This window comes from Arenimonas sp., assembly GCF_036275555.1.
GTDB lineage: Bacteria > Pseudomonadota > Gammaproteobacteria > Xanthomonadales > Xanthomonadaceae > Arenimonas.
Genome location: NZ_DASUDO010000009.1, coordinates 55915 through 113033 on the forward strand (window position 1 = coordinate 55915; position 57119 = coordinate 113033).

44 protein-coding genes and 1 riboswitch (2 of these 45 only partly in view) are annotated in these 57119 nt (G+C 71.0%); of the genes, 22 read left to right on the forward strand and 22 right to left on the reverse strand.

Annotation, left to right across the window (positions count from 1 at the left end; genetic code table 11):
- A protein-coding gene (gene groL / locus VFV21_RS02895; RefSeq protein ID WP_329667985.1) for a chaperonin GroEL crosses the window boundary here: on the forward strand, positions 1-897 show its 3' portion. Its footprint begins 753 nt before the window's first position; the window shows 897 of its 1650 coding nt (coding positions 754-1650); its start codon lies beyond the left edge, outside the window; it ends in the stop codon at positions 895-897.
- A gap of 281 nt (positions 898-1178) precedes the next feature.
- Complete coding sequence (locus VFV21_RS02900) at positions 1179-4715, forward strand: S8 family serine peptidase (RefSeq protein WP_329667986.1); 3537 nt, start codon at positions 1179-1181, stop codon at positions 4713-4715.
- Positions 4716-5698: 983 nt separating this feature from the next.
- Here the strand turns inward: VFV21_RS02900 and VFV21_RS02905 are convergent.
- The 3 genes from VFV21_RS02905 to VFV21_RS02915 form a co-directional block, all read right to left on the reverse strand.
- On the reverse strand, positions 5699-6106 hold the full coding sequence (locus VFV21_RS02905; RefSeq protein ID WP_329667987.1) for a hypothetical protein: 408 nt from the start codon (positions 6104-6106) through the stop codon (positions 5699-5701).
- A 136-nt stretch (positions 6107-6242) separates the two neighbouring features.
- The gene (locus VFV21_RS02910; RefSeq protein ID WP_329667988.1) at positions 6243-7325 is read right to left on the reverse strand and encodes a hypothetical protein; all 1083 of its coding nucleotides are present in this window, start codon (positions 7323-7325) and stop codon (positions 6243-6245) included.
- Between the two features lie 213 nt (positions 7326-7538).
- The gene (locus VFV21_RS02915; protein ID WP_329667989.1) at positions 7539-8579 is read right to left on the reverse strand and encodes a hypothetical protein; all 1041 of its coding nucleotides are present in this window, start codon (positions 8577-8579) and stop codon (positions 7539-7541) included.
- A 207-nt stretch (positions 8580-8786) separates the two neighbouring features.
- Between VFV21_RS02915 and VFV21_RS02920 the strand changes: the two genes are divergently transcribed.
- Positions 8787-9311 (forward strand): hypothetical protein, encoded by a 525-nt coding sequence (locus VFV21_RS02920; RefSeq protein ID WP_329667990.1) that lies wholly within the window; start codon positions 8787-8789, stop codon positions 9309-9311.
- Between the two features lie 121 nt (positions 9312-9432).
- Entirely contained in the window at positions 9433-11490 is a 2058-nt protein-coding gene (locus tag VFV21_RS02925; protein ID WP_329667991.1) for a phospholipid carrier-dependent glycosyltransferase, read from the forward strand.
- A 25-nt stretch (positions 11491-11515) separates the two neighbouring features.
- Here the strand turns inward: VFV21_RS02925 and VFV21_RS02930 are convergent, their stop codons facing one another.
- Both VFV21_RS02930 and VFV21_RS02935 read right to left on the reverse strand, forming a co-directional pair.
- On the reverse strand, positions 11516-14569 hold the full coding sequence (locus VFV21_RS02930; RefSeq protein ID WP_329667992.1) for an efflux RND transporter permease subunit: 3054 nt from the start codon (positions 14567-14569) through the stop codon (positions 11516-11518).
- 5 nt (positions 14570-14574) lie between these two features.
- A complete protein-coding gene (locus VFV21_RS02935; protein ID WP_329667993.1) occupies positions 14575-15651 on the reverse strand; it encodes an efflux RND transporter periplasmic adaptor subunit in 1077 nt (358 codons plus the stop codon).
- 158 nt (positions 15652-15809) lie between these two features.
- Between VFV21_RS02935 and VFV21_RS02940 the strand changes: the two genes are divergently transcribed.
- Both VFV21_RS02940 and glnE read left to right on the forward strand, forming a co-directional pair.
- Positions 15810-17024, forward strand: coding sequence for a magnesium transporter (locus tag VFV21_RS02940; RefSeq protein WP_329667994.1), 1215 nt, complete (start codon positions 15810-15812; stop codon positions 17022-17024).
- Positions 17025-17255: 231 nt separating this feature from the next.
- On the forward strand, positions 17256-20048 hold the full coding sequence (glnE, locus tag VFV21_RS02945) for a bifunctional [glutamate--ammonia ligase]-adenylyl-L-tyrosine phosphorylase/[glutamate--ammonia-ligase] adenylyltransferase (protein ID WP_329667995.1): 2793 nt from the start codon (positions 17256-17258) through the stop codon (positions 20046-20048).
- Between the two features lie 192 nt (positions 20049-20240).
- Here the strand turns inward: glnE and VFV21_RS02950 are convergent, their stop codons facing one another.
- Both VFV21_RS02950 and VFV21_RS02955 read right to left on the reverse strand, forming a co-directional pair.
- Positions 20241-21188, reverse strand: coding sequence for a mitochondrial fission ELM1 family protein (locus tag VFV21_RS02950; protein WP_329667996.1), 948 nt, complete (start codon positions 21186-21188; stop codon positions 20241-20243).
- 62 nt (positions 21189-21250) lie between these two features.
- Positions 21251-22075, reverse strand: a complete 825-nt coding sequence (locus VFV21_RS02955; RefSeq protein ID WP_329667997.1) for a hypothetical protein — start codon at positions 22073-22075, stop codon at positions 21251-21253.
- Positions 22076-22311: 236 nt separating this feature from the next.
- Here VFV21_RS02955 and VFV21_RS02960 point away from each other — a divergent pair, with 236 nt between their 5' ends.
- The 5 genes from VFV21_RS02960 to VFV21_RS02980 all read left to right on the forward strand — a co-directional run bounded on the left by VFV21_RS02960 (position 22312) and on the right by VFV21_RS02980 (position 26459).
- Entirely contained in the window at positions 22312-22887 is a 576-nt protein-coding gene (locus VFV21_RS02960; RefSeq protein WP_329667998.1) for a YceI family protein, read from the forward strand.
- A gap of 107 nt (positions 22888-22994) precedes the next feature.
- Positions 22995-23198 (forward strand): zinc-finger domain-containing protein, encoded by a 204-nt coding sequence (locus VFV21_RS02965; protein ID WP_034213435.1) that lies wholly within the window; start codon positions 22995-22997, stop codon positions 23196-23198.
- Positions 23199-23211: 13 nt separating this feature from the next.
- Complete coding sequence (locus tag VFV21_RS02970; RefSeq protein WP_329667999.1) at positions 23212-24321, forward strand: glycosyltransferase; 1110 nt, start codon at positions 23212-23214, stop codon at positions 24319-24321.
- Positions 24299-25567 (forward strand): O-antigen ligase family protein, encoded by a 1269-nt coding sequence (locus tag VFV21_RS02975; RefSeq protein ID WP_329668000.1) that lies wholly within the window; start codon positions 24299-24301, stop codon positions 25565-25567. Before VFV21_RS02970 ends, VFV21_RS02975 begins: the two co-directional genes overlap by 23 nt.
- Before the next feature lie 13 nt (positions 25568-25580).
- Positions 25581-26459 (forward strand): lysophospholipid acyltransferase family protein, encoded by an 879-nt coding sequence (locus tag VFV21_RS02980; RefSeq protein WP_329668001.1) that lies wholly within the window; start codon positions 25581-25583, stop codon positions 26457-26459.
- Between the two features lie 55 nt (positions 26460-26514).
- On the opposite strand, the gene lpxL is transcribed toward VFV21_RS02980, so the two are convergent.
- Positions 26515-27417, reverse strand: coding sequence for an LpxL/LpxP family Kdo(2)-lipid IV(A) lauroyl/palmitoleoyl acyltransferase (gene lpxL, locus VFV21_RS02985; protein ID WP_329668002.1), 903 nt, complete (start codon positions 27415-27417; stop codon positions 26515-26517).
- 58 nt (positions 27418-27475) lie between these two features.
- On the opposite strand from lpxL, the gene waaA reads away from it, so the two are divergent.
- Positions 27476-28780, forward strand: a complete 1305-nt coding sequence (waaA, locus tag VFV21_RS02990; RefSeq protein WP_329668003.1) for a lipid IV(A) 3-deoxy-D-manno-octulosonic acid transferase — start codon at positions 27476-27478, stop codon at positions 28778-28780.
- A gap of 18 nt (positions 28781-28798) precedes the next feature.
- Here the strand turns inward: waaA and VFV21_RS02995 are convergent, their stop codons facing one another.
- From VFV21_RS02995 to VFV21_RS03005, 3 genes are all read right to left on the reverse strand, one after another.
- On the reverse strand, positions 28799-30211 hold the full coding sequence (locus VFV21_RS02995) for a TolC family outer membrane protein (RefSeq protein WP_329668004.1): 1413 nt from the start codon (positions 30209-30211) through the stop codon (positions 28799-28801).
- A gap of 19 nt (positions 30212-30230) precedes the next feature.
- Positions 30231-30884 (reverse strand): protein-L-isoaspartate O-methyltransferase family protein, encoded by a 654-nt coding sequence (locus VFV21_RS03000; protein ID WP_034213446.1) that lies wholly within the window; start codon positions 30882-30884, stop codon positions 30231-30233.
- A 206-nt stretch (positions 30885-31090) separates the two neighbouring features.
- Positions 31091-31738: a TetR/AcrR family transcriptional regulator gene (locus VFV21_RS03005; protein ID WP_329668005.1), complete on the reverse strand. Its 648-nt coding sequence runs from the start codon at positions 31736-31738 to the stop codon at positions 31091-31093.
- A gap of 89 nt (positions 31739-31827) precedes the next feature.
- Between VFV21_RS03005 and VFV21_RS03010 the strand changes: the two genes are divergently transcribed.
- The 4 genes from VFV21_RS03010 to VFV21_RS03025 all read left to right on the forward strand — a co-directional run bounded on the left by VFV21_RS03010 (position 31828) and on the right by VFV21_RS03025 (position 38909).
- A complete protein-coding gene (locus VFV21_RS03010; RefSeq protein ID WP_329668006.1) occupies positions 31828-32934 on the forward strand; it encodes an efflux RND transporter periplasmic adaptor subunit in 1107 nt (368 codons plus the stop codon).
- Between the two features lie 12 nt (positions 32935-32946).
- Complete coding sequence (locus VFV21_RS03015; RefSeq protein WP_329668007.1) at positions 32947-36009, forward strand: efflux RND transporter permease subunit; 3063 nt, start codon at positions 32947-32949, stop codon at positions 36007-36009.
- Between the two features lie 151 nt (positions 36010-36160).
- Positions 36161-36257, forward strand: a riboswitch (TPP riboswitch).
- Between the two features lie 65 nt (positions 36258-36322).
- Entirely contained in the window at positions 36323-38206 is a 1884-nt protein-coding gene (thiC, locus tag VFV21_RS03020; protein WP_329668008.1) for a phosphomethylpyrimidine synthase ThiC, read from the forward strand.
- Positions 38207-38333: 127 nt separating this feature from the next.
- Positions 38334-38909: a DUF4136 domain-containing protein gene (locus VFV21_RS03025; RefSeq protein ID WP_329668009.1), complete on the forward strand. Its 576-nt coding sequence runs from the start codon at positions 38334-38336 to the stop codon at positions 38907-38909.
- Between the two features lie 101 nt (positions 38910-39010).
- Here the strand turns inward: VFV21_RS03025 and VFV21_RS03030 are convergent, their stop codons facing one another.
- Together VFV21_RS03030 and ppa are read right to left on the reverse strand one after the other, a co-directional pair.
- Positions 39011-40114 (reverse strand): hypothetical protein, encoded by a 1104-nt coding sequence (locus tag VFV21_RS03030; protein WP_329668010.1) that lies wholly within the window; start codon positions 40112-40114, stop codon positions 39011-39013.
- Positions 40115-40224: 110 nt separating this feature from the next.
- Positions 40225-40773, reverse strand: a complete 549-nt coding sequence (ppa, locus tag VFV21_RS03035; RefSeq protein WP_329668011.1) for an inorganic diphosphatase — start codon at positions 40771-40773, stop codon at positions 40225-40227.
- Between the two features lie 245 nt (positions 40774-41018).
- On the opposite strand from ppa, the gene VFV21_RS03040 reads away from it, so the two are divergent.
- Positions 41019-41381, forward strand: coding sequence for an Hpt domain-containing protein (locus tag VFV21_RS03040; RefSeq protein WP_329668012.1), 363 nt, complete (start codon positions 41019-41021; stop codon positions 41379-41381).
- A 132-nt stretch (positions 41382-41513) separates the two neighbouring features.
- Here VFV21_RS03040 and VFV21_RS03045 read toward each other — a convergent pair whose 3' ends face one another.
- The 5 genes from VFV21_RS03045 to VFV21_RS03065 all read right to left on the reverse strand — a co-directional run bounded on the left by VFV21_RS03045 (position 41514) and on the right by VFV21_RS03065 (position 48333).
- Positions 41514-43556: a sodium-translocating pyrophosphatase gene (locus VFV21_RS03045; RefSeq protein ID WP_329668013.1), complete on the reverse strand. Its 2043-nt coding sequence runs from the start codon at positions 43554-43556 to the stop codon at positions 41514-41516.
- A 69-nt stretch (positions 43557-43625) separates the two neighbouring features.
- Positions 43626-45020, reverse strand: a complete 1395-nt coding sequence (locus VFV21_RS03050; protein ID WP_329668014.1) for a tetratricopeptide repeat protein — start codon at positions 45018-45020, stop codon at positions 43626-43628.
- Positions 45017-45877: a D-alanyl-D-alanine carboxypeptidase family protein gene (locus VFV21_RS03055; RefSeq protein WP_329668015.1), complete on the reverse strand. Its 861-nt coding sequence runs from the start codon at positions 45875-45877 to the stop codon at positions 45017-45019. The genes VFV21_RS03050 and VFV21_RS03055 overlap by 4 nt, the downstream gene beginning before the upstream one ends.
- Before the next feature lie 4 nt (positions 45878-45881).
- Complete coding sequence (locus VFV21_RS03060) at positions 45882-46946, reverse strand: DUF3617 domain-containing protein (protein WP_329668016.1); 1065 nt, start codon at positions 46944-46946, stop codon at positions 45882-45884.
- A 133-nt stretch (positions 46947-47079) separates the two neighbouring features.
- On the reverse strand, positions 47080-48333 hold the full coding sequence (locus VFV21_RS03065) for a 6-phosphofructokinase (protein ID WP_329668017.1): 1254 nt from the start codon (positions 48331-48333) through the stop codon (positions 47080-47082).
- A gap of 139 nt (positions 48334-48472) precedes the next feature.
- Between VFV21_RS03065 and VFV21_RS03070 the strand changes: the two genes are divergently transcribed.
- Genes VFV21_RS03070 through VFV21_RS03080 form a run of 3 tightly spaced genes read left to right on the forward strand, consistent with a single transcriptional unit; the run spans position 48473 to position 51041 of the window.
- Positions 48473-49051, forward strand: a complete 579-nt coding sequence (locus tag VFV21_RS03070) for an adenylate kinase (protein WP_290887428.1) — start codon at positions 48473-48475, stop codon at positions 49049-49051.
- A gap of 38 nt (positions 49052-49089) precedes the next feature.
- A complete protein-coding gene (gene mpl / locus VFV21_RS03075) occupies positions 49090-50448 on the forward strand; it encodes a UDP-N-acetylmuramate:L-alanyl-gamma-D-glutamyl-meso-diaminopimelate ligase (protein WP_329668018.1) in 1359 nt (452 codons plus the stop codon).
- Positions 50445-51041, forward strand: coding sequence for an LON peptidase substrate-binding domain-containing protein (locus tag VFV21_RS03080; protein WP_414638464.1), 597 nt, complete (start codon positions 50445-50447; stop codon positions 51039-51041). Before mpl ends, VFV21_RS03080 begins: the two co-directional genes overlap by 4 nt.
- Before the next feature lie 6 nt (positions 51042-51047).
- On the opposite strand, the gene VFV21_RS03085 is transcribed toward VFV21_RS03080, so the two are convergent.
- Entirely contained in the window at positions 51048-53051 is a 2004-nt protein-coding gene (locus tag VFV21_RS03085; RefSeq protein ID WP_329668020.1) for a bifunctional DedA family/phosphatase PAP2 family protein, read from the reverse strand.
- A gap of 67 nt (positions 53052-53118) precedes the next feature.
- Between VFV21_RS03085 and VFV21_RS03090 the strand changes: the two genes are divergently transcribed.
- Positions 53119-53967, forward strand: a complete 849-nt coding sequence (locus VFV21_RS03090; protein ID WP_329668021.1) for an NAD(P)-dependent oxidoreductase — start codon at positions 53119-53121, stop codon at positions 53965-53967.
- On the forward strand, positions 53964-54383 hold the full coding sequence (locus VFV21_RS03095; protein WP_329668022.1) for a VOC family protein: 420 nt from the start codon (positions 53964-53966) through the stop codon (positions 54381-54383). Before VFV21_RS03090 ends, VFV21_RS03095 begins: the two co-directional genes overlap by 4 nt.
- A gap of 13 nt (positions 54384-54396) precedes the next feature.
- On the opposite strand, the gene VFV21_RS03100 is transcribed toward VFV21_RS03095, so the two are convergent.
- The 3 genes in view from VFV21_RS03100 to hemL are tightly spaced (at most 28 nt apart) and all read right to left on the reverse strand, a layout consistent with a single transcriptional unit that may run on beyond the window.
- Positions 54397-55251 carry an ion transporter gene (locus VFV21_RS03100; RefSeq protein WP_329668023.1) on the reverse strand — a complete coding sequence of 285 codons (855 nt, stop codon included), beginning with the start codon at positions 55249-55251 and terminating at the stop codon, positions 54397-54399.
- A complete protein-coding gene (locus VFV21_RS03105) occupies positions 55248-56378 on the reverse strand; it encodes a trans-sulfuration enzyme family protein (protein ID WP_329668024.1) in 1131 nt (376 codons plus the stop codon). Before VFV21_RS03105 ends, VFV21_RS03100 begins: the two co-directional genes overlap by 4 nt.
- Positions 56379-56406: 28 nt before the next feature.
- Positions 56407-57119: the 3' portion of a glutamate-1-semialdehyde 2,1-aminomutase gene (gene hemL, locus VFV21_RS03110; protein WP_329668025.1), read on the reverse strand. Its footprint extends 577 nt past the window's final position; 713 of the gene's 1290 nt are visible here — the last part of the coding sequence; its start codon lies off the right edge, out of view — the gene reads right to left on this strand; its stop codon occupies positions 56407-56409.

The following is a 57119-nucleotide window of genomic DNA, read 5'->3' on the forward strand; positions in this document are numbered from 1 at the left end:
GAGGAAGTCGAGGGCGAGGCCCTGGCCACGCTGGTGGTCAACACCATCCGCGGCATCGTGAAGGTTTGCGCCGTGAAGGCCCCGGGCTTCGGTGACCGCCGCAAGGCGATGCTGGAAGACATGGCCATCCTGACCGGTGGCACCGTGATCTCCGAGGAAGTCGGCCTGCAGCTCGAGAAGGCGACCATCAAGGACCTCGGCCGCGCCAAGAAGGTGCAGGTCTCGAAGGAGAACACCACGATCATCGATGGCGCCGGCGCGGCCGACGGCATCCAGGCCCGCATCAAGCAGATCAAGGCCCAGATCGAAGAGACCTCGTCGGACTACGACCGCGAGAAGCTGCAGGAGCGCGTCGCCAAGCTCGCCGGCGGCGTGGCCGTGATCAAGGTCGGCGCCTCGACCGAGATCGAGATGAAGGAAAAGAAGGCCCGCGTCGAAGACGCCCTGCACGCCACCCGCGCTGCGGTGGAAGAGGGCATCGTCCCGGGCGGCGGCGTCGCGCTGATCCGCGCCAAGGCGGCCATTACCGGCCTCAAGGGCGCCAACGAAGACCAGAACCACGGCATCGTGATCGCCCTGCGCGCCATGGAGGCCCCGCTGCGCGAGATCGTGACCAATGCCGGTGAAGAGCCGTCGGTCATCCTCAACAAGGTCGTCGAGGGCAAGGCCGCCTACGGCTACAACGCCGCCAATGGCGAGTACGGCGACATGATCGAGTTCGGCATCCTGGACCCGACCAAGGTGACCCGCACCGCGCTGCAGAATGCCGCGTCCATCGCGGGCCTGATGATCACCACCGAAGCGATGGTGGCCGAGGCTCCGAAGAAGGACGAGGGTGGCGCTGCCGGTGGCATGGGCGGTGGCGGCATGGGCGGAATGGGCGGCATGGACTTCTAAGCCCGCAGCAAGCCCTTCTCCCGCCCGCGGGAGAAGGGTTGGGGAGAGGGATCTCCCACCCCAAAGGCCCGCTTCGGCGGGCCTTTGCTTTTTGGGTCCCCCTGCCAATGGCAAACCCACGCGAACTGGGCTTACACTCGGCCCCCGGGGGGTCCCGGGCGCACCGCGCCCGGCACCGCCCCGTATCGGCCCGGTACATCCTCCAGGGGTGGCTTGCAGGGGTGCATGCCCGGGCGCGTCCGCATCGTCGGCATCAATGAGTTTCCTCGGGGGAAGACATGTTGAGCATCAAGAAGTGGGGCGCGGGTCTCGCGTTCGTGGCCCTGGTCGCAGCGGCCAGTCCCGCGACCTACAGGTTCATTTCAGGCGGGCAGGCTGCCCAGGATCCTTCCGGCCGTTCGGCGGACGCGCGCACCGCGCGCGCGCCGGGCAGTGCCCGTGCCGACGCCGTCGCGGCGCGCGCTGGCGAGTCGGCCGCGGAGGGCAGCAGCTACCGCACCGCGCTGCGCGGCCAGTCCGCCAGCAGCGGCAAGGCCGTCCCGCGTTTCGCGGTGATGCCGCGCAACCGCCTGCCTGGCGGTGGATTCCACTACGACGAACTGCTCAACGCCGGCGACAACGTCGACCGCCCGGCGGGGCCGGTCACCAACAGCGACACCCTCGCCCCGGGCACGTACATCGTGCTGTTCGACGAGCCCTCGCTGGCGGCTTACCGCGGCGAGCTCGTTGAGCTGATGATGCCGTCCCGCCAGGTGGGCAAGGGCGGCAAGCGCCGCATCGACCTCCAGAGCCGCGAGGCCCAGGACTACCTGGGTTACCTGCAGGGCCGCCAGCTGGAAATGGAAGCGCGCATGGACGCCCTCGCCGGACGGGCCCTGGAAGTGCGCCACCGCATGCAGCACGCCGTCAACGGCATCGTGGTCGACATGACCGCCGCGGAATCGGCCCTCGTCGCCAAGCTCCCGGGCGTCCGCCTCGTCGAGGGCTACCGCGAGTACGAGCACAACACCGACGTCGGCCCGACCCTGATCGGTGCGCCCGCTGCCTGGGCCGGCACCATCAACCAGCCGGGCGGCGCCAGCGCCGTCCAGGGCGAAGGCATCGTCTTCGGCATCATCGACTCCGGCATCAACTTCGGCAGCCCCTCGTTCGCCGCCACCGACCCGGTGGACGGCTACGTGCACCAGAACCCGCTCGGCACCGGCGTTTACCTCGGCACCTGCGCGGCGGGTGGTGACGACGCGGGCCGCTGCAACGACAAGCTGATCGGCGGCTACGACTTCGTCTGCGCGGCCCCGGGCAACCAGTGCGGCGTGACCAACGTGCGCGAGGAGCCGGGCTTCGGCGACACCAACGGCCACGGCACCCACACGGCCTCCACCGCCGGCGGCAACCGCCGCGACGTCGAGTTCAGCGGCGCTTCGCTGCGGATCACCGGCGTGGCGCCGCGCGCCAACATCATTGCCTACGACGCCTGCTACACCAACACGTCCACCGGCCAGGGCCTGTGCCCGAACGTGGCCACCGTGGCCTCGATCAACCAGGCCGTGGCCGACGGCGTCGACGTCATCAACTACTCGATCGGCGGCGGTGCGCAGCCCTGGTCCGAGGCGACGTCGCTGGCCTTCCTCGACGCCACCGATGCCGGCATCTTCGTCGCCACGTCGGCCGGCAACAGCGGCCCGGGCCCGAACACCATGGGCCACCTCGAGCCCTGGACCTCGTCCACGGCGGCGGCGCAGCACGGCCGCGGCGGTTTCGGCTTCCTGCTGCAGGTCACGGGCCCGACCCCGGTGCCGTCCATCCTGCAGCCGGTCGTGCTCAACGCGGGTACCGGCGGCGTCTCGCTCACCGCGACCATCCCGGGCACCACCCCCCTCTACATCAGCGCGGGTTTCGCAAACGCCGACGACGGCTGCAGCGCGTACGCGCCCAACACGTTCGCCGGCGGCATCGCGGTCATTCGCCGCGGCACCTGCAATTTCGCGGTCAAGACGAACAACGCCTCCGCCGCCGGTGCGATCGCGGTGATCATCGCCAATAACCAGGCGGGCGTGATCCTGCCTTCGGTTCCCGGCACCACGATCCCGGTGTTCAGCGTGACCCAGGCCGAGGGCAATGCCCTGGGCACCTTCGGCAACGCCAACCCGACCACCGCGACGGGCCAGATCGGCTTCCCGGCCGTGGGCCTGCCGAACGTGGCCGATGCGCTGGCCGCGTTCAGCTCGCGCGGTCCGGCCGGCAGCTTCAACCTGATCAAGCCCGACATCACCGCCCCGGGCGCCAACGTCCTGGCCGCGTATGCCGGCACCGCCCTCACCGGCTCCGAGTCCCTGGTGAACTCCATCAGCGGCACCTCGATGGCGTCGCCGCACAACGCCGGCGCCGCCGCGCTCATCCGCCAGGCGCGTCCCACCTGGACGGTGGCCGAGATCAAGTCGGCGCTGCTGATGACGGCCACGACCCAGGTCTACCTCGAGGACCAGGTGACGCTGGCGAACCCGTTCGCGCGTGGCTCCGGCCGCATCCGCCTCGAGCGGGCCATCCGCGCCGGCCTGGTGATGGATGAGAACAAGGCCAACTACCTGGCCGCCAACCCGGGCACCGGTGGCTTCACCCACACGCTCAACCTGCCCAGCATGGCGCGGGCGAACTGCGCCCCGGTTTGCCAGTTCGTGCGTACCTTCCGCAATCCGGGCACCTCGGGCAGCCTGTGGTCCCTGAGCGTCACCGGCCTCTCCGGCACCGTCGACAGCCCGCTGCTGTGGGTGCCGGCCGGTGCGTCCCGCACCGTCACGGTGACCATCGACACCTCGGCCATCCCGGCTAACAACGCCTGGAACTTCGGTGCGCTGGTGATGACCCGTGTCTACAGCGGCGCTCCGTCGGCCAACGACGGCACGCTGTCGCTGCCGATCGGCGTCACGGTGGCGCCGCCGGTCCTGTCGGTGCCGAGCCTGGTGTCGGCCAGCGTCGCGGCCGGCAACAACACCACCGCCAACTTCGACATCGGCAACACCGGCGGCTCGTCGCTGGTGTACACGGCCACCACGTCGGGCAACGCGGCGACCACCGTCTATCGTGCCGACCGCGGCGCCGTGAACAGCGGCTTCCGGAACACGACCTACACCGACCCGGCCACGGCGGGCTCCAACGCGCAGTACAACGCCGATGACTTCCAGGTGGCCGCGAGCACGCAGATCACCAACCTCAGCGCCGAAGGCTTCGTGGTCAGCAACCTGGCCTTCCCGGGCGCGGCGGTTGACCTGACCTGGTCGATCTATCCGGATGCCGCGGGCGTGCCGGCCGGCAACCCCGCCACCAATCCGGGCGCGGCGGTGTGGACCTACACGGCGGCACCGAACGCCCCGGGCGTGAGCACGGCCGGCGGCTTCCTGTCGCTGAACCTGGCCGCGGCGGGCCAGAACCTGGTCCTTCCGCCGGGCACCTACTGGCTGGTGATCAACACGCGCGGCACCTTCGCCAACCGCTGGGCGCAGTTCGGTTCGGCCACCGGCAACGGCAGCTTCATGTCGATCACCATCGACCTGGCCAATGCCGGCGCCTGGGCCTCGAACGCATCGTTCGCTGGCCTGAACATGCGCGTGACTGGCCAGGTGCCCTGCGGTGCGCCCTGGATGGGCGCGATCACCCCCGCCGGCGGCACCGTCGCCGCGGGCGCCACCCAGCCGACCAGCGTCATCGTGAACTCGTCGGCCCTGGCGCCGGCCAGCTACGGTGGCTTCGTCTGCGTCAACAGCAACGACCCGGTGTCGCCGTCGGTGGCCGTGCCGGTGCAGCTGACCGTCACGCCCTGACCGGTCCGCGTCACGCATGAAAAGAAGGGCCCGGAGTGATCCGGGCCCTTTTTCGTTCCATCACCGTGGTTGGGGGTTGGCGCCGGGGCCACCGCGGAAGCGAAGGTCACTTCCTCCTCCGTGAAGCCTTTTATGTCGGAGGAAGTGACCTTCGCTTCCACGGCGTCCCCGGTGCGTGTCATCGGGTTGGGTGGACGGAAGGCCCGTGGCCGCGCGCTCCGATGCTTGCGCGTGCGGGATGTGGACCAAGGCGCGGCATCTTTCTCGCTGGCCTCGCTTGGCTAACCCGTTCGTGCCCTGGACTCCGCTGCGGCCCATCGCGCGCGTCCCTTCGGACGCGAGGTGTTGCGCCGGCGCGAGCCCGGAAGGTGGCCAGATTGGGAGACCTATCCGCCCGGCGGCGGGTGTGGGGCCTTGGCGATTGTTGTCGGCCGCCGCTTTTCCGATCGCTCCGTCGCAAGGTTATTGGCACCCGATGGATGTTGCGAAACGCCGCGGACAAAAGCGCAACGCACGCGATGGATCGCCGTGGCTCCATCGGAAAAGAACGGACCCAGGCGCTACGCGTTGCACCCACACCCGCCGCCGGGCGGATAGGTGCTTCGAACTGGCCACCTTCCCAGCTGGCCAGGATGTGACATTCCGCGTCCGGAGGGACGCGCGCGATAGGCCGTCAGCAGCCACTTGAGTCGCACTGGTTAGCCAAGCCAAGTCCGCGAGAAAGATGCCGCGCCTTGGTCGGGGATCTACACGCGCAAGCATCGAAGCGCGCGGCCACGGGCCTTCCGTCCACCAAACCATCTGGTCCGCACCGGCGGCGCCGGGAAAGCGAGGGTCGCTTTCTCCGACATAAAGGCTTCACGGAGGAGAAAGCGATCCTCGCTTTCCCGGTGACGACGGCGCCACACCGTCAGTCGTGCGAAGAACCACCAGTGGGTGCCGCCGAAACAAGAGGCAGTGGCCCGTGGGTGAGGGGAGCCGCCTTACCGGTCGACCGCGCCGTCCGTGAGGCTCTGGCACTGGTTGTCCACGCACTGGCAGGCGCTGATTTCCTGGAAACCGCAGATCGACGCCATGTCGTCCTTTTCGCACTGCGCACGCACCGCCGCCGGATCGGTCCGCGCGTCCTTGTTGACGCACATCGGGAAGTAGCCGCAGCAGTTGCCCACGTCTTTCACCGCGCAGTCGCTGTCGGTCTGGCAGCTGCGGTTCGGATTGGCGGCCTGTTTTGCGGTCAGCGGGACGCCTGCCGCTGGCACCGGCGCGATGGGGAGCGCGGCGGCCTGCTCGGTGGCCGGGTCGGACGCCGTGCTGGCGGGTGCAGTGCGCGCGGTGCAGCCGGCCAGCGACAGCGCGACGAGTGCGGCGAGGGCGAGATCACGCAACGACATGGCGGAACTCCTGCGAAGGGACCGGCAACCCGGCCCCGGAAACAAAAACCCCGCCAGCCATCCCCGGAACGGGGCGCCTGGCGGGGTCGAGGGACGGGCCGGCGCGTCGGCGCCGGCCCGCTTCAGCCCGGTCGGGTCAGCGACCCGGCACGCGGCAGCACTGCGCCGCGCCCTGGACCGTGATCACGCCCGCGGTGGTGTTCTGGCCCGCGCAGTAGGTGTCCACCGCGCCATTGTTCCAGTACAGGCCGTTGATGGCGAAGGTGGCCTCGTTGAAGCCCGGGGTACGGCAGCCGGCGCCGGTCACCGAGTAGCTGACCGGGCAGGCCGGGATGGGGAAGTTGAAGATGGCGTTGGCGGCGACGTTCTGGCTGGCCGTGGTTGCCGTGCACTCCATCGCGGTGGCCTGCGGGGCGATGAAGTAGCCCACGATGTCGCCGACCAGGTGGGTTTCGCCGAACGAGTAGACGCTGATGTCGTCGCCGGCGGAATCGTTATCCAGCGGCACGATGGCGAGGTTGCCGCGGATGTCGCCGGCGACGTAGTTCACCGTGGCGGCCAGCGGGCGCGTGCCACCAGCCTCGTAGGCCGTGACGAAGCCCGCGATGCTCGGATTGACCGCGGTGAAGTTGATCACCACCGAGCCAATGGCGCCGACGTTGCCGACGTTGCAGTTGGTGGCGGCGCCGCCCTGGGCGGTGTAGTCGGTGGCGGCCGCGATATCGAAGCCACGGGTGCCTTCGGCCGCGATGCGGCCGCCGGCAAGGCGCGTGTCGAGGACGCGGCAGGGCGTGACCGGCACGTACACCAGGTCCTGGTCGGCGTCGCCGAGGGCGTTGGTGGCGTCGTCGCGCTTCACCGCGCGCGTGTTGCCGCCGCCCGTGACCAGCGGGGTCGACAGGCCGGCGCGCGGCATCGTCGGCACCGGCGCGGCCTTGGCCAGCAGGGCCTCGTTCATGTCCTCGAAGGTGCGGGCATTGGCGGCGCGCTGCAGCGAGTCCAGCGGCGCCTTCATCAGCAGCGGCACCATGTCATCGCCCCAGGCCTCGGCCGGGCGGGAGTAAGCGCCTTCGACGTGCGCGCCCCACTTCTCGACGATCTGCAGGACGAGGTCCGAACGGCGCTGCTGCTCGGCATTGGCGAGGGAGGCAGCGCTGGCACCGCCCGAGAGAAGGGCACAGCCGAGGAAGACCCCGAGCGCGATGGAGGAACGATTCATGTGACGACCCCTGGATTTGATGTGTGGATGGAACGAACCAAGATGGCCGGTGGACGCGTGATCCCCCCGCGTCGGCCCGCTGTGTTTCGTACCCGGAGCATATACCCATGACGGCGCGTGAAAACAGTTCCGGCGGGGCCGGCGCGCGGGGGCCCCGCCCCCGCGGGGCGCCCCTTCCGTCAGTCCCGTGGGAGGGACTTTCGTCCCGACCCCTTACCGCCCGGGCACGCGACAGCAGACGTTGCCACCGAACACGGTCTGGCTTGCGCCCGTCGTGTTCTGCCAGGAGCAGAAGGTCGCGTTGCCGGCCGCGTTGGCATTGTAGCCGCTGCCCTGGGAATAGACGCCCGAGGCCGCGGTCCAGCAATACGGCGTGGTGGCGGTGTAGCCGGCCGGGCAGCTGGGGTTGTTGAAGAAGTTGACCGAGTTGGCGGGCAGGGAGAAGCTCGACACCGAGGTATTGGCGCAGTTGAGCGGGGTGGCCTGGGGGTTGATGTAGTAGCCCATGACGTCCGCGACCAGGTGCGTCTGCGCGAAGGAATACACCGAGAACTCCGCGCCCGCCGAGGCCTGGTTGAGCCGGACCACCGAGAGGTTGCCGCGGACGTCGCCACCGGCGTAGTTCAGGGTGGCGGCCAGCGGTCGCGCGGTGTCGAAGGGGTAGGCGGTCACGAAGCCGGCGCTGCTCGGGTTGACCACCGTGAAGTTGATCACCGCCGCCGCGAACGCCCCGGCGGCACCGACGCCGCAGTCGTTGGCCGCGCCGCCCTGGGCGACGTAGCTGCCGGTCGAGGTGAGGTCGAAGTTGCGGGCGCTGTCGGCCGGGATCGCCCCGCCCGCGAGGCGGGTATCGAGGATCCGGCAGGGCGTCACCGGCACAAACACCAGGTCGTTGGCCGCGTCGCCCAGCGCGTTCGTGCCGGGCGCCGAGGCGAGCGCCTCGTTCATCGCACGCATCGACGGCGCCGTCGCCAGCAGGCGCTGGCCCATTTCGTCGAAGGTGGTCGCCGAAGCGGCGGCCGACAGCGCGTCGTCGCTGGCGCGCGCGAAGGCCGGGGTCATCTCGCGGGCCCAGTCCTGCAGCGAGGTGCCGTAGCGCTCCTCGACGTGGTTGGCCCATTTCTCGAGGATGTGTTCCACCAGGTGGTCGCGCGCCGTCGATGCCGGGGCGCCCTGGCCGGGCGGCGTGGCGGCGTGCAGGGCGGGGGTCGCGAGCAGGATGGCGACGGTCAGCGCGGCGGTTCGGATTCCCATGGGGCAGGCTCCAGCGGTTGGAAGGTAGGGTGGGGAGCCGCGCGCGGTTGCGCCGGTTCCGCCACCCCATTCCTTACGTAATTCGGGACCGGGGACGGACTCCGGCGGCTCCCCGGCGGCACTTGCTTCACGAATCATCCACGGTATGCTCGAACGTCCAGGGGACAGGCATCGGCCGCGTCCCCCCCCGTTTCCAGGAGACACGCCATGAAGCTCCGCACCCTGTTCCTGTCCTGCCTGCTGGCCCTGCCCCTGGCCGCGCAGGCCCGCATCGCCGAGGAATCCGAGACCGCCACGCTGGCCCAGCGCGCCGATGCCGAGGCCGCCACGATCACCGACGCCCAGGCCTTCATCGACGAGATCGACGAGAGCCTCGCCATGGCGCGCGACGGCACCTACGGCGCGATCAAGAAGGGCTCGATGGTCCAGGCTGAAAGCGCCCGCAACAAGATCGCCCGCCTGCTCGAAGGCCACGAGAACGCGATGGAGCTGCCGCCCGAAGAGCGCATCGAGCTCTACAACGCCCAGGAGACCATCGTCGCCATGATCCGCAGCGACGACAAAGGCCGGATGGTCTGCAAGAAGGAAATCCGCCTCGGTTCGCGCATGCCCACCACCGAGTGCCTGACCGTTGCCCAGCGGGAAGAGAAGGCCCGCGGCGCCCGCGACGGCGCCAACGACACCATCCGCAACGTCTGCATCCCCGGCGAAGGCCAGCCCTGCGCCCGTTGAGCCACGCCGCCGCGTGACCGAAGGCCCCGCTCCGGCGGGGCCTTTTTTTGGGTCCGGCGAGGCCGATGGTCCCGCCGTGCGCCGTTCTACCTTTCGTTGCCTGGCCACCGGAGTCCGACGCATGTCCCCATCCCTTGATTCGCGCCGATGGCTGGGCGTGGCGGTACTGGCGTTCCTGGTGCTGCTGGCCGTGCTGCGTTCGCACTGGGGCACGCGCCTGGACGGCTTCACGGTGGACGAGCCCTGGCACGTCGTGGCCGGCGTGTCCTATGTCCGCACCGGTGACTACCGCCTCAATCCCGAGCATCCGCCGCTGGTGAAACTGGTGGCGGGAGCGGCGCAGCCGCGCGAATTCGTGCTGCCGCCGTTCGCGCCGCTGGTGGAGAAGTCCCAGGAGCGCGACTGGGTCGAGGACGTGATGTTCCTCAAGAATGATTCGGCCGCGGCGCAGCAGGCCACGCGCGCGTCGCTGTGGATTTTCCACGGCGCGCTGCTGCTGGCCCTCGGGTTGCTGCTCTGGCGCGCGCTGGGCCTGGCCTGGGCGGCGGGTGCGCTGGGTTTCCTCGCGATCGAACCCACGGTCGCGGCGCACCTGCCGGTGGCGATGACCGACCTACCGCTGGCGCTCACGCTGGCAGTGGCCGTGGCGGCGGCGGGCCTGCTGCTGGCCGACTGGCGCTGGCGCTGGGTCGTCGCCACCGGGCTGGCGATCGGGCTGGTGCTGGGCAGCAAGCATTCCGCCCTGGCCGGGTTGGCGGGCCTGGGGCTGGTGCTGGCGATCGGCGCCCTCGCGGGCTGGCGCCAGGGTGGCGCACGCGAAGTGCTGCGCCGCACGGGCCGCCTGATGGCGGCGGGCGTGCTCGGCTGGGCGGTGCTGTGGGCGATGTACGGCTTCCATTTCCACGCCGGGGCCGACGGCAGCGACGGCTTCAACCGCCCGATGGCGGACAAGATCACCGACCTCAACCTCCCGCACTGGCGGCTCGCCATCGGCGTCGCCGACGAGGCGAAGCTGCTGCCGCGGGCCTATCTTTGGGGCCTGTCCGATACCGTGCGCGCGGGCATCGAGGGCCGCGGCCAGTCCTCGCACTATCTCTGGGGCGTCACCTACAAGGGCCGGCCGCCGTGGTTCACCTGGCCGGGCGTGCTCGCCTCGAAGCTGCCGCTGGCGCTCGCGGCGATGGCGCTGCTGGGCCTGCTGGTGCTGCCGTGGCGGACGCTGCCCGCGACCGGCCGCTGGCTGCTGGCCGCGGCGGCCGGCGTCGGCGTCGTGCACCTTCTTGCGCTGGCATCGGGCCAGGGCACGTACGGCGGCATCCGCCACGCGCTGCCGGTCGTGGTGCTGATGGCGCTGCCGGCGGGCGCCCTGGTGGCCTGGGGCTGGCGTGAGCTGGGCACGGTGCGCCGGGTTGCGGCGCTGGCGCCGCTGGTCCTGGCGCTGGCGATGACCGTGTCCGAGCCGCGCGTGTGGGAATACCACAACGAACTCGCGGGCGGCAGCGAGGATGCGTTCCGCAAGTTCGGGAACGAAGGCCTGGACCTGGGCCAGCGCTGGCCCGAGATCAAGGCCTACCACGACGCGGTGATCGCACCCGAAGGCGCGGCGCTCTACTCGGACTACTGGTTCATGGAAGAGCAGGCGCTCGCCGTGCCGACGCAGTACCGCAGGAAGGTGCAGGGCATCGACGACACCAACGTCGCCGGCATCTACGAGGGCTATTTCCTTTACCGGGCCAGCATGACCCTGCCCTGGCCCGAGTGGGACTGGGACCCGGAGGTGGCGCTGCGCGGCCTCGAGCCGGTGGCCCGCTTCGGCTACGTGATCGTCTACAAGGGGCGGCGCGAGGATCCGATGGGTCGCGCCGCCGACGTGTACCAGGCCGTGGCCGAGCACCTTTACAAGCACGGCGGGGGCCGCGACGACGTGGTGGCGGCGCGGCTGCAGGAGGCGCTGGCACAGATGCCGTTCCACCTCGGTGCGGCGGTCGAGTTGGGCAACGCGCGGCTGCGGCTCGGCGACGTCGCCGGGGCGCGATCGGCTTACGCGACGCCGCTGCGGCAGGACAAGGCGCCGGTGGAGCCGCTGATGCGCGCGCAGCTCGAGGCGCAGCTGGCGCGCCTGGTCGATGGCGTCGATCCGGCGACGGTGCCGCCGCTGCGCAACCCTTGGATGGAGTGACCCCGGCACGGGGCCGGGGCAAGGCTCAGGCCGCGGCCTTCTTGCGGGTGAAGCGGCGCGTGAAGTCCTCCATCGCCGCGAACGCGGCCGGGATCACCACCAGGCTCAGCAGCGTCGAGGTGATCAGGCCACCGATCACCGCCACCGCCATCGGCTGGCGGAAGGAGGCATCGGCGCCCAGGCCCAGCGCGATCGGCAGCATGCCGGCGGTCATGGCGATGGTGGTCATGATCACCGGGCGCGCGCGCTTGCGGCAGGCATCCACCAGCGCGTCGTGCATGTCCATGCCCTTCTCGTCCTCGGCGATCACCGCGTAGTCCACCAGCAGGATCGAGTTCTTGGTGGCGATGCCGATCAGCATCAGCAGGCCGATCAGCGCCGGCAGCGACAGCAGCGTGCCGGTGAGCAGCATCAGCCCGAACGCGCCGCCGGCCGACAGCGGCACCGCCATCAGGATGATCAGCGGGTGGCTGGCGTGGTTGAACAGCAGCAACAGCACCGCGTACACGCAGAACAGGCCGGCGGCCATCGCCAGCGCGAAGCCGACGAACAGTTCGACGAAGATCTCCGAGTCGCCGGTGTTCTGCACCTGCACGCCCGGCGGCAGCCGCTGCAGCGAGGGCAGCTTCTCGACCTCGGCCATCACTTCGCCCAGCGGGCGGCCGTTGAGTTCGGCGGTGAAGGTGATGTTGCGCTGGCGGCCGAAGCGGTTCACCTGCGAGGGGCCGGTGCCGCTGCGGATCTCGGCCACCGCCGACAGCGGCACCGTGCCGCCCTTGGCGCTGGGCACGCGCAGCAGCGACAGCAGCGCTTCGTCCGAAAGGTTTTCTTCGGCCAGGCGCACTCGGATCGGCACCTGGCGGTCGGGCAGGTTGAGCTTGGCCAGGCGCTGGCGGAAGTCGCCGCTGGTGGCGATGCGCGCGGCCTCGGCGATGTCCACCGTGGACACGCCGAGGTCGGCGGCGCGGCGGGCGTCGGGCACGATCACCAGCTCCGGCCGCAGCAGCGAGGCGGTGGAGCTCACCGTGCCCAGGCCCGGGATCGTGCGCAGGTCGCGCTCGAAGTCGCCCGCGGCCTGGTACAGCCGCGCCGGGTCGTCGCCGCTGAGCACCAGCATCAGCTGCTCGCCCGGCTCGCTGCTCAGGAAACGCTGGCGAACGCCCGGCAGCTGCTCAAGCCGTCGGCGCACCTCGCGTTCAAGCTCCTTCTGGCTGCGCTCGCGTTCGTCTTCCGGGCCCCAGTCGAGCACCATCGTGACCTTGCGCACTTCGCTGATGCCGCTGACCGCCGGGTCGCCGAGGTCGAGCACGCCACCGACCGTGGCGTAGGCCTGGCGAAGCTCGGGCAGGTCGCTGATCAGGGCGCGGGCGCGCTCGCTCATCGCGGCGGTCTGGTCGAGGCGCGCGCCGGGCGGCAGTTCGAGGCTCAGGTTGCTGCGGCCCAGGTCGGAGCCCGGGATGAAGGTGGCCGGGATGAAGGGCACCAGCGCCAGCGAGCCGATGAACATCAGCAGCGCCAGGCCCAGGGTCTTGAAGCGGTTGGCCAGCGCCCACTCCACCATCCGCAGGTAGCGCTTCATCAGCGCCGATTCCTTTTCCACGTGCGGCTTGGGCTTGAGCTGGTAGGCCGCCATCATCGGCGTCAGCAGGCGCGCCACCATCAGCGAGAAGATCACCGCCGTGGCCGCGGTCCAGCCGAACTCGAGGAAGAACTTGCCGGCGATGCCGGGCATGAAGGCGACCGGGATGAACACCGCCGCCAGCGTCGCCGAGGTGGCGATCACGGCCAGGCCGATTTCGTCCGCGGCCTCGGTGGCGGCGACTTTCGGCGACTTGCCCATGGCGAGGTGGCGGTCGATGTTCTCGACCTCGACGATGGCGTCGTCCACCAGGATGCCCACCACCACCGCCAGCGCCAGCAGCGTGATCATGTTGAGGCTGAAGCCCAGCAGCCAGATCACGCCAAAGGTGGGGATGATCGAAAGCGGCAGCGCCAGCGCCGAGATCCAGGTGGCGCGCCAGTCGCGCAGGAACCACCAGACCACCAGCACCGCCAGCGCCGCGCCTTCCCACAGCATCATCATCGAGGAGCGGAAGGACGCGCGGATTTCGTCGATGGCGGTGCTGACGAGCTTGAACTTCACCCGCGGGTGCGCGGCCTCGAGCTCGGCGATGGCCGCCTCGATGCCTTCGCCCACCGCGATTTCGCTCGAACCGCGGGTGCGGCTGATGCCGAAGCTCACCACCGGCTCGCCGTCGACCATCGCCAGCTGGCGGCGCTCGGCGTGGCCGTCGGTGATCGTGGCCAGGGCCGACAGCGGCAGCTGGCGGCCGTCGGGCAGCACGATCGGGAACTGTTCGAGCGTTTGAGCACTGTCGACGGTGCCCACGGCGCGGATCGCCTGCTCGCTGCTGCCCTGCGTGGCGCGGCCGCCGGAGCGCTCGAGCTGCGAGCGCGCCAGCTGCACCGACACGTCGCCGGCGGTGATGCCGTACGCGGCCAGCACGCCCGGGCGCAGGTCCACCTGCACCTCGCGGGTGATGCCGCCGCTGCGCACCACCGTGCCGACGCCGCGCACCGAGAACAGCTTCTTGGTGACCTCGTTGTCCACGAACCAGCTCAGCTCGTCCTCGCCCAGCGTGTCGGACGAAACGGCGTAGGTGACCAGCGTGCCGCCGACGATTTCGATCTTGGCGACCACCGGCTCCTCGATGTCGCCGGGCAGGTCGCCGCGGATGCGGGTGACGGCGTCGCGCACCTCGTCCAGCGCCTCGTCCAGCGGCTTGCCGATGCGGAACTCGACGAAGGTGGTGGACGTGCCCTCGGTGACGGTGCTGAGCAGTTTGTTGATGCCGGGCAGGCTGGCCACCGAGTCCTCGACCTTGCGGGTGACCTCGGTCTCGAGCTGGCTGGGCGTCGCGCCCGGCAGCGCCACCGTGACGGTGACGCCAGGGTAGGAAACGTCCGGGAAGCGCGACACCGCCAGCTGCCGGAAGCCAAACAGGCCGACCAGCGTGAGCAGGATGAACAGCAGGATGGCCGGCAGCGGCCGGTTGATGGACCAGGCGGAGAAGTTCATCCGGCTCAGCCTTCCGTGGCCGGGACCACGCGCACGCGGTCGCCATCGGCGAGGAAGCCGGCGCCTTCGACCACCACCTGCTCATCGCCCTCCAGGCCCTCGCGGACCTGCACGACGCCGCCGCTGCGCACGCCCAGCTCGACCCGGCGCTGCGACACCACGTCGCCTTCGCCCAGCACGAAGACGTAGCGGTAGCCGTCGCGCTCGACGATGGCCTGGTCGGGCACGGTGCGTGCGGGCAGGTCGCCCAGCACCAAATCACCCGGCGCGTACATGCCGGCGCGCAGCGCGCCCGGCGCCGGCAGGTCGGCGTAGACCACGCCGGTGCGGCTTTGCGCGTCCAGCGCCGGAGACACCGCGCGCACCGTGCCGGCCACCGCGGCGCCGTCGGGGCCGCGCAGCTCGACCGCGACGCCGGGCGTGACCCGGATCAGGTCGCGCTCGGGCAGCTCGGCGCGCCATTCCAGGCGGCCGTCGCGGATCAGGGTCAGCAGTTCGGCGCCGGCGGCGACCACCTGGCCGGGCTGCACCAGCCGCTGCGACACCACGCCGCCGGCCGGCGCGCGCAGCGTGGCGAAGCCGAGGCGCAGGCGGGCGTTGTCGAGCTGGGCCGCGGCGGTCTGGCGCTGGGCCCGGGCGGTGAGCTCGCCGGAAATGAGCTGGTCGGCCTCGCTGTCGGCGATCAGCCGTTCGCGCTTGAGCTGCCGGCCGCGCTCGGCGTTGGCGCTGGCGACCGCGAGGCCGGCCTCGGCCTGGGCCATCGCCGCCTCGGCCTGGCGCAGCTCCATCCGCAGGCTGCGGTCGTCGAGCCGGAGCAGCGGCTGGTCTTTCGTGACCACGTCGCCGACCTCGACCAGCACTTCGGCGACGCGCTGGCCGGACAGCTCGACCCCGAGCGACATCGACTCCCAGGCTGCGATCGACCCCGAGGCGGCGACGCGCTGGGGCAGCGACTGCTGGGTCGGCGTGGCGACGCTGACGGTGAGGCTGGGCGTGGCTTCGGGCGCCGGGGCGTCCTCGGCGCAGGCCCCCAGCAGCAAGGTCGAGGCCAGCAGCAGGGCCGGAAGGCGCGATCGGGTCATGGGGAGGGCCGACGATGACGAAGGCCCGCATTGTCGCAGAGGCCGCGGCGAGCGCACGTGCGGGAAGGCACGGCGTTTGCCCGCGCTTAAGCCGCGCCGGATGCTGTCCTTTTGGGTAGCCTGTTGCCGTTCCTACCGGGGCCTTCCTTGGAGTCCGCATGACCACCACCCTGCCCGCCGAATCCGACGCGCCCGTCCGCGCGAAGCGCCTGGCCGCGCTGGACAACGACACGGCGCTCAAGCGCCTCGAGCGCGCGGCGCCCGCCGAGGTGGCCGACCTGCTGTCGCGCATGCCGCCGGCGCGCGCCAACAGCCTGCTGGCCGACATGGACGACGCCCGCCGCGCGAGCGTGATGGCCGCGGCCCCGGCCGGCACCGATTGGGGCGACGGCCAGCGCTACGCCGAGGGCACCGTGGGCCGGCTGCTGGAGGATCCGCCGGCGGTGTTCCGCACCGGTACCCCGGTGGCCGAGGCCATCGAGTCGCTGCGCGAGGTGGTGAAGACGCGCATGGTCACCTACCTGTGGGTGGTGGATGCGCAGCAGCGCCTGCTTGGCGTGGTGGCCTTCCGCGAACTGCTCTATGCCGACCGCGCGCGCAGCCTCGACGAAGTGATGATCCGCTCCCCGTTCTGCCTGCGGCCCAAGACACCCTTGGTCGATGCGATGCGCGAAGTCGTGACGCGCCATTACCCGGTCTATCCGGTGTGCGAGGACGACGGCCGGCTGGTGGGACAGGTGCGCGGCCAGGTGCTGTTCGAGCAGCAGGCGTTCGAGATCTCGGCCCAGGCCGGCGCCATGGTCGGCGTCGAGAAAGAGGAGCGCCTGGCGACGCCGCTGTGGCGCGCGTTCCGCTTCCGCAACCCCTGGCTCTTGGTGAACCTGCTGACCGTGTTCGTGGCCGCGGGCGTGGTCGGTTACTTCGAGGACACGATCAACCGCGTGGTGGTGCTGGCGATGTTCCTGCCGGTGCTGGGCGGGCAGAGCGGCAACCTGGGCTGCCAGGCGCTGGCCGTGATGCTGCGCGGCATGACGCTGGGCGAGCTGCGCGGCATGGGCGTGGCCAGGCTGGTGGTCAAGGAGGGCACGCTGGGGCTGCTCAACGGCGCGGTCACCGGTGCGCTGGCGGGCGCGGCCATGTACTGGGTGGTGGCGCGCGACGGCGGCAGCGATGCCCTGCTGCTTGGCCTGATCACGCTGGCCGCGATGTCGCTGAGCTGCATGGTGGCGGGCCTGTCCGGCTCGATGATCCCGCTGGTGCTCAAGCGCCTGGGCGCCGACCCGGCGACGGCGTCCAGCATCTTCCTGACCACGATGACCGACGTGGTCAGCATGGGCAGTTTCCTGGGCCTGGTGACCTGGCTGGTGCTCTGAGGCCGGGGTGCAGCAAATTTTGCTGCACTGCAACGTGCAAGCCCCGGGTCGCCGCGCCACGATGCAATCGCTTCCGACGTGGGGGAGGGAGCCGAAAAGCCCGCAGCTGCCTAGCGCTGCGGGCTTTTCTTTTTCCCGCCGTCTGTAGGAGGCCCTTCAGGGCCGAAGCCCCTTGCGCAAAGCTTCGGCCCTGAAGGGCCTCCTACAAGCTTGGCGTGACAGAATCAGGGCATGACTTTTTTGTCCGATCTCGACGCCGACCTCGATGCCTACCTCGAGCGCGCAATGGCGCGCCTCGCCGAGCGTGCGCCGGAGGCGGTGGCGGATCCGGTGCGGCGCCAGCGCCTGGCGCGGCTCGCGCTGTGCAGCGATTTCGCGGTGGATACCCTGTGCCGCCAACCCACGCTGGCGATGTCGCTGGACGCGCCGATGGCGCCGCCGCCGGTGCTCGCGCCGGGCGCCGATGCCGACTGGGGCGGGCTGCTGCGGCGCTGGCGCACCGCCGAGTCCACGCGCCTGGTCTGGCGCGACCTGCACGGCCTGGATGACGTCGACGCCACCCTGGCCGGCAGCAGCCGCATCGCCGACCTCGCGCTACAGCGCGGCGTCGCGGCGCTGTCGGCGTCGCTGGCCGAGCGCCACGGCGTGGTGCGCAGCGCGGCCGGCGAGGCGCAGTCGCTGGTGGTGTTCGGCCTCGGCAAGCTCGGTGGCGGCGAGCTCAACTTCAGCTCCGACGTGGACCTGGTCTACGCCTTCCCCGAGCACGGCGAGAGCGACGGCGCGCGCGCGCTCGACGCGGAGGCCTGGTTCACGCGCCTGGGCCAGCGGCTCGCGCAGCTGCTGGGCGACGTCACCGCCGAAGGTTTCTGCCACCGCGTCGACCTGCGGCTGCGCCCTTTCGGCGCCAGCGGCCGGCTGGCGCTGAGCTTCGGCGCGAAGGAGCAGTACTACCAGCGCGAGGGCCGCGACTGGGAACGCTACGCCTGGATCAAGGCGCGGCCGGTGGCGGGCGACCTCGCCGCGGGCGAACGGTTGCTGGCGACGCTGCGGCCCTTCGTCTACCGCCGCTACCTCGACTACAGCGCGCTCGATGGCTTGCGCGAGATGAAGGCGCTGATCAGCGCCGAAGTGCAGCGTCGCGAATTGGCCGAGGACCTTAAGCTCGGCCCCGGCGGCATCCGCGAAGTGGAGTTCCTGGTGCAGGCCCTGCAGCTGATCCGCGCGGGCCGCGAGCCGGCGCTGCGCGGGCGCTCGCTGCTGCCGGCGCTGGCCGCGATGGCGCAGGCCGGCCACGTCGAGCCCGCGACCGCCGAGCGCCTCGCCGCGGCCTACCGCGGCCTGCGCCGGCTCGAGAACCGCGTGCAGATGCTGGGTGACCAGCAGGTGCACGCCCTGCCCGATGACCCGCTGTCGCGCCGGCGCATCGCGCTCGCGCTCGATTACCGCGACGAAGCGGAGATGCTGGCGGCGCTCGACGGCCACCGCAGCGTCGTCGCCGAGGAATTCGCCGGGCTGCTGGAAGCGCGCGGTCGCCGTCGTGCGCCGGCGAGTGCACTGGTGCAGTACTGGCGCGCGCTGCCCGACGGCGGCTCGTCCGACGCGCTGGTCGAGGCGGGCTTCGCGGACCCGGAGGCGCAGGACGCCGCGCTGCGCGACTTCGCCCGCACGCCGGCGGTGCGCGCGCTGTCGAGCCGCGGTCGCCAGCGCCTGGACAACGTGCTGCCGGCCCTGCTCGCCGCCGCCGCCCGCAGCGAGGCGCCCGACGCCTCGCTGCCGCGCGGGCTGGCCCTGCTGCAGTCGATCACGCGCCGCACCAGCTACCTCGCGCTGCTCGAGGAGCAGCCCGCCGCGCTGGCGCGCCTGGCCGACGTCACCGCGCGCAGCGCGCTGCTGTCCGAACGCCTGGCCGCGCATCCGCTGCTGCTCGACGAACTGCTGGACTCGCGCGCCGCCGGCCCGGTGCCGGATGAAGCGCAGATCCACGCGCTGGTCGCCGCGGCGCGCGCCGCCTTCCCGCCCGGCGACACCGAGGCGGCGCTGACCGCGCTCAACGAAGTGCGCCAGGCGATCGGCTTCCGGCTCGCGCTCGCGACGCTGGGGCTGCGCCTGCCGCCGCAGGATGCGGCGCGGCGGCTGGCCGCGCTCGCCGCGGCCTTGCTCGACGCCACCCTGCACCTGGCCGAGACCGACATCATCGCCGCCCACGGCCGCGTGCCGGGCGCGGGCCTGGCCGTGCTGGGCTACGGCAGCCTGGGCGGGCAGGAGCTGGGCTTCGGCTCCGACCTCGACCTGGTGTTCCTGCACGACGCCGCGGCCGACGCCAGCTCCGACGGTGCGCGGCCGCTCGACGCGGGCCGCTATTTCGCGCGGCTCGCGCAGCGCCTGGTGAGCCTGCTTGGCACCGTCACCGCCGCCGGCAAGCTGTATGAAGTGGATGTGCGGCTGCGTCCCGACGGCGCCAAGGGCATGCTGGTCTCGGGCCTCGACAGCTTCGCCGACTACCAGCGCCAGCGCGCGTGGACCTGGGAGCGGCAGGCGCTGGTGCGCGCGCGGGCGATCACCGGCGCGGCGTCGGTCAGCGCGGCCTTCGAACGGATCCGGCGCGACACCTTGCTCGAGCCGCGCGATCCCGAGGCGATCCGCGAGGACGTGGTGGCGATGCGCCGGCGCATGCGCGCCGAACTCGACCGCAGCAACGCGCTGCGCTTCGACCTCAAGCAAGGCGAGGGCGGCCTGGTCGACCTGGAATTCCTGGTGCAGGCGCGGGTGCTGCAGTCCGCGCACGCGCATCCGGCGCTGTGCGAACCGCGCGACACGCCTTCCCTGCTGCGCGCCCTGGCCGAGGCCGGCGCACTGCCGCCCGGACACCTCGCGCCGCTGCTATCCGCCCACGCGGTGATGCTCGACATGGGCCTGGACTGCACCCTCGACCTCCGCCCCCGCCTCGTCGCCCCCGACGACGCCCTCCACGCCGCGCGCGCGGCGGTCACCTTGGCCTGTCGCGAATTGGGGCTCGCTTTTTAGCGTTTTTAGGCGCGGATTAACGCGGATAAAAGCGGATAGTGCAAAAAGAAAAAAGGAGCGATCAGAAAAACGGGGAGGGGTAACTTTGCGTGCCCCTTCGAAGTTGGCGCTTTCCCCGTTTGATTCCACGAATTCTTGTCAGCCAATCTGAAGGCTTTTTCTCTATCCGCGTTTATCCGCGTTAATCCGCGTCTAAAAGATAGCGTCCCGCACCAGCGCCGCCACGCGCGGCGTTTCGCGAAGGGGTTCGCAGGCCACGTCGTGGGGCAGTTTGCCGAGGGGCTGGATGCGGCCGCGGGCGAGGACGTCGTCGAGGTAGCGCCGGATGCGGCCCGTGGCGCGGTCGGGCTCCGCCACGTAGACCGGCGCCGACGTGGCGCAGGCCTCCGAGACCATGTTCACCGAGTCGGGCGAGACCACGATGCGGTCGGCCCAGCCCAGCGCGCCGGCGTAGGGGTTCGGGCCATCGCTGGCGTCGAACCAGCGCAGGCCGGGGGTGTCGGCCCAGTAGGTTCGCGACAGCATCGCCAGTTGCGCGGGCGTGCGCCGCGAGCCGACCACCAGCAGGCTGCCGCCGCCGACCGCCAGCCAGTGCTCGAGTTTGGCCGCCATCACTTCGAAGGCGCCGCGGTCGAAGCGCACCGCCGCGGTCGGGCCGCCCAGCAGCACCGCGGTGCGCGGCGCCGGCAGCGAGGCGAAGCCCGGAAAGGCCGCGCGGCCTTCGGCCAGCCACGCGTCGTCGACCGCGTGCAGGCTGCCGCACAGCGTGATGACGTTGGGGCCGCGCAGGCCGTCGTGCCCGGGCGCCACCACGAGGTCCCAGTGCGACGGATCCAGGCGCGGATGCAGCAGCTGCACCACCCGGCTGCCGCGCGCCCGCAGCAGGCGCGTGGCCAGCGCGGGACGGCGGCCGCAGCCCACCGCCCAGGCCGGCGGCGCGTCCAATAGTTTCCGGAACGCTTCGCCAAAGGCGGCGTCGGCACCGGGCAGGCGCCGCGGCGCGAACCAGGACCACGGCGCGCGCGTCGACAGCGCCAGCTCTTTCGCCGCCGGATCCAGCGCGCGCGCCAGCGCCAGCGCCTGCAGGCGGTGGCCGGCGGCGCCGTCGTGCAGGAACCGGGGAGTCGGGTCGAACGGCATGGCCGAAGCCTAGCCGGAAAACCGGCGGCACCGCGAATCGCGATGCCGCCGGCAGGTCGGGATCAGTCGCCGACGAAGCGGGTGCCGAAGTTGATGCTGGCGCCGTCCACCAGGCGCGTGTTGCCGCTCAGGCCCATGACGATGGTGATCGGGCGGCGGAAGAAGCGGCGGGCCTGCGCCGGGGTCAGCCCCCACTGCTCGACCAGGCTGCGCTGGCTGAGCACGCCGCCGATGCACATGCGGGTGCCGGACTCGTACTGCACTTCGTAGTCATTGGGCTGCAGCGTGCCGAAGCGGTTCACCGACGTCAGCGAGGTGCTCAGCGAGCCGCCGAAGGGCAGGCCGGTGGCCGGGTTGATGAGCGCCGGGTCGTCGAGCACGTCGCTTTCGAAGCGATAGGTCGGGGTGAGCCGGAAGGCGTACTGCGCCGGCGCGCCGGTGTAGTTGGCCAGGCTGTAGGACACGATCGGCGTCTGCCAGTGGCAGAGCAGGGTCTCGGCGCTGCGGCCGGGCAGGGTGATGCTGGCCAGGTCCGGGGCGTTGATCGGCGTCGGCGCGGGCGCGGGGGCCAGCTCGATGCAGTTCTCGAGCGCGGGTTCGCCGGCGACCGGCGAGCAGTCGTCGGTCAGGGTCATGTTGATCGACACCAGGCCGAGCCACTTCACGGCCTTGCCGAAGGTGTCGGGGTCGCCGACCTCTTCGATGGTCAGCGCGGCGGGGGCTATGGCGCCGGCCTTCGCGGCCTTGGCTTCGCGGGCAATGGCCTGCTGGCCGGCGGCCAGCGAGTCGGCCAGCGGCGGGGAGCGGAAGGTGTCGGCTTCGGGGGGCGGGGCGGCCAGCGCGACGGCGGGGGCGAGCAGCGCGGCGAACAGGGCGGTGCGGGTCATGCGGTCTCTCCGTGGGCGGACTCGCGCGCCGGGCGGCGCGGCGAGGGGGCGGCGGTTTTGCCTGCTCCCTTTTCCCATGACGGAATTTGGCGTCCGGGCGGGGCAGCCGGCCGCTCTTTATCGGTCTCGACGCAACGATACGTTGCGTGGGTCCGGCTATGTTGCATCAGCGGGATGATTACACTGCGCTCACTTGCCGGCACCCACGCTGGCGGCCCACCCCGGAGACCCCCGCAATGACCTTCAAGCGCCTTGCCCTCGCCAGCCTGCTCGCCATCGCCGCCTTCGGTGCCCAGGCCGCCGATAAGTACAACATCGACCCGACCCATACCCAGGTCGAGTTCACCTACAGCCACATGGGCTTCTCGAACATCACCGGCCGCTTCGACACGGTGCAGGGCGAGTTCCTGTTCGACCCGGCCGATCCGACCAAGTCGAGCGTCAACATCACGATCCCGGTCGACAGCATCAGCACCGGCGTGGACAAGCTGGACGAGCACCTGCTCAAGGCCGATTTCTTCGACGCCGCCACTTACCCGACCGCGACCTTCAAGAGCACCGGCGTCACCGCCGCGGGCGACAACGCGCTCAAGGTCGCCGGCGACCTCACCATCCACGGCGTCACCCGCCCGGTGGTGCTGGACGTGACCATCAACAAGATCGGCGAGCACCCGATGGCCAAGGTCCCGGCCGCCGGCTTCGACGCGAGCACCACCATCCTGCGCAGCGAGTACGGCGTCGGCGGCTACGTGCCGGTGGTCGGCGACGAGGTCCGCATCGACATCACCGTCGAAGCCACCCTCGCCAAGTAACCCACCCCGAAAAAGGGGTCAGAGTAATTATTTGTTTCAAACAAATAATTACTCTGACCCCTTTTTTTGGGGGTAAAATGGCGGCCTGTCCCGGAGGATCCCCCGCCATGTCGCGAACCGACACCGCCACCGGCCGTGCCGCGGCCAACACCGAGCGCCGCTACGAGGTTCGCCGCGCCGAGCTGCCGCTGTCCTGCCCGACACCGGCCATGGCCCTCTGGAATTCCCATCCCCGCGTCTACCTGCCGGTCGAAGAGAACGGCAGCGCCACCTGCCCGTACTGCGGCGCCGTCTACGTCCTGAAGGACTGACCCGGGCGCCCCCTTGCGCCGCCTGACCGTCGTCCAGTTGCTGCCCGCGCTGCATAGCGGCGGCGTCGAGCGCTCCACCCTTGAGATCGCCGCGGCCCTGGTCGCGGCCGGGCACCGTTCGGTCGTCATCTCCGCGGGTGGGCGGCTGGTCGAGCGCCTGGTCGCCGGCGGCAGCGAGCACATCGCGCTGCCGGTCGGCCGCAAGTCGCTGTCGGCCTTGCGCACCGCCTTCGCCCTGCGCCGCACGCTCGCGGCGCTGGAGCCCGACATTGTCCACGCGCGTTCACGGCTGCCGGCCTGGCTGGCCCGCTTCGCGCTGCGCGGGCTACCCAAGCCGCGGCCGCGTTTCGTGACCACCGTGCACGGCATGAATTCGCCCGGCCGCTACAGCGGCGTGATGCGCTCGGGCGAGGCGGTCGTCTGCGTTTCCGAAACGGTGCGCGAGTACGTGCTTCGACACTGGCCCGACACCGATCCCGCCCGCCTGCGCGTGGTGCCGCGCGGCGTGGACACCGCCGATTTCCCGCGCGGCTTCCTGCCTTCCGCCGAGTGGCGCGAAGCGTGGGCGAGGCAATGCCCGGCGCTGCAGGGCGGTCGCTTGCTGCTCATGCCCGGCCGCGGCACCCGGCTCAAGGGCCACGCCGAGGCGATCGAACTGCTGGCCACGCTGCGCGCCGAGGGCCACGACCTGCGCCTGTGGCTGCTGGGCACCGACGAGCCGGGCCGCGAGGCCTACCTCGGCGAACTGCGCGCCCTGGCCGCCGCGCGCGGCGTCGCCGAGGCCGTGGTGGCCAGCCCGCCGCGCCACGACGTGCGCGAGGCCTACGCCGTCGCCGACCTCGTGCTCCAGCTCTCCACCAAGCCCGAAGCCTTCGGCCGCACCGTGGTCGAGGCGCTGTCGATCGGCCGCCCGGTGCTGGGCTGGGACCACGGCGGCGTCGGCGAACTGCTGCGCGCGCTGTACCCCGCGGGCGCCGTGCCTTTGGACGATCGCGCCGCGCTGGCGGGGGCCGCGCGCACCCTGCTTGCCGCGCCGCCGCCGATGCCGGTTACCATCCCCCACACCCTGGCGGCGATGCAGTCCGCCACCCTGGAACTCTATGACCAGCTCGTCGCCGACTGAAACCAGCCTGCGCTGGGCCCCGTGGTGGGTGCTCGCGTTCGTGGCGCTGTGGCCGCTGCACGGCCCGGCCGAAGTGGTTCTGTCGCTCGGCGCGCTGGCCGCGCTCGCGGTGCTGGCGCTGTCGCGCTTCCGGGGCGGCATGGCCCTGCTCAGCCACGAGGCCTGGGCGCTGACCAGCGTGCTGTTCTGCGCGTACTGGATCCCCGAGCTGGTGTCGTCGATCGATGCCGTCGACGCCGGCCGCGCGCTGCGCGAATCGCTGGTGGACCTGCGCTACCTGCCTTTCCTGTGGCTGGTGGCGATGGCTGTCGCCGACGAGCGCGGCCGGCGGCTCACGTTCGGCGGCATCGCCGTGATCGCGACGCTGTGGCTGGTGGATGGGCTCGTGCAGGCGGCCACCGGCTGGAGCCTCGGCGGGCCGGCCACTGCCGACCGGCTGAGCGGCGTGTTCGGCGCCGAGAACCTGAAGCTGGGCCTGGTGCTCGCCAGCCTGGCGCCGTTCCCGCTGGCGGCGGCCTCGCAGCGCTTCGGCGTGGTGGGCTGGCTGCTGATGGCGGCGGCGCTGGTGGTGGTGGTGCTGCTGGCCGGCGCGCGCGCGTCCTGGCTCACGCTGGGCCTGGTGCTGGTGTTCAGCGGCTGGCGCCAGCTGGGCAGCAAGCGCGCGATGCTGGTGCTGGGCCTCGGCGGTGCGCTGCTGTTCGCGCTGTCGATGACCTTCTCGGACAAGCTGCAGGAGCGCGTCGAGCGCACCGAGGCCGCGCTCAACGGCGGCACCGAGGGCCTGGACCACGCGCTGTCAGGACGGCTGCCGATCTGGCAGGCCGCCTGGAACATGGCGATGGCGCATCCTGTCAACGGCATCGGCGTGCGTGGTTTCCGCCAGGCCTATCCCGAATTCGCCGTCGAAGGGGACCCCTGGCTGCAGGATGCCGAGCACGGCGCCGGCTACCACGCGCACCAGATCGTGCTGGAAGTGCTGAGCGAAACCGGCGCGATCGGCCTGCTGCTGTGGCTCGGCGGCGTGGCCCTGGCCTGGCGCGCCTGGCGCTTCGCCACGCCGGCGGCGCGCGCGCGGGCGGCGGTGCCGGCGCTGGCGCTGGCGGTCACGGTGTTCCCGCTCAACACCCATCTCGCGTTCTATTCGACCTTCTGGGGCGGGCTGACGCTGCTGCTGGCGGCGCTGTATGCCGGCAGCCTGCTGGCCCGGCCCGGCGACGCCGACGACGCCGACCCCGGCGCGCGCTGAGCCCCGGCCGGCGATGCGCTGCCTGCTGCTGACGCCCGTCATCGCGCTGGCCAAGGGCGTGGCGCGGCTGCCGCAGCCAATGCTGTTGGCCCTGGGGCGGGCGCTGGCCTGGCTCGCCTGGCCGCTGCTCGGGTCGCGGCGGCGCATCGCGCGCATCAACACCGGCCTGTGTTTCCCTGAACTGCCGTCGCAAGAACGCCGCCGCCTCGCGGATGCCAGCGTGGCCAACACCGTCATCGGCGCGCTGGAATTGCTGCGCGCCTGGCACGCGCCGGCGAAGTCGCTGGATGGGCTTGCACGCATCGAAGGCCTGGAGCACCTGCGCGAGGCGCTGGCGCGCGGGCAGGGCGTGCTGCTGATGTGCGGCCACTTCACCCACACCGAGCTCGCGGTGCGGCTGCTGTCGCAGGCGCTGGGGCGGCCGGTGCGCGTGGTCGTGCGCCGGCACAACAATGCCTGCCTCGAGCGCTGGTTCGACCAGGCGCGCGCGGCGGTGTTCGGGCCGACGATCGGCAAGAAGGACGTGCGCGGCCTGCTGCGCGCGCTGTCCACGGGCGAGCCAGTGGTGTATTCGGCCGACCAGAACTTCACCTACCAGAATGCCTTCGTGCCCTTCTTCGGCGTGCCGGCCTCGACGCTCACCGCGACGCCGGCGCTGGTGCAGCGCGCCAACGCGGTGCTGCTGCCGTTCTGGTACCGGCGCGAGGCCGACGGCCGCTACGCGATCCGCATCGAGCCCACCTGGGCGGGCTGGCCCGCGGGCGATCCGGCACGGGACGCCGCGCGCTACATGCAGGAGCTCGAAACCGTGGTGCGCGAAGCGCCCGAGCAATACCTCTGGGCCCACCGCCGCTTCAAGACGCGGCCGCCCGGCGAAGCGCCGGTGTATTGAGGCTTCGCCGCGCCGACGTTCGTTCGCGAAGCGCTTTCCGTCGTCGGGCCGGCGCTCAGTCGTAAATTCGCTTGCTGCCGTCGGGCTGGCGCTTGAAGCGCTGGTGCAGCCACAGGTACTGCTCGGGGCAGCGGCGGATCAGGCCTTCGAGCGCCGCCATCACGCGCGCGGTGTCGGCGGTGGCGTCGCGCGACGGGAAACCTTCCAGCGCCGGCAGCACTTCGATGCGGTAACGCCCATCCGGCAGGCGCTCGTGGAACAGCGGCAGCACCGCCGCGCCCGACAGCCGCGCCAGCTGGTGCGTGGACGTCAGGCTCCAGGCCGGCTGGCCGAAGAAGGGCACGAACACGCTGTCGCCGCGCCGCGTCTCCTGGTCGGGCGCGAACCACAGCAGGCCGCCCTGCTTGAGATGGCGGATCACCGGTCGCAGCTCGTCGCGCGCGAACATCGCCACCGCGTGCCGCAGCCGGCCGCGGCGTACCGCCCACTCCATCGGCGGCTGCTCGTGCGGGCGGTACATGCCGGCCAGCGGGATGTGCTGGCACAGCAGGCGCATGCTGATCTCGAGCGTGGTGAAGTGGGCCGAGACCAGGATCACGCCGCGGCCGCCGGCGCGCGCGGCTTCGAGGTGCTCCAGCCCGGTGAGTTCGCATTCCGCGGGCGCGGGCAGCCGGCCCCACCAGGCGCGCAGGAATTCGAACACGCCCAGGCCGAGGGCGCGGAAGTTACGGCCCAGCAGGTCCTCGCGCGCCGCATCGGACAGTTCCGGGAAGCACAGCGCGAGGTTGGTGGCCGCGGCCCGCCGGCGCGAGCCCAGCAGCCGGTACAGCACCGCGCCCAGCGGCGGGCCCAGCGCGCGGTGCACCCGCAGCGGCGCGCGCGCCAGCGCCCAGCCGAAGCCGATCAGCAGCCAGGTCGGCCAGTGGCGCGGGGACAGCGGCGGGGAGGGCTCGGCCATGGCCCGCATTCTAGCCGCTGGCGGCGCAGGCCCGGCGGCCTCGGGTATCCTTCCGCGCATGCCACTCACCCTTGGGCAGCGCGTACTGTTGGGCCTGTATTCGCTGGTCCTGCACCTGGCGTTCCCCGTCACCCTCTACCACCTGGTCTGGCGCGGCATGCGCCAGCGCGAATACCTGCGCCGCTGGACCGAGCGCTACGGCTGGATCGAGGACAAGCTCGACCTGCGCGACACGCTGTGGGTGCACGCCGTCTCGGTAGGCGAAGTGCTGGCGGCGCGGCCGCTGGTGGATGCGCTGCTGGAGAAGCACCCGGAGCGCCCGCTGCTGGTCACCACCATCACCCCGACCGGCTCCGAGCGCGTGCGCGCGATCTGGGGCGACCGCGTCCACCACGTCTACCTGCCCTACGACCTGCGCGGCATGGTGCGGCGTTTCCTCGACCGTGCGCGGCCGGCGCTGGCGGTGATCGTCGAGACCGAGATCTGGCTCAACCTCTACGTCGAGTGCGGTCGCCGTGGCATTCCGCTGGTGATGGTGAACGCGCGCCTGTCGCAGCGCTCCCTGCGCGGCTACCTGCCGGTGCAGGCGCTGGCGAAGCTGGCGATGCGCGCCGTGCACCTGGTGGCCGCTCAGTCGGGCCCGGACGCGGCGCGGCTGGCGCGCATCGGCGCCGACCCGACGCGCATCCACGTCACCGGCAACCTCAAGTACGACCTCGCCATCCCGGCTGGCCTCGACGTGCAAGCCGCGGCCTGGCGCGGCGCGTGGGGCGCGGCGCGCAAGGTATGGATCGCGGCCAGCACGCATCCGCCCGAGGAAGCCGCCGTCATCGCGCTGCACCAGCGCGTGCTGGCCGCGCATCCGGACGCGCTGCTGCTGTGGGCGCCGCGCCATCCCGAGCGCTTCGGCCCGGTGGCGCAGGCGCTGGCCGAGGCCGGCCTGTCGGTGGCCACGCGCCGCGGCGAGGGCCTGCCCGGGCCGTCGCACCAAGCCTTCGTGATCGACACGCTGGGCGAACTGCTGGGCTTCTTCGCGGCGTCCGACCTCGCCTTCGTGGCGGGCAGTTTGTGCGACGTGGGCGGACACAACGTGCTCGAGCCGGCGGCGCTGGGCGTGCCCAGCGTGGTGGGCCCGTACACCTTCAATTTCGCCGAAGCCACGCGCCGCCTGCGCGACGCGGGCGCGCTGGTGCAGGCCGCGGATGCCGCGGCGTTGGGGAATGCCGTGTTGGCGCTGCTGGCGGATCCGGCGCGTTGCGCCGCGATGGGCGAGGCGGGAAGGCAACAGGTCGGCGAACATGCCGGCGCCTTGGGCCGGACCCTGGACCTGCTCGAGGACGTGCTCGCGGGCCGGCGCGCCTAGGCGCGCCGGCCGCGGGGTTTACTGCGACAGCGACTCGTCGAGCGCGGCTTCCGCGTCCTGCACCAGCACGCGGTTCACTTCCTGCAGGTCGGCCAGGGCGATGGTGCCGGCGGCCTGCTTCAGGCGCAGGGTGTTGACCAGGAAGTCGTGGCGGGCACGGGCGTACTCGCGCTGGGCCTGGAACAGCGACTGCTGGGTGATCAGCACGTCGACGATGGTGCGGGTACCGACTTCCAGGCCGGCTTCGCTGGCCTCGTAGGCGGCCTGGGCGGAGACCACCGACAGGCGGCGCGCCTCGACCTCGGCCGAACCGGCGCCGAGCGAGCGCTGGGCGTTGCGGGTCTGGCGCACCACGGCGCGGCGCTGCTGCTCGAGCTGGTCGGCGGCGGCATCGCGGTTGTGCACGGCCTGGCGCACGCCCGACTGGGTGGCGCCGCCGGCGAAGATGGGCACGGTGAGCGTGACGCCGACGCGGGTGGACTCGCTGGTGTTGTCGAAGCTGGTGGTGCCCGGCAGCGGCGCGAAGATCTCGTTGTCGCCGTAGCCGTTGCCGTCGCTGTAGCTGGCGGTCAGGCCGAGCGAGGGCAGGTGGCCCGAGCGCGCGGTGCCGATGTCCTTCTCGGCGGCGGTGACGGCCAGCTCGCGGGCCAGCAGCGACGGGTTGTTCTCCATCGCCACGGCGACCCAGTCCTGGCTGATCAGTTCGGTCGGGTCGGTCGGCTTGTAGTCCTTGTCCAGGCCCTTGAGGCTGTCGACTTCGGTGCCGGTGATCTCGGCCAGGGCCTCGCGGGCGTCATCGAGCGCATTGGCAGCGGCGATGGCGTTGGCGCGGGCGGTGTCGAAGCGGGCGCGGGCCTCGTGCACGTCGGTGATGGGGGCCAGGCCGACTTCCAGGCGCTTCTCGGCCTGGTCGAGCTGGCGCTTCACCGAGCGCTCCTCGGCGCGGGAGGAGGCCAGGGTCTCGATGGCGGTGAGTACGTTGAAGTAGGCGGTGGCCACGCGCACGACCAGCTCGTCCTGCGCGGCCTTGTACTCGGCCTCGGCCTGGCCGGCGCGGGCGCGGGCGGCGCTGAGGCGGGTGTAGTTGCCGTGGTCGTACAGGCTCTGGCGCAGGTTCACGCTCCAGCCGCGGCTGGTGTTCTCGCTGCTCGATTCCGACGGCGGCTGCACCACGGCGCCGAAGGCCTGGGAACCGGTGCTGTCGGTTTCGGTGCGGCTCCAGCTGACGCTGCCGTCGAGCTGGGGCAGCAGCGCGGCGCGGCTCTGCACCACGCCCTCGCCGGTGGCGAGACTGCGCGACTCGGAGGCCGAGAGCACGGGGTCGCTCTGGCGCGCCATTTCGTAGGCTTCCAGCAGGTCGGCGGCGTTCGCGCTGCCGGCGGTGCCGGCCAGCAGGATGGCGAAGGTCAGGGGACGGAGGCGCAGGCGCATGGGCAGGTCCTGTTGCTAATTAGAAGGCGAAGTGCGGCGCCGGGGCGGCGCCGTGCAGGTAGGGGACGTCGGTTTCGAACAGGCTTTCGCGGTGGAAGCCTTCGCCGCGGCGGGTGATCCGCAGGGCTTCCTGCACCGGCGAGGCGCCGTGGATCACGAACAGGCGGCCGCCGGGCTTGAGCCAGGCGCCGAAACGCTCGGGATCGGTGGCGACGGCGCCGGTGACGCAGATCGCGTCGAACAGGCGGCCGGGCTGCCAGGTGAAGACGTCGGCGCATTCGAGCCGGACGTTGGTGACGTGGTCGTTGGCCAGGCGCTGGCGCACGCGCTCGACGAAGTCGGCGTGGCGCTCGACGCTGGTGACGTCGCGGGCCAGGGCGGCCAGGCAGGCGGTGATGAAGCCGGAGCCGGTGCCGATCTCCAGCACCTCGTCGCCCGGCTCGAGGTTCATGGCCTGGAGCATGCGGCCCTCGACCACGGGCTTCATCATCACCTCGCCGTGCTCAAGCGGCAGCGGCAGGTCGGCGAAGGCCAGCTTGCGGTGGCGCAGGGGCACGAAGTCCTCGCGGCGGACCGTCATCAGGGTGTCGAGCACACGCGGGTCGAGCACGTCCCAGGGGCGCACCTGCTGTTCCACCATCGCGTGGCGGGCCTGCTGGAAATCAATCGGCATGTCGGCTAAATCCTTGAATCGCAAGGGTCGTGATTTTACGCCCCGCCCGGCGTCCGGCGAAAGGCAGGATGCAGGAGCGGGAACGGTGGTGGCGTGAATGCGTTGACCCGCACCGGTTCCGGCGGTGCATGGACAGGATGCTGGCGGCCCCGCGGGGGCCAGTAGTGCCGATAGTCACCGGAACGCCCGACACGGGGGGCATGGGTTCAGGCTCCGTGCCGGCCCGGGCCGTAGGCGCGCAGGAACAGGTCCACCGTGGCCTCGAGGTGCTTCTCGACCGCCCGCGGATCCAGCGGATCGTGGCAGCCGCAGGTCAGCTTGGCGTGGTGCTCGCCCTTGAGCAGGCAGAAGAACTGCGAGGCGGCCAGGGCGCAATCGGGGATGTGCAGCTCGCCGGCCGCATGCTCGGCCCGCAGGAAGGCGGCCAGGGCCTCGGTCGTCCGCTTCGGGCCGGCGTCCCAGAACAGGCGCGGCAGGTGCGAATCGTCCGGCAGCTGGCGCGACATCATCCGGTGGATGTTGACGGCATCTTCGCTGGTGATCAGGGAAAAAAAGGCCCGGGCGATGCGCAGTAGCTGGCCGCGGATCGGGCCCTCGAACCGGGCCACGAACAGGTCGGAGGGCAGCAGGTCCTCGCAGCGCGCCTTCACGGCCTCGACGAACAGCGTGTCCTTGTCCTGGAAGTGGCTGTAGACCGTCAGCTTCGACACCCCGGCGGCCTGGGCGATCGCGTCCATGCTGACCCCGTCGTAGCCCCGGGCCGGGAACAGGGCCTTGGCGGCGTCGAGGATGGCGGCGCGCTTTTCCAGGTCCTTGGGGCGGCCGGGGGCGGCGGGGCGGGTGGCTCGGGTCATGGCGAGATTATTATTGAACTCGTCGGTTTGGTAAAGATAGTATACCCCTCGGTTCACTAAAGCCTGACTCCCCGATGAGCGCTCCCGCCATGATCCCACGCCTTCTCCTCCTCCTCGGCGCGCTGGCGCTCTCGGCCTGCGGCAGCGACGAGCCCGCCGAAGGTCCGGCCCGCCCGGCGCTGGTGGTGCAGCCCGCCCCGGCGTCCGAAGTGCTGAGCGTTTACGCCGGCGAGGTCCGCGCCCGGCACGAGCCGGCGCTGGCCTTCCGCATTGGCGGAAAGATCACCCGCGTGCAGGTCGATGTCGGACAGGCGGTGGAGAAGGGCCAGGCCCTCGCCGAGCTCGATGCCTCCGACGTGGCGCTGCAGCTGGAGGCGTCGCGCGCGGCGCTGGCGTCGGCCGAATCCGATTTCTCGCTCGCGAAGTCCGAGCTCGAGCGCTACCAGAGCCTGCTCGACCGCCAACTTGTTAGCCGCTCGCTGTACGACGCGCGCGTGTCCGCGCTGCAGGCGGCCGAGGCGCGCGTACGCCAGGCCCGCGCCCAGGCCCGCGTGTCCGACAACCAGGCCGGTTATGCGGTGTTGCGCGCGCCGGCCGACGGCGTGATCGCCCAGCGCCTGGCCGAAGCGGGCCAGGTCGTGGCCGCGGGGCAGACGGTCTTCATGCTGGCCGAGAACGGCGACCGCGAGGTGCTGATCAGCGTGCCCGAGCAGAGCGCCGCCGACTTCAGCCCGGGCCGCGCGCTGGCCGTGGAGCTGTGGTCGGCGCCGGGCAAGCGCCTGCCCGCGACGCTGCGCGAGATTTCGCCCGCGGCCGATGCGCAGGCGCGCACCTTCGCCGCGCGCGTGCGCTTCGACGCGGGCGATGCCCGTGCCGAAGTGGGCCAGAGCGCGCGCGTGTACGCGCTGCAGGACGGGCCGGCCACGCTGTCGGTGCCGCTGTCCGCGCTGCACCAGAAGGACGGCGAGCCGGCGCTGTGGGTGGTGGATCCCGCGACCTCCACCGTGCGCCTCAAGCCCGTGAAGACCGGCCCGTTCGGTGAAAGCCTGGTGCCGGTGGTGTCGGGCCTGGAGGCGGGCGAGTGGATCGTCGCCGCCGGCGTGCACCTGCTGCTCGAGGGCCAGCGCATCAAGCCGATCGACCGAGAGAACCGGCCGGTCGTGCTCGCGCCCGCCGCCGCACCCGCCGCGAACTGAGGCGCCCCCGCCATGGCCTCGAACTTCAACCTCTCCGAGTGGGCGCTGCGCAACCGGTCGCTGGTGCTGTACGCGATGGTGGTGCTCGCCATCGTCGGCTGGTTCAGCTACCAGCGGCTGGGGCAGTCGGAAGACCCGCCCTTCACCTTCAAGATCATGGTCGTGCGCACCTTCTGGCCGGGCGCTACCGCCGAGGAAGTGGCGCGCCAGGTCACCGACCGGGTCGAGAAGGAAGTGATGGAGACCGGGCGCTACGAATTCGTCCGCTCGTATTCGCGTCCCGGCGAGTCGCTGGTGATGCTGATGAGCAAGGACTCGATGGTCTCGCGCGAGCTGCCGCAGCTCTGGTACGACGTGCGCAAGAAGGTGGGCGACATCCGCCACACGCTGCCCGCGGGCGTGGTGGGGCCGTTCTTCAACGATGAGTTCGGCGACACCTTTGGCAATATCTATGCGCTCTCGGGCGACGGGTTCGACTACGCCACGCTGAAGGACTACGCCGAGCGCATCGAGCTGGAACTGCACCGCGTACCCGACGTCGGCAAGATCGAATTGGTCGGCCTGCAGGACGAGAAGATCTGGATCGAGCTCTCGAACACCAAGCTGGCCACGCTGGGCGTGCCGCTGGAGCTGGTGCAGCGGGCGATCGACGAGCAGAACGCCATCGCGCCGGCGAGCTTCTTCGAGACGGCGACCGATCGCGTTCAGCTGCGCGTGTCCGGGCGCTTCGACAGCGTGGAGCAGATCCGGGACTTCCCGATCCGCGTTGGCGACCGCAGCTTCAAGCTGGGCGACGTGGCCGAGATCACCCGTGGCTTCGCCGATCCGGCGGCGCCGCGGATGCGCTTCATGGGTGAGAACGCGATCGGCATCGCGGTGAGCATGCGCGCGGGCGGCGACATCATCCGCCTGGGCGACGTGCTCGACACCGAATTCGCGCGCCTGCAGGAAAACCTGCCGGTCGGCATGACGCTTCAGAAGGTGTCGGACCAACCCAAGGCCGTGCGCAGTTCGGTGGCCGAGTTCGTGCGGGTGCTGACCGAGGCGGTGATCATCGTGCTGCTGGTCAGCTTCTTCTCGCTGGGTTTCCGCACCGGCCTGGTGGTGGCGCTGTCGATCCCGCTGGTATTGGCGATGACCTTCGCCGTGATGCATTACTTCGGCATCGGCCTGCACAAGATTTCGCTCGGCGCGCTGGTGCTAGGCCTGGGCCTGCTGGTGGACGACGCCATCATCGCGGTCGAGATGATGGCGGTGAAGATGGAGCAGGGCTACAGCCGCATGAAGGCGGCCGCGTTCGCCTATGAATCCACCGCCTTCCCGATGCTGACCGGCACGCTGGTGACGGCGGCCGGCTTCCTGCCGATCGCCACTGCGGCTTCGAGCACGGGCGAGTACACGCGCTCGATTTTCCAGGTCGTGACGATTTCGCTGATCCTGTCCTGGATCGCGGCCGTCGTTTTCATTCCCTACCTCGGCTACAAGCTGCTGCCCGACCCCAAGCCGCACGGCGACGGACCGCAGCATGACCCTTACGCCACGAAGTTCTACCAGACGGTCCGCCGCTGGGTGACCTGGTGTGTGCGCCAGCGCAAGACCGTGATCGCGGTGACGGTCGCGGCGTTCGTGGCCTCGATCCTGCTGTTCCGCTTCGTGCCGCAGCAGTTCTTCCCGTCGTCGACGCGGCTGGAGCTGATGGTGGACCTGGAGCTGGCCGAGGGCGCGTCGCTGCACGCCACCGAGGCCGTGGCGCAGCGGCTGGAGGCCGAGCTCAAGACCCGCGAGGACATCGAAAGCTACGTCGCCTACGTCGGCACCGGCACGCCGCGCTTCTACCTGCCGCTGGACCAGAAGCTGCCGCAGGCCAACTTCGCGCAGTTCGTGGTGCTCACGCCCGACATCGAGTCGCGCGAAGCGGTGCGGCAGTGGCTGATCGGGCTGTTCGACGAGAAGTTCAACGACGTGCAGGCGCGCGTGTCGCGGCTGGAGAACGGGCCGCCGGTGGGCTTCCCGATCCAGTTCCGGGTGTCCGGCGAACACGTGGACGACGTGCGCCGCATCGCGCAGCAGGTCGCGGAAAAGGTGCGCGCCAACGAGGCGGTCACCAACGTCAACCTGGACTGGGACGAGCCCAGCAAGGTCGTGCGCCTGCAGATCGACCAGGCCCGCGCCCGCGTGCTGGGCATCAGCTCGGCCCAGGTGGCGGCCTTCCTGCGCGGCTCGCTGTCGGGCACCACGGTCAGCACCTACCGCGACGGCAACGAGCTGATCGAGATCCTGCTGCGCGGCCCGGCGCAGGAGCGCGAGCAGCTGTCGCTGCTGGGCAGCCTGTCGGTGCCGGCCGGCAACGGCCGCAGCGTGCCGCTGTCGCAGATCGCCACGCTCGAGTACGGCTTCGAGGACGGCATCATCTGGCACCGCAACCGCCTTCCCACGATCACCGTGCGCGCCGACATCTACGGCGAGAAGACCCCGCCCAGCGTGACCGCCGAGATCCTGCCGACGCTTGACGAAATCCGCGCATCGCTGCCACCGGGCTACCTGCTCGAGACTGGCGGCACGGTCGAGGACTCCAACCGCGGCTCGAAGTCGGTGGCCGCGGGCGTGCCGCTGTTCCTGTTCGCGGTCACGACCCTGCTGATGCTGCAGCTGCGCAGCTTCCCGCGCACGGCCATGGTGCTGCTGACCGCGCCGCTGGGACTGATCGGCGTGGTGCTGTTCCTGCTGGTGTTCCGCGTGCCCTTCGGCTTCGTGGCGATGCTGGGCACGATCGCGCTGAGCGGCATGATCATGCGCAACTCGGTGATCCTGGTGGACCAGATCGAGCAGGACATCGCGGCCGGGCATCCGCCGGCCCAGGCCGTGGTGGACGCCACGGTGCGCCGCTTCCGCCCGATCGTGCTGACGGCGCTGGCCGCGGTGCTGGCCATGATCCCGCTGTCGCGCAGCGTGTTCTTCGGCCCGATGGCGGTGGCGATCATGGGCGGCCTGATCGTGGCCACCGCCCTGACCCTGCTGTTCCTCCCGGCGCTGTATGCCGCGTGGTTCCGCGTGCCCCGGCCGGCTCGGGTTTGATGCTTGGCCACGGATGAACACGGATAAAGGCGGATGAACACGGATAAGAGCGGATATTTTTGATCTTGTTCCGTGGCTATCTGTGCTTGTCCGTGTTCATCCGTGGCAAATAACCGCCCTCGCATCGCGACGGCCCCCGTGGTTCAATGTGCGCCTGAAGCGGGGGTGCCCGGGCGTCAGCGGGCTGAGAATTACCCTTCGAACCTGATCCGGCTCGCACCGGCGTAGGGAGCTTCGTGGTGCTGGCCCCGGGCTGGCGCCCCGGCGCCGCCGCTTCGTTCCGCCCCGCCCGGGGCTTAAGAGGACGAAACGCATGAATGCCCTGCCCACCGAGCTGCTCCGCCAGGCCCAGCAGCTGTCCGAATCCGTGACGCGCCCGATCCCGGGCTCGCGCAAGATCCACGTCGAAGGCTCCCGCCCGGACATCCAGGTGCCGATGCGCGAGATCGCGCTGGACCCGACGCCGCGCATGTACGGCATCCAGGAGCCGAACGCGCCCTTCGTCGTCTACGACACCTCGGGCCCGTACAGCGACCCGAACGCCAACATCGACCTCGGCGCCGGCCTGGCGCCGCTGCGCGCGCAGTGGATCGCCGAGCGCGGCGACAGCTCGCCGCTGCCGGGCCTGAGCTCGGAGTTCGGCCGCGGCCGTGCCGCCGACCACAAGCTCGACAGCGTGCGCTTCCCGGCCCTGCGCCCGCCGCGCCGCGCCCACGCCGGCGCCAACGTGAGCCAGATGCACTACGCCCGCCGCGGCATCATCACGCCGGAGATGGAGTACATCGCCATCCGCGAGAACCAGCGGATCGAGGCCATCAAGGAAGCCCACCTGCTGCGCCAGCACGCGGGCCAGGCCTTCGGCGCCAGCATCCAGAAGTTCATCACGCCCGAATTCGTGCGCGACGAAGTGGCGCGCGGCCGCGCGGTGATCCCGGCCAACATCAACCACCCGGAACTCGAGCCGATGATCATCGGCCGCAATTTCCTGACCAAGGTGAATGCGAATATCGGCAACAGCGCCGTGTCGTCGGGCATCGCCGAGGAAGTGGAGAAGCTGGTCTGGTCGATCCGCTGGGGCGCGGACACGGTGATGGACCTGAGCACCGGCAAGAACATCCACGAAACCCGCGAGTGGATCCTGCGCAATGCGCCGGTGCCCATCGGCACGGTGCCGATCTACCAGGCGCTGGAAAAAGTGGACGGCAAGGCCGAGGACCTGACCTGGGAGATCTTCCGCGACACGCTGATCGAGCAGGCCGAGCAGGGCGTGGACTACTTCACCATCCACGCCGGCGTGCTGCTGCGCTACGTGCCGCTGACCGCCAAGCGCGTCACCGGCATCGTCAGCCGCGGCGGCAGCATCCTGGCCAAGTGGTGCCTGGCCCACCACAAGGAGAATTTCCTCTACACGCACTTCGAGGAAATCTGCGAAATCATGAAGGCCTACGACGTGACCTTCTCGCTGGGCGACGGCCTGCGCCCCGGCAGCATCGCCGACGCCAACGACGCCGCGCAGTTCGGTGAACTCGAGACCCTGGGCGAGCTGACCAAGATCGCCTGGAAGCACGACGTGCAGACCATGATCGAGGGCCCCGGCCACGTGCCGATGCACCTGATCAAGGAGAACATGGACAAGCAGCTCGCCGTCTGCGGCGAGGCGCCGTTCTACACCCTCGGCCCACTGACCACGGACATCGCGCCGGGCTACGACCACATCACCAGCGCGATCGGCGCGGCGATGATCGGCTGGTTCGGCACGGCGATGCTTTGCTACGTCACCCCGAAGGAGCACCTGGGCCTGCCCGACAAGAACGACGTGCGCGAAGGCCTGATGGCCTACCGCATCGCCGCACACGCCGCCGACCTGGCCAAGGGCCACCCGGGCGCGCAGGCCCGCGACAACGCGCTGAGCAAGGCCCGCTTCGAGTTCCGCTGGGAAGACCAGTTCAACCTGGGCCTCGACCCGGAGCGGGCGCGGGAGTACCACGACGAAACCCTGCCCAAGGACGCCCACAAGGTCGCCCACTTCTGCTCGATGTGCGGCCCGCACTTCTGCTCGATGAAGATCACCCAGGACGTGCGCGAGTACGCCGCCAGCCAGGGCGTCACCGACGAGGCCGAGGCGCTGGAGAAGGGCATGGCCGAGAAGGCCGAGCAGTTCCGGGCCCAGGGCGCGCAGCTGTACCGCCGGGACTGAGCCGGTTCCGCCATTCGTCGGCCGCCGCCCGCCGGCGGCCGGCGTTTACCGGTCCGGCTCAGCCCCGATTCATGCCGGCTCGACCGGCCGCGTGCTAGTTTCGCGGCATCCAACCGGGAGGTGCGTCATGTCCGTCTCACGCCTTTGGCAGGCCTTCGCCCTGCTCTCCGTCGTCCTGCTGGCCGGCTGCGCCACCGGGCCCCGCATCACCACCGATTCCGACCCGTCGGCCGACTTCGCGCGCTACCGCAGCTTCGCGTTCTACGAGCCGCTGGCGGTGGAGACCGAGGGCTATTCCACCCCGTCGAGCAACCGCATGAAGGCCGCGGTGCGCCGTGAGCTCGAAGCCCGCGGCTATGTCTACGACGAGTCCGCCCCCGACCTGCAGGTCAACATCAACGCCTACGTGGACGAGCGCACCGACGTCTACAACACGCCGCAGATGGAAACCGCGCTCTACTACAGCTACCGCGCCCGCTCCTACGTGGCGGTGCCGTACTGGACCAACCGCACCGACGTCTACCGTTACGCGGAGGGCACGCTTAACGTGGACCTCGTCGACGCGCGCGAGAAGGCGCTGGTGTGGGAAGGCGTGGCCGTGGGCCGCATGTCGCGCCTGAAGCCGGCGGAACGGGCGGCGCGGATTGATTCCACCATCGCCGACATCTTCGCGGAGTATCCGCACCGGGCGGGGGCGCGCTGAGGCGCCGACTTCATTGGAATGAAAAAAAGCCGCCCATGGGGCGGCTTTTTCATTTCGGGCCTTCCAGGGGGGATGCCTGGCCTCGGCGCCAGGCCCCGCGATCAGCGGCCGGGAACGCGGCAGCAAATCGCTTTCGGAATGACCTGCTGGGACAAGGCGCTGACGTTCTTGGCGAAGATCTGCACGGAGCCCGAGCTGATGTAGCTGTCGGCCACCACGACATCCTGGCTGGCGGTGATGGCCGCGCTGACCGCCGAGTACCCCGCCGGGCAGTTGACGGTCGACAGCAGCGCGTACTCGCCGGCCGTCATGGTCCGCAAGGCGCCGTCCACGCTGGTGCACTGCAGGGCGGTGGCCGCCGGTGCCGAGTAGAAGCCGACGATGTCGGCGACGAAATGGGCGCCGGCGAAGGTGTAGATCGTGAAATCGCTGCTCGTCAGCGGCGTGGGCAGCTTGACCACGATGGCGTTGTTGACGATCGCGCCGGCCGTGTAGTTCACGCTCGAGGCCAGCGGACGCGCCGCGCCGAACGGATAGGCCGTGGCGAAGCCCGCGCCGGATGGCGCCACGGCGGTGAGGTTGATCACCACCGCCGCCTGCCCCGCGGCCACCATGCCGCAATCGGTGGCGCTGCCGCCCTGGCTGCTGAAGTTGCCGCCGCCGCCCACCACCGCGTTGAAGTTGCGGCTGCCCTCGCTGGCGATCACGCCGCCCGCCACGCGCGTGTCGAGGATGCGGCACGGCGTGACCGGCGTGAACACCAGGTCGCTCGCGGCCGAACCCAGTGCCTGTGTGCCCACCTGGGCGTCGGTCAGGCGCGGGTCAAGGCTGGCCCGCGCCATGGAGTCGATCACCTGGTCGTCGGAGACGCGGCTGCCCGCGCCGTTCAAGGCCGCCGTCGCGCCCTCGTACGTGCTGCGCCGGAGCGCATCGCGGAAGTTGTCCGGGTCGGCATGGATGAAGGTGGACACCATGCGCCGGGCCCACGCCTCGACCGGAACGCCGTAGACGTCCTGCACGTAGGGGCCCCACTTGCGCACGAAGACCCGGGCCATGGCGCCGCGTTCGGCGGGGCTCAGGGGGCCGGACGCGACCTCGGCCCGTGGCGGGAGTTTGGATTGCAGGGAGCTGGCCTGGACGGCTGGGGAAACGCAGGTCGCGCTGGCCGCCAGCAGGGTAAGGGCGACGCGAAGGGTGCAGTTCATGGTGGACTCCTCGTTGGGTGCCCCCTTGCCAACGTCCGGGGCCGGTCGCTCCGGCCAAAGAAAAAGCCACCCGCGAGGGTGGCTTGGTCCTGGATCGCGTGGCGGGAAACTCAGAAGTTGAGCTTCTCGGGGCTCGCCTCGAAGCGCTCGACCGAATCCACGATCTCCCGGCGGGCGGCATCGGCGCCTTCCCAGCCGTCGAGCTTGACCCACTTGCCCTTCTCCAGGTCCTTGTAGTGCTCGAAGAAGTGGCCGATGCGCTCGAGCCAGTGCGGGCTGACCTGGGTGATGTCGTGGATGTGCGAGTAGCCGCCGAAGACCTTGTCCACCGGCACGGCCAGCAGCTTGGTGTCCTCGCCCGCCTCGTCCTTCATCTTCAGCATGCCGACCGGGCGGCAGCGGATCACCGAGCCGGGGATCAGCGGCAGCGGCAGGATCACCAGCACGTCCACCGGGTCGCCGTCGCCGCACAGGGTGTGGGGCACGTAGCCGTAGTTGCAGGGGTAGCGCATCGGGGTCGACAGGATGCGGTCGACGAAGATCGCGCCCGTGGCCTTGTCCACCTCGTACTTGACCGGGTCGGCATCCTTGGGGATCTCGATGACGACGTTGATTTCGTTCGGCACGTCGCGGCCGGTGGGCACCAGGTCAAGGGCCATGGGGAAACTCCTGCTTTGCCCGGGGGAGGGCTTCTTGTGGGGGCGCAAAGGATACGGGAAAGCCCCTGAGCCCGCACTCGGGCCCCGCTCCCTGTGGGAGGGACTTCAGTCCCGATGCTCCACGGCGAGACGCATCGGGACTGAAGTCCCTCCCAGAGGGAGTGTCGAGGGGTGGCCAAAGGTGGGGCTGGTCAGGGCCGGGGCCAGCGGCGAGAATGCCGGCTGGTCCATCGGAAACCCCCGCCATGGCTGCCCAGCCCCTGCTCGAACCCAAGGCCCTGGAACTGCTGCGCATGCTCGACCGCGACCGGCCGGGCTCGTTCAGCGAGTTCGTGCGCATGTTCGTGCACGAGGCGCCGGACCTGGTGCGCAAGATGGAGCAGGCCCACGTGGCCCGCGACCCCGACGCGCTGGGCAAGGCCGCGCACTACCTGCGCTCGGCCGCGCTGGCGATGGGCGCCAGCGAGCTGGTGGGCGTCTGCCAGGGCCTCGAGCACCTGGACGAAACCCAGATCGCCGACCAGGCCATGGCCGACCGCTTCAACGAACTGCGCCGCGCGGTGCGCGACTCCCTGATCCTGCTGCTGCAGGAAGTCCCCCAGATCTGACCTCGCCTGTAGGAGGGACTTCAGTCCCGAAGCTTTTCGGCGAAGAGCTTCGGGACTGAAGTCCCTCCTACAGGAAGCAAAAGAAGAAGCCCCGGTTTCCCGGGGCTTCTTCGTTTCAGCGGACAGCGCGGATCACAGCATCGGGATCAGCAGCAGCGCCACGATGTTGATGATCTTGATCAGCGGGTTGATGGCCGGGCCGGCGGTGTCCTTGTACGGGTCGCCGACGGTGTCGCCGGTGACCGCGGCCTTGTGGGCCTCGCTGCCCTTGCCGCCGTGGTGGCCTTCCTCGATGTACTTCTTGGCGTTGTCCCAGGCGCCGCCGCCGGTGCACATCGAGATGGCCACGAACAGGCCGGTCACGATGGTGCCCATCAGCAGGCCGCCCAGGGCGTTCGGGCCCAGGATCACGCCGACCAGGATCGGGATGATCAGCGGCAGCATCGACGGGATGATCATTTCGCGGATCGCCGACTTGGTCAGCAGGTCGACCGCCTTGTCGTACTGCGGCTTGCCGGTGCCTTCCATGATGCCGGGGATCTCGCGGAACTGGCGGCGCACTTCCTCCACCACCGCACCGGCCGCGCGGCCCACCGCCTGCATGGCGTAGGCGCCGAACAGGTAGGGGATCATGCCGCCGATCAGCAGGCCGATCACCACGTCCGGGTTCGAGATCGAGAAGTCGACCTCGGCGCCGGTCTCGCCCAGCTTGTGCGAGTAATCCGCGAACAGCACCAGCGCCGCCAGGCCGGCCGAGCCGATGGCGTAGCCCTTGGTGACGGCCTTGGTGGTGTTGCCCACGGCGTCGAGGGCGTCGGTGGTCTTGCGGATTTCCTTGTCCATGCCCGACATCTCGGCGATGCCGCCCGCGTTGTCGGTGATCGGGCCGTAGGCGTCCAGCGCCACGATCATGCCGGCCATCGACAGCATCGAAGTGGCCGCGATGGCGATGCCGAACAGGCCCGCCAGCTCATAGCAGCCCCAGATGGCGGCGGCCACGGCCAGCACCGGCGCCGCGGTCGACTTCATCGAGACCGCCAGGCCGGCGATCACGTTGGTGCCGTGGCCGGTTTCCGAGGCCTTGGCGACCTGCTGCACCGGCGCGTACTCGGTGGCGGTGTAGTACTCGGTGATCACCACCATCGCCGCGGTCAGGCCCAGGCCGATCAGGGCGCAGTAGAACAGCGGCATCGCCAGCGACGCCATGGCGCCGGTGAACATGCTGGTGGTGACCCAGTAGAACGCGGCCGCCGCCAGCACGCCCGAGACGGCCAGGCCGCGGTAGAGCGCGTTCATGATCTTGCCGCCGTCGCTGACCTTCACGAAGAAGGTGCCGACGATCGAGGCCAGGATCGACACCGCGCCCAGCACCATCGGGTAGAGCACGCCGGTGGTGCCGTACTGGGTGAAGTAGATGCCGGCGATCAGCATCGCCGCGATCACGGTCACCGCGTAGGTCTCGAACAGGTCGGCCGCCATGCCGGCGCAGTCGCCGACGTTGTCGCCCACGTTGTCGGCGATCACGGCCGGGTTGCGCGGGTCATCCTCGGGGATGCCGGCTTCGACCTTGCCCACCAGGTCGGCGCCGACGTCGGCGCCCTTGGTGAAGATGCCGCCGCCCAGGCGCGCGAAGATCGAGATCAGCGACGAGCCGAAGGCCAGGCCGATCATCGGCTGCATCGCGGCATTCACCGCCGCCGCGTCCGTGGCCGCGGCGCCGCCGACGAACCAGAAGTAGCCGGCCACGCCCAGCAGGCCCAGGCCGACCACCAGCATGCCGGTGATGGCGCCGCCCTTGAAGCTGACGTTGAGTGCGGTGTTGAGGCTCACCGTGGCCGCCTGCGCGGTACGCACGTTGGCGCGCACCGAGACGAACATGCCGATGAAGCCCGCCAGGCCCGAGAGCACGGCGCCGATGGCGAAGCCGATCGCGGTGGGCCAGCCCAGCACCGGCACGAAGCCGATGACCAGGAACAGCACCACGCCGACGATGGCGATGGTCAGGTACTGGCGGCGCAGGTAGGCGCCGGCGCCTTCCTGGATGGCCGCCGCGATCGCCTGCATTTTTTCGTTGCCGGCCGGCTGGCCGACGATCCACTTCGCGACCACGATGCCGTAAAGGATGGCGATCGCCGCACAGGCGAGCGCGAGGTGCAAACCGTATTGCTCGAACATGTAAACCCTCCCCAGAGTTCAGACACGGAACAAACATAAGCGGCCGATTGGCCGCCTCGCCCGAGTATGTCAAAGGGGGGAGGGGGAAGCCACACGGCCCGCCAGGCCGCATTCCGGCGGTATTTCCGAGGGGCCGGGCGGCAGCAGGGACAGGTTGATCGCGGCCTGCCGATGCCCCGGGTCCAGGGCCAGGGCGCAGGCGTAGGCGCGGCGGGCGCCGCCCGGGTCGCCGGCCTGCTGGCGGGCCCAGCCCAGGTTGCTCCAGGCGCGGGCCTTGCCCGGCGAGGCGGCCGCGGTGGCGGACCAGAGAGCGAGTTCGCTGCGGTAGACCTCGTTGCGTTCACGCGTGGCCATGGCCAATACCAGGGCCAGCAGGCACACCGCGGCGGCCGCCAGCCGGTACGGCGCCAGCCTGGCCAAGGCGACTACCCCGGCGAACGCCACGCCGGGCAGGACCAGGTAAAGATGCCGGTCGTTGGCCAGGTCGAGCCGCGGCAGCAGCGACTGGGTCGGCGCCAGCTGCAACAGGGTCCAGGCGATCGCGAAGCCGAGCCAGGGCCAGCGCCTGCGGGCGAACACGCCCACCGCCATCGCAGCGACGCCGGCCAGCACGAAGCCGACCGCGTGGGGCATCACCGCCGCCGGCACGCGAAGGTCCGGATCGAGGTTCGTCTGCAGGCCGAACAGGCTGTGGCCGAACAGATGCGTCCAGGCAACCGATTGCCCCGCCAGCTGTTCCGCCAGCCCCCGCGCCTGCAGGCTGGTGCCGAAGAAATCGCCGTAGCCCGGCCACGCGATCGCCAGCGCGACGGCCAGCGCCAGCACCGCCCCGTGGCCGGCCAGCCCGCGCAGCGCATCGCGGAGGCTTTCCCCGCCGTACCAGGCCAGCAGCGCCAGCGCGAAGGGCAGGGTCACGGCGGTTTCGCGCACGGCCAGCGCGGCGGCGAACAGCAGCGGCGAGAGCGCCCGCCAGGCACCGCCTGACCCGCGCTCCAGCGCGTGCGCGTGCGCCCAAAGTGCGGCGAGGTAGAACATCGCCATCAGCGATTGCGAGCGTCCGCTGACATAGGTCACGGCCTCGGTGGCGGCAGGATGCAGGGCGAACAGCAGCGCCACGCCCCAGGCCGCGGCCCCGGGCGGCGCCACCGCCGGCGCCAGGCGCGCCAGCCACTGGCGCGCCACGGCCCAGACCAGCAGCGCGTTGAGGCCGTGCAGCCACAGGTTGGTCGCGTGGAAGCCGGCCGCACCCGGCGACCGCATCCAGTCCAGCGCATAGCTGAGCTTGAGCAGCGGCCGGATGCCCGGCATCGAATCCCACCACGCCGCCAGCCCGTGCACGCGCGGGTTGTCGACGATCACGTGGAAGTCGTCGAAGTGGAACGGCGCGGCCAGCGCCGCGGCGTAAGCCCAGCCGATCGCCAGCAGCAGCCCGGCCGCGCCGGCGAGGCGCCCCGCGTGGTTCATGGCGTGGGCGCGCGCGCCCGCGCCCGGCGGGCGTGGTCGAAGGCCAGCTCCATCAGCGCCACGGTGTCCCACCAGCGGTCCGGCGCGTGCAGCATCACCACGAGCACCTCGTCCTCGCCGCGGCGGGCAAGCGCGACCAGGCAGCGGCCGGCGCCCGGCGTGTAGCCGGTCTTGATGCCGAGCGCGCCTTCGAATTGCTGCAGCAAGGCGTTGGTGGTGTCCATCTTGAAGTCGCGGCCGCCCGGGCTGCGGAATTCGACGCGTGACTTCGCGACGGTGGCGGCGATGCGAGGCTCCGCCATCGCGGCGCGCGCCAGCACGGCCAGGTCGCCCACGGTGCTGGCCTGGCCCGGGGCGTCGTGGCCGCAGGCATTGGCGAAGGAGGTGTCGCGCAGGCCCAGTTCCGCGGCGCGTGCGTTCATGCGCGCCACGAAGCGCGGCAGGTCGCCGCCGTGCCAGTCGGCCAGCGCGCGGCAGGCGTCGTTGGCCGAACGCACCAGCATGGCGTCGAACAGGTCCGAGGCGCGCATGCGCTCGCCGGCGCGCAGGCCGATGCGCGAACCGGTGGCGCGCGCGGCGGCGGCGCTCACCACCAGCTCGTCGTCCAGCGTGGCTTCCTCGGCCAGCAGCAGCGCCGTCATGAGCTTCGCCAGGCTCGCCATCGGCAGGCGCAGGTCGCGGCCGCCGGCCCAGAGCGGCGAGCCGTTGACCTCGACCCAGTAGGCCCGCGCGACGTCCGGGAAGGCATCCACGGGCGCCGCCGGTCCCGGTGCGGGTGCCGGGGCCCGTGCCGGCGCGGGCGCGGGGAGGGTCGCGCCCGCCAGGCCCATCAGCAGGGCCAGCGCCAGCCCGCGCATCCGGTCAGTCCTCGCCGGTCAGCTTGTCCTTGGCGTCGCGCAGGCGGTCGCGCCAGGAGGGCTTCTTCGGCGCTTCTTCGGCCGCGGGGGCCGGCGTCGGCGCAGCCGCCGGCGTCGGCGTGGCGGCCCCGGCATTGCGCTGCTGCAGCTGGCCGCCGGCGTAACGCCCGCAGAAACCGGCGTACGGCGATGCGCGCATCGCGGTGTAGTCACGACCCGCGCAGTGCGCCGCGGCGGCGGCCTTGGCCTGCACCGGGCAGCTGGCCACGACGAACTCGGCGTCGGTCCGCGCATCCGCGCTGGCGCAGGCCTTGGCCACCAGGCTCGGGCAATACGCGGTGATGAAGTTGAAGTCGCGGTTCTTCTCCGCCATCGGGCAGGCCTTGGCCAGCGCCGCCTGGCGCGAGGTGCCGCAGGCCGCGAACGCATCCCAGAAACTCGGGTAGCCGGCGGGCGACTGGCGGATGATCTGGTCGTTGGTGCGGATGAACTCCGGGTTCACCGACTGCGCCAGCATCGCGCTGCAGTAGCGCGGCTTGTAGGTGGCGCAGACCGCGTTGGGCCCGGCGAAGCTCTGGTAGCCCATCGGCGACGGCTCGCGCAGCATGTCCTCGCAGGTCTTGGCCATCATCGCGGCGCCCTGCGCGGCGGGGGATTCGGTGGCGTAGTTGCAGTCGCGGATCTTCTTGCCCTCGAAGTTCATCGTCATGTCGACGGGCTCGCCCTCCATGTTGCCCTTCATCTGCATGCGGCCGCGGTAGGCGTCGGGGCCGAGGCGCTCGAACTCGCCGCGCGCGGTCATCGGGTTCTCGCCGCGGCAGGTCATGTCGAAGCTCGACTTGTTGCCGGCCACGCGGAAGTTGCTGATGGTGCAGTTCTCGTCGTGCGGCACCATCTTCTCGCTGGCCTGGTCCTTGGGGCCGCAGACGTCCACCGTGGTCGCCGGCATGGAGAAGGGCATGCCCACCATTTCCATCTTCGAGGTGACGCGGTAGAGGTTGCCGCTGCCCGCCTGCGACAGGGCGGCGCCCGCGGACGCGAGGCCCAGCGCGGCGGCCAGGACGAGCAAGGATCGGTTCGGTATCACGGCAGTCTCCGGGAACGGGGTGGGGCCAAAGGGGGCGTATGCTCCCAGCGGCCTTTCGTTCCCGGATGTGCCGGCGGTCACCGTGCCATCCGGGCCGGAGGGCACGGCCTGGGGATCAGCCGTAGGCGGGCAACTTCTTCGCCACGGTCGTCAGCTTGAGACGAACGTAATCGGGCAGTCCGTCCGGCCGGTACGGCGGCGGCGCCTCACCCCGCACCAGCGGCTCGAGGTACTGCCGGCAGGCGGCGGTGATGCCGTAGCCGCTGCGGTCGATGAATCCCTTGGGCATGGTCTTCTCGCGGTTGGCGATGCGCGCCACCGGGGCGGCCTCGACCTTCCAGCGATAGGGCTTGTGCGAGGTGCGCACGATCACCGGCATCACGCCGTTGCGGCCTTCCAGCGCATAGTCCACGGCGGCCTGGCCCACGGCCAGGGCGTGCTCGAGGTCGGTCTTCGAAGCCAGGTGGCGGGCCGAGCGCTGCAGGTAGTCGGGCACGGTCCAGTGCACCTTCAGGCCCAGCTTGTCCTTCACGGTGGCGGCCAGCAGCGGGCCAACGCCGCCCAGCTGCGAATGCCCGAAGGCGTCCTTGCCGCCGCCGGCGTCGGCGACGAAGCGGCCGTCCGGGTGGCGGATGCCTTCGGACACCACCACGACGCACCAGCCGACCTTCTTCACGACCTCCTGCACCCGGGCCAGGAACTTCGCCTCGTCGTAGGCCACTTCGGGGAACAGGATGACCTGCGGTGCGGCGTCCTTATCGGTGGCGGCCAGGCCCGCGGCCGCGGCCAGCCAGCCGGCGTGCCGGCCCATCACTTCGTAGACGAAGACCTTGGTGGAGGTGTCGGCCATGGCGGCGACGTCCAGCGCGGCTTCCGCCACCGAGACGGCGGTGTACTTGGCCGCCGAGCCGAAGCCCGGGCAGCAGTCGGTGACCACGAGGTCGTTGTCGACCGTCTTGGGCACGCCGATGCAGGTGAGCGGGTAGCCGGTGGCGGCCGCCATCTGCGAGAGCTTCAGTGCGGTGTCGGCCGAGTCGTTGCCGCCGTTGTAGAGGAACCAGCGCACGTCGTGGGCGTCGAAGACGTCCAGCAGGCGCTGGTACTTGGGCTGGTCTTCCTCCAGCGACTTTAGCTTGTAGCGGCAGGACCCGAAGGCCCCGCCCGGGGTATGGGCCAGGGCCCGGATCGCGGCCGGGGACTCCTTGGAGGTGTCCACCAGGTCCTCGCGCAGGGCGCCCAGGATGCCGTTGCGGGCGGCCAGGACCTTGACCTTGCGGCCGCGGGCGGCCTGGATCACCGCGCTGGCGGTGGCGTTGATGACGGCGGTGACGCCGCCGGACTGGGCGTAAAGGAGCGTTCCTTTGCTCATGGGTTTTTCCTGTTTTTCATTGACTTGGAGCGGCCCGGCCAGTAGCGTTTCCACATTCGCACGGCCAGTCAGCGGCCCCACTATAGCCAAACGGGGTGAGGACGGCGCCGTGCGTCCTTGTTTATAGGGGTTTTGAAGCATGCGACTGGTTCTCCTCGGCGCGCCCGGCTCGGGCAAGGGCACGCAGGCCACGCGCCTCCGCGAGCACCTGCAGGTGCCGCATATTTCCACCGGCGAACTGCTGCGCGCGGCGGTCAAGGCGGGCACCCCGCTGGGCCTGCAGGCGCAGGCCGTGATGGCCGCCGGCGAGCTGGTCTCCGACGAGATCGTGCTGGGCATGCTGGAAGAGCGCCTCACCGCCGGCGACACCGGCAACGGCTTCATCCTCGACGGCTACCCGCGCAACCTGGCCCAGGCCAATGCGCTCGACGCGCTGCTGGCGCGCCTGCAGCAGCCGGTGGACATCGCCGTGCAGCTGGACGTGGACACCGAGCTGCTGATCACCCGCCTCGCCGGCCGCGCGCAGGCCGAGGGCCGCGCCGACGACACCCCGGAAGCCGTGCGCAACCGCCTGAACGTCTACAACCAGGCCACCGCGCCGGTGGTGGATTTCTACCGCAACTCCGGCCGCCTGGCCTGCGTCGACGGCGTGGGCAGCATGGACGCCGTGCTCCAGCGCATCATCGAAGTGCTGGCGCCGACGCCCGACGTCGGCTGAGCGCCGCCGCGGTTCGCCGCGGCCCGCGCATCGCACGCATGAAACTGCACATCCTCGGCATCTGCGGCACCTTCATGGGCGGCGTCGCCGCGCTCGCGCGCGAGCTCGGCCACGCGGTCGATGGTTCCGACCAGAACGTCTACCCGCCGATGTCCACCCAGCTCGAAGCGCTGGGCATCGGGCTGGCCTCGGGCTATTCCGCCGCGTACCTGGCCGCCGACACCGACGTGGTGGTCGTGGGCAACGCGCTCTCGCGCGGCAACCCGGCGGTCGAGCACGTGCTCGACCACGGCCTGAAGTACACCTCCGGCGCGCAGTGGCTGAGCGAACACGTGCTGCCCGGCCGCGAGACGCTGGCCGTGGCCGGCACCCACGGCAAGACCACGACCACCTCGATCCTGGCGTGGCTGCTCGAAGCCGCCGGCCGCGACCCGGGCTTCCTGGTGGGCGGCGTGCCGGAGAATTTCGGCGTGTCGGCGCGCCTCGGCAGCGGCCGCGAGTTCGTGGTCGAGGCCGACGAGTACGACACCGCGTTCTTCGACAAGCGCAGCAAGTTCGTGCACTACCGGCCGGTGGTGGCGATCCTGAACAACCTCGAGTTCGACCACGCCGACATCTTCCCGGACCTGGCCGCGATCCAGCGCCAGTTCCACCACCTCGTACGCATCGTGCCCGGCCGCGGCCGCCTGATCGTCAACGGCGAGGAAGCCAGCCTGCAGCAGGTGCTGGACATGGGCTGCTGGACGCCGGTGGAGCGCTTCGGGCTCGATGGCGACTTCGACTGGACCGCGCGCCTGCACGCGGCCGACGGCTCGCACTTCGACGTGCTGCACCGTGGCGTGGTGGTCGGCACCGTGCGCTGGTCGCTCTCGGGCCGGCACAGCGTGATGAACGGCCTGGCCGCGATCGCCGCCGCGAACGCCGTGGGTGCCGACCTGTCGCGCGCCATTCCGGCGCTGTCGGATTTCGTCAGCGTGAAGCGGCGGATGGAGAAGCTGGGCGAAGCGCGCGGCGTCACCGTGTACGACGATTTCGCGCACCATCCGACCGCCATCCGAACCACGCTCGAGGGCCTGCGCGCGCGCGTGGGCAGCGCGCGCATCCTGGTGGCGATGGAGCCGCGCAGCAATTCGATGCGGCTGGGCGCGCACGCGGCCGAGATCGCGCCGTCGCTGGCGCAGGCCGATGCCGTGGTGTTCCTGCACCGGCCCGAGCTGGCCTGGGACGCGGGCAAGGTCGTCGCCGCGCTGCGCGGCGAAGGCGAGGCGGTGCCGGGCGTGGATGAACTCATCGCGGCGCTCGCGGCGCGCGCGCAGCCCGGCGACCACGTCGTGTTCATGTCCAACGGCGGCTTCGAAGGCGCGCCGCGCCGCTTTCTGGCGACGCTGGCCGGCTGAGCGTGCCGACCCACGAGCTGCCGCTGTTCCCGCTGTCCACCGTGCTGTTTCCCGGTGGGCAGCTCTCGCTGCGCATCTTCGAGCCGCGCTACCTCGACCTGGTGAAGCGCTGCGCGCGCAGCGGCGAGGGATTCGGCATCTGCCTGATCCTCGACGGCCGCGAGGCCGGCGAACCGGCGATCCCGGCCGCGCTGGGCACCGAGGCGGTGATCGTGGATTTCGCGATGACCGACGACGGCCTGCTCGGCATCACGGTCGAAGGCCGGCGCCGCTTCCACGTCGACCGCACCCGCGTGCGCAACGACGGCCTGCTGCTGGGCGACGTGTCGTGGCGGCCCGAGCCCGCGCCGGAGGCGCTGCGCGACGAGCACGCGCTGCTGTCGGTGCTGCTGGCCCGCATCCTCGACAAGGCCGGCCTCGAGCACGATGGCGTCGGCAAGGGTTCGCTCGCCGAGGCGGCGCACGTGGGATGGCGCCTGGCCGAGTGGCTGCCGCTGGATCCGACCGAACGCCAGCAGCTGCTGCAGCTCGACGATCCGCACGAACGCCTGCAGTGGCTGCTGGGCCGGCTGCCGGATTTCCAGCCGGAGTAAGCCGCCTCAGCGCGACGCGGGCCGCAGGCGCAGCACGCGCTGGGCGTCGTCGGCGCGCGGCTCCAGCGCCGAATCCAGGCCGGGGATGTCGCGGTGCAGGCCCTCGAGCAGCGCGTCCTCGCCCGGCTGGGCCTGCCAGTAGCTGAAGAAATCCAGGCGCCGGGTGAAGCGCAGCGTGTGCACCGTGCCGATCCACACGCGCTCGCGGCCCGGCTGCAGTCGCAGCGGCGTCGCCCACAGGCGCAGCACCACCATCTCGCCGGCATGGGCGCCACGCCGCACCATCACCAGCGCTTCGGCGCGGCCCTGGTGCGTGGCCGGCAGCACCGGCAGCTCGCGCGGCGTCACGTCCTTGTCCAGGGTTTGCAGCAGGCCGGTCCAGCCGCCGGTGCGGTAGTTTTCCCAGCCCGACAGCAGCAGGCGCGCGCGCACCGAGTCCAGCGGACCAGCCAATTGCACGTTCAGCGGCCAGGCGTCGCCGCCGTGCAGTTCATTGCGGCGCGCGGGCAGCTGCCGCTGCCAGCCTTCGCGCCACCAGGCCTCGCCGTCGACCTGTTCCGGCACCAGCGGCGGGTCGAAGCGCGCCAGCAGGTCGTCGGCGCTGCGGCTGCCGTGCCAGGTGGCCATGCCCAGGATCGCGACGAAGAAGATCGTGGCCGTGGGCCGCACCCAGAACGAGCGCACCACGCGGCGCCGGTAGGCGATGCCGAGCGCGGCGATCCAGAGCAGGCCCAGCAGGATCCCGGCCAGCACGTCGCTCAGCCAGTGCGCGCCGAGGTAGAGCCGCGAGAACCCGAGCAGCGACACCGCCAGTGCCGCCACCACGTAGGGCCAGGCGCGCCGCCGTCCCGGCAGTTCGCGCGCGATCAGCACCGCGAAGAAGCCGTACACCACCGTCGCCATCGTCACCGACGCGGACGGGAAGCTGAAGCCCATCACGGCCGTCGACGCCGGTGGCTTGGGCATGTCCAGCAGGTAGCCCAGGAACCAGGTCAGCACCAGCGCGAAGGCCGGCGCCGCCAGCCAGTGCCAGGCCGCGACGTGCCGGCGCCGCCACAGCAGCCAGCCGAACACGCCCAGCACGGCCGGCGTCAGCACCACGGCGTCGCCGATCGTGGCGAGGAAGGCCATCGCGATGTCGGCCAGCGGGTTGCGCAGCCCGAACATCAGCTGGTGCACCGTCATGTCGAGCTGCGAAGGCGCGCTGCCGCCGCCGACCGAAATCAGGAGATGGAAGAAGCCCCAGCCAGCCGCCAGCAGCACGACGCCGAGCAGCAGCAGCGAGGCCGATTCGGGCCGGTTCGGATCGATCAGGGCCTCGGAATAGCGGCCCAGCACCGGGTGCCGGTGCGACCAGGCCAGCGCGCGCTCGATCATGCCGGTGGTGTGCGCGCCCAGCCAGCGCCAAGTGTAGAACACGAAGGCCCAGATCGCCGCCACCAGCACCAGCACCACCGCCAGCACCACCGCCAGCCGGCCCGCGACCGCGGCCACCAGTTCGAGCGAGGTGCCGAACACCCAGCCCGGCGCGAGGAAGGTGGCCGACCACACCAGCGCCGCCAGCGCACTGGCCGGCACGTACTGGCGCAGCTTCATCTTCAGCATGCCGGCGATGGCGGGCACGAAGGGCCGGATGGCGCCAATGTAGCGCGCCATCACGATCGACTTCATGCCGTGCCGCTTGAAGGTGAGCTCGCCGCGCTCAAGCCACTGCGGGTGCTTGTAGAACGGCCAGCGCTGGCGCAGCTGCGGCCCGTAGCGGTGGCCGACCCAGTAGCTGATGCCGTCGCCGAAGAACGCGCCGAGCGTGGCGCACACCAGCGCATAGGTGCCGTCCACGTGGCCCAGGCCGACGAGGGTGCCGACCGCGAACAGCAGCGGCACCGCCGGGATGGCCACGCCGACGATGACCAGGGCGTCGCCGAAGGCGATCAGGAAGATGACGAGGCCCGCCGCGATCGGGTTTTGGCCGATCCAGGTGACGAGGGCGTCCAGGCGGGCGGAATCCATGCCCGGGATTATAGGCTGGCCACCGCGTCCGCCGGTTTACACTGCGACCAAAGTTCAGGAGTTAGCCATGTCCGACCTCCGCGGCAAGACCCTCTTCATCACCGGCGCCTCGCGCGGCATCGGCCTGGCCATCGCCCTGCGCGCGGCCCGGGACGGCGCCAACGTGGCCATCGCCGCCAAGTCCGGGGTGCCCAACCCCAAGCTGCCCGGCACCATCCACACCGCCGCGGCGGCCGTGGACGCGGCCGGCGGCCAGGGCCTGGCCCTGCAGTGCGACATCCGCGAGGAAGACCAGGTCGAGGCCGCAGTCGCCGCCACGGTGGCGCGCTTCGGCGGCATCGACATCCTGGTCAACAACGCCAGCGCGATCTGGCTCAAGGGCGCGCTCGAGACGCCGATGAAGCGCTTCGACCTGATGCAGCAGGTCAACAGCCGCGGCAGCTTCCTGTGCGCGCAGCACTGCCTGCCGCACCTGCTGCAGGCCGCCAACCCGCACATCCTCACGCTGGCGCCGCCGCCCACCCTCGACCCGAAGTGGTGGGGCCCGCACACCGGCTACACGCTGGCGAAGATGGGCATGAGCTTCGTCACCCTCGGCCTGGCCGCCGAGTTCGGCCCGCGCGGCGTGGCGGTGAACGCGCTGTGGCCGCGCACGGTGATCGCCACCGATGCGCTGAAGATGATCCCCGGCGCCCTGTCGGAGGCGGGCCGCACGCCCGCGATCATGGCCGACGCCGCGCACGCCATCCTGGTCCGGCCTTCGCGCGACGTGAACGGCCGCTTCTTCATCGACGAGACCGTGCTGCGCGAGACGGGCGTGGACGACTTCTCAGGCTATGCGGTCGACCCATCGCGTCCCCTGCTGCCCGACTTTTTCCTGGACGATCCCGAACTCGAGGAGGCCCTGCGCCGATGAGATACCTGCATGCGATGGTCCGCGTCCGCGACCTGGACGCGTCCCTGGCCTTCTATCGCGACGCCCTCGGGCTGGTGGAAACACGCCGCCGGGACTACCCGCAGGGCCGCTTCACCCTGCTGTACCTGGCCGCGCCGGCCAACCCGGACGTGGAGGTCGAGCTGACCTACAACTACGACGACGAGGACTACGGCTCGGCCCGCAACTTCGGCCACCTGGCCTTCGAGGTCGACGACATCTACGCGGCCTGCGATCGGCTGAAAAAGCACGGCGTGGTGATCAACCGTCCGCCGCGCGACGGCCGCATGGCCTTCGTGCGCTCGCCCGACCAGGTATCGATCGAGCTGCTGCAGAAGGGCGAAGCGCTGGCCCCGGCCGAGCCATGGGCATCGATGCCCAATACCGGGCAGTGGTGACCGCGCGCTTGGATCAGGCCAGCGGCAGCGCCGTCCCGCAGCGGCGGCAGTGGGCGGCGTCGGGCTCGTGCTCGGCCAGCCCGCAGCCCGGGCAGGCCACCTTGCGGCGCTCGCGCAGCCCGGCCGCCAGTTCGGCGGTGTAGATGCCGGTGGGCACGGCGATGATGCCGTAGCCGATCAAGATCAGCACCGAGGTCACGAAGCGCCCCAGCGGCGTCAGGGGCGTGATGTCGCCGAAGCCCACCGTGGCCATGGTGACGATCGCCCAGTACATCGCGATCGGGATGCTGGTGAAGCCGTTTTCGGGACCTTCGACCACGTACATGGCCGCGCCGAAGATCACCACCAGCGTCAGCACCGCCAGCATGAACACGGCGATCTTGCGGCGCGAGCGGTACAGCGCGCCCACCAGCAGGCCGCCGGCCTCGGTGTACTCCATCAGCTTCAGCACGCGGAAGATCCGCAGGATGCGCAGGATCCGCACCACCAGCAGCGCCTGGCTGCCCGGCAGCACCAGCGAGAGGTAGGTGGGCAGGATCGACAGCAGGTCGATCACGCCGTAGAAGCTGCGCGCGTAGCGCAGCGGATGCTTCACCACCGCCAGCCGCGCCAGGTACTCGGCGGTGAACAGCAGGGTGAAGCCCCACTCGATCGCGTAGAACCAAGGGCCGAAGCGCGCGTGCAGCCCGGCCTCGCTGTCGAGGATCACCACCACCACGCTGGCGACGATGGCGCCGATCAGCAGCAGGTCGAAGCGCCGCGGCGCGCCGGGCTCGTGCCGGAAGATGATCTCGAACCACCGCGCGCGCCAGCCGCTCTCCGCCGCCGGCGAGAAGCGCTCGGCCAGCGGCAGCGGGCCCGGGTTCACCGGGCGGCGTCCAGCGCCTGGCGGAAGTCGGCCAGCAGGTCGTCCGGGTGCTCGAGGCCGACGGACACGCGCAGCAGGTTCTGCGCGGTGTGCGGGTTGGCGCCCTCGACCGAGGCGCGGTGTTCGACCAGGGTTTCCGGGCCGCCCAGCGAGGTGGCGTTGATCGCGAGCCTCAGCGCGCCGGCCACGCGCAGCGCCGCCTCGCGGCCGCCCTTGAGCTGGAAGCTGAGCATGCCGCCAAAGCCGGACATCTGGCGCGCGGCGACGGCGTGGTTCGGATGCGAGGCCAGGCCCGGGTAGTGCACCGCCTCGACCGCCGGATGCGCGGCGAGCGCCTCGGCCAGCGCCTGCGCGTTGCGGCCGTGCCAGGCCAGCCGCGCCGGCAGCGAGCGGGCGCCGCGCAGGATCAGCCAGGCGCTGAACGGCGCGAGGATGTTGCCGGTGACGTGGCGGCGGTGGGCGACGCGCTCGTGCAGGTCGTCCTTGCGCGCGAACACCAGCGCGCCGCCCATCACGTCGCTGTGGCCGCCGATGTACTTCGTGGTGGAGTGCATCACCACGTCGGCGCCCAGCGCCAGCGGCCGCTGCAGCACCGGCGTGGCGAAGGTGTTGTCGCAGGCGAGCAGCGCGCCGTGGCCGCGGGCGATCGCGGACAGCGCGGCGAGGTCGCTTACTTCCAGGCGCGGGTTGGACGGCGTTTCCGCCCAGACCAGCCGGGTTTCGGGGCGCAGCGCGGCGCGCACGGCGTCGGGGTTGCCCATGTCCACGGCGGTGCCGGTGACGCCGCGCTCGGGCAGGAATTCGTTGGCCAGCGCGCGCAGGCCGGTGTAGCAGTCGCGCGGGTAGAGGAAGTGGCTGCCCGAGGGCAGCGACTCGAGCAGGCAGTTCATCGCCGCCATGCCGGAGCCGAAGGCCAGGGCCGCGGCGCCGCCCTCCATCGCGGCCAGCACGGCCTCGAGCCGGTCCTGGGTGGGGTTCTGTTCGCGCTGGTATTCGTAGCCGGCGCGGCGTTCGCCGGCGGGGCCGTGCTGGAAGGTGGTGGCGAGGTGGATCGGCGGCGCGACGGCGCCGGTTTCCTTGTCGGGCTCGCCGCCTGCGTGGACGGCCAGGGTTTCGATGCGGGTCATGCGGGCGGCTCCGGGTTCCAGGTCAGGGTCAGGCGGCGATTTCGCGGAAGGCTTCACGCGCGGCTTCGAAGGTGTGCTGCAGCTCGGTCTCGCCGTGCGCCGAGGACAGGAAGCCGGCCTCGAACGCCGACGGCGCGAAGTACACGCCGCGCTTGAGCATCGCATGGAAGAAGCGCTTGAACGCCGCGGCGTCGCTGGCCATCGCGTCCTCGAAGGTCTCGACCTGGCGATCGGTGAAGTACAGGCCGAACATGCCGCAGGTGCGGGTGGTGGTGACGGCGACGCCGGCCTCGCGCGCGGCGGCCTCGAGGCCGTCGCACAGCACGTGCGTGCTGGCCTCGAGCTTCTCGTGGAAGCCCGGCGCCTGCACCAGCCCCAGCGTGGCCAGGCCCGCGGCCATCGCCACCGGGTTGCCGCTGAGCGTACCCGCCTGGTAGATCGGGCCGGCCGGCGCGATCTGCTGCATCAGCTCCTTGCGTCCGCCGTAGGCGCCCACCGGCATGCCGCCGCCGATGATCTTGCCGAAGGTGCTCAGGTCCGGCGTGACGCCGTAGCGCGCCTGGGCGCCGCCGAGCGCGACGCGGAAACCGGTCATCACCTCGTCGAAGATGAGCACCGCGCCGTGCTTCGTGCACAGCGCGCGCAGGTGCTGCAGGTAGCCTTCGCGCGGCAGGATGCAGTTGGCGTTGCCGACGATCGGCTCGACGATCACGCCGGCGATCTCGCCGCCGACTTCGTCGA

What these genes read in the sequence shown, in the direction of transcription:
- VFV21_RS03040 (WP_329668012.1), top strand. Translation starts at nt 41,019, where the DNA reads ATGGCTGCCCAGCCCCTGCTCGAACCCAAGGCCCTGGAACTGCTGCGC.
- VFV21_RS02975 (WP_329668000.1), top strand. Translation starts at nt 24,299, where the DNA reads ATGACCAGCTCGTCGCCGACTGAAACCAGCCTGCGCTGGGCCCCGTGG.
- thiC (WP_329668008.1), top strand. Translation starts at nt 36,323, where the DNA reads ATGAATGCCCTGCCCACCGAGCTGCTCCGCCAGGCCCAGCAGCTGTCC.
- VFV21_RS03000 (WP_034213446.1), bottom strand. Translation starts at nt 30,884, where the DNA reads ATGCCGATTGATTTCCAGCAGGCCCGCCACGCGATGGTGGAACAGCAG.
- VFV21_RS03025 (WP_329668009.1), top strand. Translation starts at nt 38,334, where the DNA reads ATGTCCGTCTCACGCCTTTGGCAGGCCTTCGCCCTGCTCTCCGTCGTC.
- VFV21_RS03055 (WP_329668015.1), bottom strand. Translation starts at nt 45,877, where the DNA reads ATGCGCGGGCTGGCGCTGGCCCTGCTGATGGGCCTGGCGGGCGCGACC.
- mpl (WP_329668018.1), top strand. Translation starts at nt 49,090, where the DNA reads ATGAAACTGCACATCCTCGGCATCTGCGGCACCTTCATGGGCGGCGTC.
- VFV21_RS03030 (WP_329668010.1), bottom strand. Translation starts at nt 40,114, where the DNA reads ATGAACTGCACCCTTCGCGTCGCCCTTACCCTGCTGGCGGCCAGCGCG.
- VFV21_RS03095 (WP_329668022.1), top strand. Translation starts at nt 53,964, where the DNA reads ATGAGATACCTGCATGCGATGGTCCGCGTCCGCGACCTGGACGCGTCC.
- VFV21_RS02940 (WP_329667994.1), top strand. Translation starts at nt 15,810, where the DNA reads ATGACCACCACCCTGCCCGCCGAATCCGACGCGCCCGTCCGCGCGAAG.
- VFV21_RS03010 (WP_329668006.1), top strand. Translation starts at nt 31,828, where the DNA reads ATGATCCCACGCCTTCTCCTCCTCCTCGGCGCGCTGGCGCTCTCGGCC.
- VFV21_RS02960 (WP_329667998.1), top strand. Translation starts at nt 22,312, where the DNA reads ATGACCTTCAAGCGCCTTGCCCTCGCCAGCCTGCTCGCCATCGCCGCC.
- glnE (WP_329667995.1), top strand. Translation starts at nt 17,256, where the DNA reads ATGACTTTTTTGTCCGATCTCGACGCCGACCTCGATGCCTACCTCGAG.
- VFV21_RS02955 (WP_329667997.1), bottom strand. Translation starts at nt 22,075, where the DNA reads ATGACCCGCACCGCCCTGTTCGCCGCGCTGCTCGCCCCCGCCGTCGCG.
- ppa (WP_329668011.1), bottom strand. Translation starts at nt 40,773, where the DNA reads ATGGCCCTTGACCTGGTGCCCACCGGCCGCGACGTGCCGAACGAAATC.
- VFV21_RS03065 (WP_329668017.1), bottom strand. Translation starts at nt 48,333, where the DNA reads ATGAGCAAAGGAACGCTCCTTTACGCCCAGTCCGGCGGCGTCACCGCC.
- VFV21_RS03085 (WP_329668020.1), bottom strand. Translation starts at nt 53,051, where the DNA reads ATGGATTCCGCCCGCCTGGACGCCCTCGTCACCTGGATCGGCCAAAAC.
- VFV21_RS02910 (WP_329667988.1), bottom strand. Translation starts at nt 7,325, where the DNA reads ATGAATCGTTCCTCCATCGCGCTCGGGGTCTTCCTCGGCTGTGCCCTT.
- lpxL (WP_329668002.1), bottom strand. Translation starts at nt 27,417, where the DNA reads ATGGCCGAGCCCTCCCCGCCGCTGTCCCCGCGCCACTGGCCGACCTGG.
- VFV21_RS03090 (WP_329668021.1), top strand. Translation starts at nt 53,119, where the DNA reads ATGTCCGACCTCCGCGGCAAGACCCTCTTCATCACCGGCGCCTCGCGC.
- VFV21_RS02935 (WP_329667993.1), bottom strand. Translation starts at nt 15,651, where the DNA reads ATGACCCGATCGCGCCTTCCGGCCCTGCTGCTGGCCTCGACCTTGCTG.
- VFV21_RS02995 (WP_329668004.1), bottom strand. Translation starts at nt 30,211, where the DNA reads ATGCGCCTGCGCCTCCGTCCCCTGACCTTCGCCATCCTGCTGGCCGGC.
- VFV21_RS02915 (WP_329667989.1), bottom strand. Translation starts at nt 8,579, where the DNA reads ATGGGAATCCGAACCGCCGCGCTGACCGTCGCCATCCTGCTCGCGACC.
- VFV21_RS02905 (WP_329667987.1), bottom strand. Translation starts at nt 6,106, where the DNA reads ATGTCGTTGCGTGATCTCGCCCTCGCCGCACTCGTCGCGCTGTCGCTG.
- VFV21_RS02920 (WP_329667990.1), top strand. Translation starts at nt 8,787, where the DNA reads ATGAAGCTCCGCACCCTGTTCCTGTCCTGCCTGCTGGCCCTGCCCCTG.
- VFV21_RS03105 (WP_329668024.1), bottom strand. Translation starts at nt 56,378, where the DNA reads ATGACCCGCATCGAAACCCTGGCCGTCCACGCAGGCGGCGAGCCCGAC.
- VFV21_RS03050 (WP_329668014.1), bottom strand. Translation starts at nt 45,020, where the DNA reads ATGAACCACGCGGGGCGCCTCGCCGGCGCGGCCGGGCTGCTGCTGGCG.
- VFV21_RS02930 (WP_329667992.1), bottom strand. Translation starts at nt 14,569, where the DNA reads ATGAACTTCTCCGCCTGGTCCATCAACCGGCCGCTGCCGGCCATCCTG.
- VFV21_RS03070 (WP_290887428.1), top strand. Translation starts at nt 48,473, where the DNA reads ATGCGACTGGTTCTCCTCGGCGCGCCCGGCTCGGGCAAGGGCACGCAG.
- VFV21_RS03005 (WP_329668005.1), bottom strand. Translation starts at nt 31,738, where the DNA reads ATGACCCGAGCCACCCGCCCCGCCGCCCCCGGCCGCCCCAAGGACCTG.
- VFV21_RS03045 (WP_329668013.1), bottom strand. Translation starts at nt 43,556, where the DNA reads ATGTTCGAGCAATACGGTTTGCACCTCGCGCTCGCCTGTGCGGCGATC.
- VFV21_RS03015 (WP_329668007.1), top strand. Translation starts at nt 32,947, where the DNA reads ATGGCCTCGAACTTCAACCTCTCCGAGTGGGCGCTGCGCAACCGGTCG.
- VFV21_RS02950 (WP_329667996.1), bottom strand. Translation starts at nt 21,188, where the DNA reads ATGCCGTTCGACCCGACTCCCCGGTTCCTGCACGACGGCGCCGCCGGC.
- VFV21_RS02925 (WP_329667991.1), top strand. Translation starts at nt 9,433, where the DNA reads ATGTCCCCATCCCTTGATTCGCGCCGATGGCTGGGCGTGGCGGTACTG.
- VFV21_RS02980 (WP_329668001.1), top strand. Translation starts at nt 25,581, where the DNA reads ATGCGCTGCCTGCTGCTGACGCCCGTCATCGCGCTGGCCAAGGGCGTG.
- waaA (WP_329668003.1), top strand. Translation starts at nt 27,476, where the DNA reads ATGCCACTCACCCTTGGGCAGCGCGTACTGTTGGGCCTGTATTCGCTG.
- VFV21_RS02965 (WP_034213435.1), top strand. Translation starts at nt 22,995, where the DNA reads ATGTCGCGAACCGACACCGCCACCGGCCGTGCCGCGGCCAACACCGAG.